Source organism: Photobacterium sp. AWH4_225 (genome assembly GCF_056158405.1).
The window spans coordinates 519,238-576,908 of record NZ_JBSWTF010000001.1 but is presented as its reverse complement, the minus strand read 5'-3'; the positions used below and the strand labels follow the sequence as shown (position 1 = coordinate 576,908).

The window sequence follows — 57,671 nt, the reverse complement described above, 5'->3', positions numbered from 1 at the left end:
GGCGGGCTCGCAAATCAATATTGTCAGCGGCAATTTTGTTATTGCCCAGCCCTTAGGTATTGATGACGGTGTAGACTATGCCCACAGCGGCCGGATCCGCCGAATTGATACCGAAGCCATCCACCGCCAGCTTGATCAGCGCGCCATAGTGCTACTCGGCCCCATCGCCAGCTCGGTAACCGGTGAGTGTTTCAACCTGACCTCGGAAGAAATTGCCACCCAACTGGCGATAAAGCTAAAAGCAGACAAGCTCATTGGCTTTTGTTCCGAGCAAGGGGTGTTGGATAGCGAAGGAGGGGTGGTGTCTGAAATGCTGCCCATTGAGGCTGAGCACGCTCTGCAGCGGCTGGTTGCGCTGCAACAGGAGGAACGAGGCACAGGCCGCTTCCTGCGTGGTGCAATCACTGCCTGTAGGGCTGGGATCCCCCGTAGCCACCTGATCAGCTACAAGGAAGATGGTGCTTTGATTCAGGAGCTGTTCTCACTCGATGGCATCGGCACCCAAATTGTGATGGAAAGTGCCGAACAGGTTCGTCAGGCAACAATTGATGATATTGGCGGGATCCTTGAGTTGATCCGCCCATTGGAGCAAGACGGGATCTTAGTCCGCCGCTCGCGGGAGCAACTGGAGCAGGAAGTAGAACAGTTCACTATTATTGAGCGTGATGGCCTGATCATAGGTTGCGCGGCATTGTACCCATTCCCTGATGAGCGCATGGCTGAAATGGCCTGTGTCGCCGTGCACCGCGATTTCCGCGACGGTGACCGAGGAGCCTTACTGCTAAACCAACTCAAACAGCAAGCCAAGCGAATGGGGCTAATACACCTGTTTGTCCTCACTACCCGCAGCCTGCACTGGTTCCGGGAGCAGGGCTTCAGCGAATCCAGCGTCGAGAGCCTACCTGTTGCCAAGAAGGCGCTGTACAACTTCCAGCGCCGCTCCAAGATTCTGATTTTGGATTTGTAAGAATGAAACAGCGCTAACTACATTAGCGCTGTTGATTTGATATCAGGATTAGCCTTTTGGGGTCAATGTAAAAGTATCATTTATGCTGCCGCCACTATTTCCACTACTTGTGGAATAACGAATGATATTAACCATCCTGCCAGAACGCGTTGCCGAAAATGGGAATTGACTGCCCGCACGAGTACCAGCACCATACATTAGGCTATCACTCTTATTTTCTAACATATTTTTATAAGGCGTTTTGAATGGTGTCACCAGCTCATTATTTTCTAAACTTCCAGTAGTAACTAAGACACTATATGTATCCTTTGAGTTACAGTTCTCCATCCCCTCGCCATTTCTGGTAATTGAGTAAGACAGGCGGTTAGAAGTCGTTCTTGATGGGCCGTCAATCATCCATTCACAACCATTCTGATCTTGGTATTTACCGGCTTTTAGTGTTGTACCGGAAGACACTTGAGGTGGCTTGGCTGTAGGGATTGGGTTCATTTTAGCACTAGTAATACTGATGTTGCCTTCAGCATCGGTCGCTAGATCAATACGTACATCCATGTAACGGGCTTTGTCCGTTTCTGGATTGGTCACAAGGACATTGCGCATTGTCAAAGTATCGCTATAGCCTTCGACCAACGCATTGGTCATATCCATTGGCGACACCTCCGCTGCAGATGGCTCTTCACCAGCAATTGCACCACTGGCCAGAGTGGCCATTACCATTGCCGGTAGCAGCTTTTTGATTAACATAATATTGCCCTATTTATTTTATATTACTTAGAAAATTGCATTAAATTGTACGAAGGGGCCATGCCATAAATCGGCACGGTCATAAATGAGGTAATAGCCATCACTATCAGCGCTGTCTGACTTAGATTGGAAGGTCCAATCACCGCGAGCCCGGTAGCCCGCCTGTAGAGAGTAACCTAGGCCACGTAGGGCCGTGCTGCGCTTTTGCAGGGTATAGCCCAACTCAATAGACGAAGTGAGGGCAAAAGCATATTTACCATGAATCTTGCCTTCTCTGTCACCAACAGCCTCTTCCAAGGCATCTCGGCTAACATTGAGCTTGTTTAGGCCAAGGCCTAACTCACCATTAATATAAAAGCGGTTGTAACTGGTTTCATAACGGCCACCATAACTCGCCTCGTCGTAACCAAGCACAAGCATGTAGCGGTCTATATCAAAATCATTATCGAAGGCAGCGCCAGCATAACGTCCATACTGGTTTTCAAAACCTATAGCACTAGGCGCATGGTAACTTGATGTATGTAGTCCAAAATACATTCCGCGTTCCAACATTAGGTACAGCGCAAATGAGTTATATTCGGTTTCAAAAGCCTCACGAACTGGAACATCAATAACATCATCGGAATAGGTCACAATACCGCCCGACTCCATCTTCTCCAGCTCAAGACGAAGGGTTGTTGCCCCGCCAAACATGCCATTGAAATCCACAACCGCATTCAGTGCCTCGGTACCTTTCGAGACCAGTTTATCGTCGCTGTTTTTCGCCTCGCTCGTCAGGTAGTGCACAGTAGCCTGGGTGTTCCCGATCCGGCCCTGGGCGAAGTAGTTGTGCAACAAACTATCATTCATGTCATAACTTGCTCGGGCACGGGTCTGGCTATCAACTTTAATCTTCTGATTCACTTCCCAGCTCGTCTGGGCAACCCCATAACCAAACATCAAATCAACAAGGGCATAGCGCGAAAAGCGGTTAGCTTCCATTTCCATACCAGCTAACTCACTGCGTGAAACATTGTAAGTTTGGTAATTTCGCTCGGAACTATTTCGGGCGTTGATATAAACATCATTTCCCTGGCCAAACACATTTGTTTCAAAGCCATAGTTAAACTCTGGACTATTAGCCAAAGTACCGTTGGAAATTAACCCCTCAGGACCAAAATAATAAACATTGACCCCTTTATTAAAGACATTGACATATTCATATACGCCAACTGCAGTGTAGTTTCGGTTTACCGGATGAGCATCGAGGATCCCTGAAAAATCACTGCGATGATGTAATGTTGTATCAGCTTGATGCCAATTATCATACGTATTCGAGGTGTATAGCTTGTAATCATCCTCACCAATAAAGGCTACCGATGTCGAACCTGCCAAGTTATTATTAATAGCTCCGGTACCGATAATTGCCTTAGTTGGTAAATCCACACGGCGATTGGCAGAACCAGAATGGAAAGTCAACTTGTCACGATACAGGCACATCAATTCCCCACTGTAATTAACATGGCGGTCAATGGCTTTCGAACAATTTGGACCACTAAACGAAACTGGAGAGCTTGATGTTGAATACATCGTATGCTCATTACAGCGTTTACCATCCTTGCACTTATATCTAACTCGTACATAAGAAAATGCTTTCGAACCATACCGGGCACTGGCAAGTTCTTCAACGCTGCCAGCCCGAGTTTCATAGCCTCGACCATTTCCTAAATCAATGGTATAACGGCATTCTCCACTACAGTCTTTGTCGCTTTTCCTAATAGTAATTTTAGGTGCGCGCTGCTCGGAGTAATAATGCTCTTGGTTGAAATGTGTTTCTAACGGCTGTTTGAACTGATAGGCATAGCTAAAGCTTGCCCAAAAGAAGACAATAAATAGTAAATACTTCAAAACTTTACTCTAATTATGGTTTGATAATGCTAATTTTATCTCAATGAACTTGAATTATTTCAATGCACTTCTAGAGTGCTAACAAAATTATTCTGCTATTGGCAATTTATAGCTATCTGTTAAATCCTGATAAACTCTAAGCTCAAAAATATGTAGAACAGAGTATAAATGTTCAAATATCTCAGCTTGTACCGATTCAAAGTGGTTCCAATCTGTATTTTTGGTAAAGCAATAAACCTCTAAGGGAACCCCTTTTGCTGTTGAAGCCAACTGTCTAACCATTAAGGTAAGATCTGTATTAATATCTTCTCTCGAATGTAAAAAAGCCTCAACATATAAGCGAAATAGTCCTGCATTTGTTAAGCAGCGTTTATTAACATTATCGCCATCTTCTTTTAGCTGATATTTATCACATAGCATATTAATTTGAGAACTGATCAATGAGACTTGAGACAATGCATTGACTTTTTCCATATTTAAAAATTTAATACTATTAGCATCAATTGCAATATCTCTTTTAATTCTTCTTCCTTGAACTGTCATACTACGCCAGTTTTTTAAACCGACGTTTAATATTTCATAAGTAGGTATGATAGATGTCGTTTTATCCCAGTTTTCCACTGTGATCACACTAAGAGTGATATCTTTAATTACCCCGTCGGCACCATATGAGCCCACTTCGATCCAGTCTCCTTTTTTCACCAGACGATGGACATTAATTTTTACTGCTGTAACCGTTCCCAAGATACTATCTTTGAATAGCAATAAGATAATGGCTGACATTGCACCAATACCACTTATAAAGGCCATTGGTGATATTTCAAGCAAGATAACAATAATAATCACGGACATTATTGCAAAGCTCGCTAACTTGATAATTTCAGCGAAGGGCTTTATTGGTATTTCATTGCTACCTTGGCGTCCGTTGAACCTAACTTCCAGAAAGTCCAACACTGAATGCAGCATTAAAACTGCAAAAATAACAGCTCCCACTTCAGCAAGTTTACTATACCAACCATAAACATCGAAGTATTTAAACCAGAAGATAGAAAACACAAAACCGACAAAATACTGGGCTCGGTGGATAAACTTGCGTTCATAATCCCTTCTTTCTTTATTAGCCCTGAAGTCTAAAAAACGAGTTAATGCCGTTCTCACTAACCAAGGAATAATACAGAAAGAAAGTGTTGTGACTACAATCTGGAAAAAATGTTGCTCGACCTCTGAAAAAGAGAGGTAAAGGCTTTTTAGATATTCAAGATAATACATAAGGTTATAGAGGCATAGGAGTTCCATGCCTCAATCTCTACTCTGTTGGCATTACTGCATCAGGCGCTCGAGTTCTTGCTCTAACTCAGACATCGCCTTTTGGGTCCGAAACTCTTCGTACATTGCAGCCTCATCTTGCGGATCAATGGGTACGCCTGCCTGTGCGACGACATCTTCAAAAATGTTAGCCACCAAGGATTCCTCAATCACAGCCATGGCACACACTTGGTTATGGCCATTGATGTTGCCCATTCCCACTTTGGTGATCTGCGAACGTTGCATACGTACTTCAGAAATGCTCTTCGCTACGGTCTCAAATGTTTCACCCGTTTGCGTTCCAGCTTCACTAGAGTTCAAGCGCGAGTATGAGCGATCCATCACACTGGCTTTAACATTGATACTCTGTGCCAGAGCACTACGTGCCCCCGCTTCAGCATGGCGCTTATCAATGTTGAAATTATTACTGGCATTGACACAGCTTGCTGCTGCAAGCCCTCCCTGAACTGAAGGCATTAATACCCATTCCGGAACATCGTAACCGTAGTTGGTATCTACCTGCTCTGGCTCTTTCTCACTAGCTGCACAAGCTGATAGCAGCATGGCAGAAATGAGGGAAACACCTAATTGACGTTTCATTGCTTTCCTTACTAACGAATTATGATTTGATTGTTACTGACAGAGTTGACTGCTACCTTGTTATCCAAAACTGTCAATAGAGCTGGGACTAAGGTATCCATCAAGCTGTTGTTTGCCATCCGGGTGCGAAATGCCAATACGGCCTTCCCATCGACAACCGATAGCTGTGGCGAATGTATGTAGCGATGCTGCTCTAGCAAAGATTGGAGCTGGGAGTGACTCGCCAGAGCACTGCTCGGAAATGTCACCTTACTGTATCGGCCACCAGCCTGACTAAGTTGTACCAAGCCGTCCTGCACCATAGCTAAGATCGCTTGCTGGTTGTCTTCTGATGCCATATGAACACCAAACAACCGTCCTTCAATGCTGTCACCCGTCGGTAGTGCAATTGTTGCTGGTTCGTTTTGCCATTCCCCCAAACGGGCAGAAGCTTTATCCAGTAAGCTTAGTGATAAGGCCAGTTGGGAACGTCCCGCTGAGCTTTGCACCTCGGTTACGACGCGAACCACGATATCTGCATTATCAAAGCTTTGCGTCACCGAATAACCTTGTTGGGTTAGCATTGCAATAATGGGGGTGGTAAAGCGCGCCTCTTCAGCATGGACCATAAATATAGGTTCGCCTGCGGCAAGGTAATTGTCACTGGCAATTCGCTCAAGCTCAGCCATGTTGAGTTCAGCATTGACAACGACAGTAGCCGAACCGTGTTGTTCACTGCTTTCCAGTACCATCCATTCATTGACAAACTGCTTCGGTGCAGCCTGTAAATGTATAAACGGCGAAGGATCGTCAACAATTAAGCTAAGCCCTTGCCATACTGCCTGTTGTAAAGCCGCAAGCTCAGCTGCTTGTAACGCAGACAGGCTACCAGAAGATTTCGCTGTAGCTTCTATCCTGACGCTATGCCTTTCACTTACCTCATCCCAAATCCACTCTCCTCCATCTTGAGGAAATCCAGTGGATAAAGACAATGCCACAGCAACACAGGTTTCACTTCCCTGAAGAAAGCTATCCCCGATTTGTAGATGTTCAGGGTAAGCTTCGACTGACTTGAGCAGTTCTGATAGTTCAGGTAAATCGGCATACTCTTTAGCTTGTTGAGGCGACAGCCCTTCCTTTGCACGCTGGTATGAAACGGCCACACTGTTGGCAGCACCGTTTATTGCTTCCTCGATAGCGGCCGCTCCCCTGCCACGGGTACAGGAGTCAAACTCAAGCACCCCACCCAGTTCGGGCTGTGTGAGCTGCGCGGCTGGTAACATACCAGAGAAAAAGATGGCTCCTATCAGAGCCAGTCTTAAATGCATCATTACAGGCTACCACTAGCTGAAATGCGGTTTTCAAGGAAGCTCTTCGGCGTCCCTACACTTACCGCAAACAGTTTGGCATCAATCGCTGGGCGGTAGATCCCATCTTTCGCTTCACCTTGGATACGCTTGGCGTCGCGAGAGTTTTTCCAGCGCATGATCCGCCCCTGGGATTCAATATCACTCGGATTTACCGTTGCGACCCCGATAGGTTCAGCAAAACCGTGGCTGTATTCAAAAATCACCATAGTTTCATCTGGCAAAATTCCGGCATTCTGACCACGGTCAAGAGAGATTCGTTCACCACGAATACCCAGTACCTGCGCAGTTGCTGGCATTTCTGATAACATTCGGCTCAAAGCAATACCAAAACCACGAGATGACATATCGTTTAGCACCGCAGAAACAGCATTGGCATCATAGATATCAAAGCCGCCTTCGATTTTTCCGGACTGCATCCAGAACTGCATCTCACCCATCGGCTTCACATCACCGGTACGAACTTTGATCTTGCCGACATTTGGGTAGCTCAACTTTTCATTGGTGTAAGGATCAAGGAACCCCAAAGTAAAATCGAGACTAAAATCAACAAGGTTGGTCGAGCCTCCTGTTACCAATTCACCGGTTTTAACCGTGTCAACGGTCATTGCGTAGTCAGGATGCAGCACTCCGCCTTTCATACGGCGCGCTAATTCAGCATCAGACATACCTTGTGTAGCATCGCCCAAAATTGAAGCCGTTCGTTCATCCCCCGTCACAATGCGGAAGCGGTTAAGACCGACTAGTTGGTTTTCAAACTGGTTAAGCAAACTACGGTTGTCATAAGCACGGACTGAAGACAGCCAGTCGTTGGGGTTATCACTATTTGTAGTGATAGGGTCATTCATATACAAACGCAGTACCTTCTTGCTCAATGGGCAATGAGGGTGCTCGTTGTTGACCTCAAAAGTACATTTATCCAGACCTGCCGTACTGTAATATGCAGGCAGCTCAATATCATTATCAGTAAACTGCTCCGCTGGCTTGCCGTATTCAAACCCTGATGCGCCATTAGCTGCATTGGTTTGCATCCGTGACTGTGGCGTGCTTGTGCTTTGGCAACCTGCCAAGACCAGAAGGGATAGTCCAGATACAATGAGGTGATTACAGTTAGCCATCAATGCGCTCCTGAATAGCGGCATCTGCAGCTTTCATATCATCAATAAACTGTTTTTCAGCCAAGATCAGATTATTACTTTCCATAATCAAATCGACACGCTCTTTCATTTCTTTCGCGGCAATTGCAGTATTATTCTCTTCGGAATCTTCAACCGTGTTATTGAACAGCGTAGCTGCTTCAATTATTGCAATTTGCTGAGCATTTTCAGCATAAATCAGAGTGACTTCCGCAGCCTGTACAGCTAACTGTAATGCCAGCTCGACATTTTCATCGAAAATCTTATTTTGAGCAGCCGTGTACTGATTAAATTTCGCCTGCATTTCAGGATTGCTCGCCAAACGCTCAGCCACTTCCTCATTGCTTAACTCATTATGCATAGCAAAAAATTGTTCAACGTCCTTGTGATTCTCTCGAATATCACGGTACTGCGATTTAATCGCACACTGACGCTGTACAATAGTTAGAACAGCACGAGAACCGGTATCGATTGTTGGCGTTGCGGAAGTATAAGTTTCAGAGTGAGTGGCACATTTCTGTGCCAACTCATCCAAAATTTCATCGCGGTCATCCCACACACCAATCGTTGATGTACAAGCAGAGAGCAATAGACTGCCAAGTGCAATTGATAGAGCTTTAATTTTCATTAACTGTGTTCCCTAAAAGTGTATACAACATGTTTGGCCCAAATTGCTCAACAAGCTGGTTATCTAATGAATCAACCGTTGCTTGATAAGTCATTTCAGGCTCGCTTATTAATGTTATCTTCCGTGTCATAACCGATTGCAATTGGCCCTGTTGTCGCAATTCAACCTGGATATCGCGTTTTGTTCGAAACTGATTATTTCTCTGTGCACTTTGCTCTCGGGTAGAAAGTACAAACTGGTAATTCTGTTCACCCTCAGCCAACAACTTATTCTCAGTGATTGAACGAGAGATAAGATCTGCTAGCCGGTGACTTCTGCTATCACTGACTACCTGCCAGCCACCACGGTGCAATAAATTCAATGCTTGTTGACGAAGATTAATTTGTTGTTGATGATGCTCATGAGGAACAACACCGGAATTTAACCCAGCAACCACCTGTAAAATTGACTCGTTGACTTGCAACTTCTGCTTTATTTCTAACAGAGGAGGTAAACCATTAAGTGGCGTTTGCTTTTTCACTCCATCCAGCATGGCGTCGATTTGTTGATAATCGTGCGCCAAATGCTGGTCATAGAAGTCAAGTAGCTGCTGTCGCCCTAAAGAAATAACAACCTGTCTATTGCCATTTAGGGCATCATTGCGTGCTATTACACTGTATGTAGGAAATATTAACTTTCCAGAAGAGATATTTGCTATCTCTTCAAATGAAACTGAGCTTTGACCGTCTTTAGATGTTAGGTGTTCCTTCTGCTCAACTTTAATATTCGCAGAGAGTTTAAGTGCGATAGAAGACAAGGCAGCCCTTTCAGCTTCGGCTTCTGTATTAGCGACTCCAAAACCAAATATTTCGGTTTCAGTATCGACAGGCACCAACAAACCGGCAACAGCTAGCTGGCTAATTAATGCCAAACTCAAGAGAAAGTAACGCATCACGCAGCTCCCTTTTCTTCGCGATACATTTCTTTCCTGTCGGTCACCTTTTTCAAATAGTTGACAGTTTCGTCATACGGCAAGTTATTAATCAGAGTGTCATATACCTCTTCAGGCGATAGGCTATTTATCTTTTCGACTGCGGCTCTTAACCTGCGCTCACCAAAGGCCCGTGCAACATTTCCCGCTCCGGTGTTGTAAGCAGCAATAACGCAATACTCTCGGCTTTGCGGGTCCTCAATACTTTTCAAGTAGCGTGAGTTCAGGATATCCAAATAAGCCGTACCCGCTTCGATATTATAATCAGGTTGGTAAAGGTCATTTTCATTCATCGGTTTATCAACCTTATGAACGATGCGGTTAACGTCATGCCCTGCACTTGTTGTAACCACTTGCATCAAACCAAATGCCGGGACTGGTGAACGAGCACGGGGATTAAAACTAGATTCAGTATGCATAATGGCTAGAATCAGTGCCGGTTCAACATCGAAGGCTTCACTTTGCTCATAGATATCATCAATGTATGGTGCGATCCGTTTTTCCAGACTGTCACTTGGCATACGAACTTGATAAGTAACTATCTTTGTTGTTTTTTCTTCTTCTCCGGCTTGTTCACGCTGCTGCTCGTAAAAGGCATTCAATTCTTGCATCCGTGACCGGGCATCATCGACCAACTCTTGCTTTTGTTCGTCTACCAACTGTGGATCGACGTCTACCCCTGAGACTTCAGACAGTGCCTCAACCTCTTTTTCCATTTCTTGAAGTTGTAGGTTTGTTTGGGCCATAATTTCCATCAAAGCCGCTTTCTCTTGGTCACGCGAATAATCTAGGTCACGCTCTGTCAGTTCCTCATAACTCACACTTGAACCTAACGTCCCACCAAGTAGCGCCTCTAGTTCTGCCGTTCCCTCAACTTGCTGATTGACTAAGGCTTCAATGCCCGCATGGTCCAGCTCCTCACTCACCAGCACTTCGACAGTGACCACTTCATTTTCAAAATCGACTATCGTTCGGCTATTGTTAGCTTCATTGGCCTGTACGATTAAGTGTTCACTATCAATAACAGTGTCGCCCCAAGTTTGAATAGAGTCTTTTCTTTCACCATCCCATTTTTTAATATATTCCTTGCGCCAATCAGCATACTCAGTCAAGTAATTGGAGTACCAATCCAGAAACTCGGCGCGCTCAATATGAGCTGGTTTATTTAATTCAGCAACAGCATTATCAAGATCCTTGAAAGGGTCTGATACAGCTGACGTTGAACATAAAGACAGTGCAATTAATAATGAAAGCTTCTTCATTTAGGTATCCCTAATCAAGAGAAGTAAGACATAAATTCAAACTTGGTTAGCATCATTTCCAGAACAACCTTGTTTGGTAATTCAGAAACAGAGAACGTATTTACTTTACTCGTTCTAATCGCCTTTAAACTGGATGTGATTTTTTGCTCATCGTCAAACAAATATGCTTCGTCCAGTTGTGAGATTTCGCTAGACTTCAATTCGTTACTATTGGTGTAACTGTACATTCCAACCATCAACTGATGAAATAAAGCATCCCGCCCTAACTCTATAGTATCGAGATAAAAATTGACGCTACCACTTTCAAAATGTTGGTCATCAGGCTGTTCGATAATATGTTCAAGCGAAGACAAATATAGCTTGTGTTCGGTATAAGGTATCGGAACCTGGAAGTCATCTTGCAAAGCCTGAATAGCATAGGCTGCGACTCGGTTTTCCTTAACGGCAATACTCAATAAGAACTTACCGTAATTAAAGTAATTAAACTGCACATCAGCATCTATATTCGATGCTTTGACAGCTTGAGGTAAACCTGCTGTTTGGCTGACATAATCAAATGAGTGGCCTACGGTTAAATGAGAAATTAATCTATATTCATTTTCGTGGGTAAAATTTGCTTTTACTTTCTGGTATGTATTAACCAAAACAGTCTCTGTATCGTTCCAGCCACCAATAGATATAATGACAGCTGCGATAGAAATCACAGCTGACTTGGTTTTCACCATCCACTTTGTCATAGCAGTGTCAAAAATATTTAAGTTCTGAATTTGACTCAGAGAATATCATTTATTTTGAAAATATCTGCACCGATATCACACTTTTAAAGTGTGACGATTTACTGTTGCAATAAAATAGAAAACGACATTTTTTTGTCGCTCATTTTAAGCGCAAAAAAGAGAAAAAAATCTAAATAAAGACAAGAACAGAAACCACTACAAACATATAAATACAATCAGCAACATCCCTGATCAATATTAAACCAACCCAATCAAAGCTGACATATGTGTTCAATCCCTTACTCAAGTGTAAGCATTTATTTCAAGTAAAGTTAAAAATATAAATCATCAGCAAAAAACAGCTATATTTTGCTTGAATTTTAACAAAAGTAAAATATTACCCACTTATCTAAAGCCCATTTCATTGATAAATGATTGCGAATTTTTACTTCAGTTATTTCATGTCGTTCCTTCCTTTAAATAACATTGGCTTATATTTATTAAATTTATAACAAACAAAACAATACAAAGATGCCTAACTAATTAGACGAACATATTCTTTACTCTCTTGTCGCAAGCATGGAAGTTAAGATTGTGTCTCGTTACCTGCAAAAAAAACACCAGCACAAAACTGGTGTTTTTGTCTATTCACTAATGGAACTATTAACTCAAGCCAACAAGCTCGCCAAGCCACTCGCCCGCTCTGTCCGCATCGTCACGGAGCGGTTAAGTACATCTTTGGTTGCAAACATATACAGCTTGGACTTGGCCCTCGTTACCCCGGTATACACCAGTTCACGCGTCAATATCGGGCTGAAATCTGGCGGCAGCACCATTAGGGTATCGGCAAATTCCGAGCCTTGTGATTTGTGGATAGTCATGGCGTAAACCGTGTCGTGTTCAGGCAAGCGGCTTGGCAACACACCACGGATAGTGCCGTCCGGCATCTCGAAGTAGACCCGTAGTGGTCGGTTGCCCGTCACAGGGTCTACCTCACTGTCATACATGGCGATCCCGATATCACCGTTATACAGCCCCAAGCCGTGATCATTCTGGCTGATCATAATCGGCCTGCCGACATACCAGGTATCTTCACCCGGGGCGATTTTGCCCTTACGCGCTAGCGCCTTTTCAATGCGCTGGTTCAAGCCAGCGACACCAAAGTCACCTTCCCGTACCGCACAAAGCAATCGAACCTGGGCAAATGCCTTGAGCACGTCGCCTGGATCCTCGCCTTTTTCAATCGCTTCAAGGTATTTACTGTAAAAAGCCACGACATAGGTGATCATGGTTAGGTAGGACTCACTACTCAGCGGGTGATGCTGGAGATCTTTAAACCCCTTATCCCACACCTTTTCAACCTGATACGGCTTACCGCTATTGATAGCCTTGGCTAACTGGCCAATTCCCGATTGGGCATGGAAGCGGTAACTCTTTTGCAGCATACACAAACTATCAGCAACCGCAGCAGGAGCCGTTTGTGCCTGCTGGAACTGGAAACCGGTCAACTGGCCCAGCAACTGACTTTGTGCCGGGGTATAGCCCTGCTCGGCAAAACCACAGATATCACCCAGTACCGCACCTGCTTCGACCGATGCCAGCTGATCCCTATCGCCAAGCAAAATCAGTTTGGCATGCGGCGGCAAGGCATCGAGCAAGCGTGCCATCATAGGCAAGTCGACCATCGAGGCTTCATCAACCACCAGCACATCCAAGTGCAGCGGGTTGTCCCGGTTATGGCGGAAGGCAACCCGGTTAGGGATAGCACCCAGCAAGCGGTGAATAGTGCTCGACTGGGTCGGAATATTGCTTTTCACTACATCGTCAACAGCAAGAGAGTCTACCGCCGAGCCAATCGATTCGGTCAACCTGGCTGCCGCCTTACCGGTCGGCGCAACCAGCTTGATGTCAGGCAACTGAAGCGCGCCTTGCTCATCCCGCTCATCACGTTGAATGGCCTGGGTCACCAACGCCGCCAGCAATTTCGCCACTGTAGTTGTCTTGCCGGTACCCGGGCCGCCTGAAATCACCGCAAACTGGCGGGTAAGGGCAACAGCGGCTGCAACTTTCTGCCAGTTCAGGCAACAATTAGCAGGCACCAAACTATCCAGTACTGCTAAGTCATCCACGCTAGCGGCCGAAAGAAGTACGGTATCAATCGCCGGCCAATCGAGCATTTGCGGAGTGACAACATCCAATTTGTCGCAGACTTCACGCTGCCTGTCCTCTGGGGTGCCACTAGACTGTGCCAACTGCTGGAGGGCAGCAAATAGGTAACGGTAATCGCGGGCAAACAGCTCATTGAGCTTGGCCGCCATCAATTCAGGCTGCAAGCCATCTCCGCCGCTTTGTGCCCGCAGGCGAAGCTGGTTGGCGACCATTTGCTCGAACTGCCAGTAACGGTTGAGATAAACCCTGTCGCCATCCATCACCAGCGGTGTCGGCCGGCTGCCATCTGAAACCGCCTCCGATTGAGCCAGATGCGATTGCCACAACTGAGGCTCTGGCAGCCCATCAACCAACGGTAAGCTGAGCTTAGCCGGCAAACCAAATAGCCTTGCGGTATCAAGCTGTGACAACAACAGACAGACATGGCCTTGCCCCAGCTCATAACTCGCCAGTGCAGCAACCAATGCCACCAGCGGATCCGCCACTTGCTTGTCGCCCTGGGCGACAAATTTGGCAAATTGGTGATCCAGTGGACGCAAGTAACCTTGGCGAACAAGATTTTCAAGCTGAGCCAAGCTCGCAAGGGAAGCGTTGCTATCAAGGTGATTAGGCATCTGGGAATTCTCCGTCAATCAAGCTCTCCATTTCGGTCAGCAGGGCAAGCGACGGCTTGGCTTTGAATATGCCGCTATCGCTGCCGGACTTCACGCCCCGCAAGAAGATGTAATACACGCCACCGAAGTGGTCATCGTAGTTGTAGTTGGCCTTACGGGCCTTGAGAAAGCGGTGCAACGCCAGTGCGTAGAGCTGGTACTGCAGATCGTAGCGGTGTTCGACCATGGCCTGATCCAACTTGTCATCACGGTACACGCCCGGATCGTCACCGAGCCAGTTAGACTTCCAGTCCATTACGTAGTAACGGCCCTCGTACTCGAACACCAAATCGATAAAGCCCTTGAGCATCCCGCTCACGGTGGCAAAGCCCAGCTCACCGGCTTTGGCCGACAAGTTATCATGACGGGCAATCACCTTGTTGAGCAGTGGAGCCGAAAGCAGGTTAATCGGCAGCATGAACTCCATCTCGGTAAGGCGCTGAGAAGGAGCCAACTCGCCCAGGCGCATCGCATCGCCATCAAGCGGGCACGTCAGCACATCACTGATCATGGTCTGTAATACCGGAAGCCATTCCTCGTCGTAGTTCTCAAGTCGAAGCAGTTCGAGGATCTTTTCAGTGGTTTCCGGGCAGTCGACCGGAGCCGTAAACTCAATTTCCTCAAACAGGGTATGCAGGAAAGTACCCGGCCGCGCACCCTTGGGAAAGGTGTAGATCGATCTAGCCAGCTCGACTTCCTCATCCCCCAAGGCTTCATCGCCCGACGAATCAGTATCGAAACCCGGTAGCTCGAAAGAAGCATCATGGTGGCTATGGCCTTGCTTGATCAACCCCGAGTAGCTGGTGATCCACCAGCTGCGGTCGATGTTTTTATCAAATATTGACGCCGACAGCTGCGGTTTTTCTTCTTCGATCGGCAGCCAAAGCTCTTCAGGCAAAGGTGGAGGCGGCAATACGGTCACAGCCTCGGATTGTGAAGCCAATGAGTTCAAGGCATTGGCCAATTCAGTCAATCCCCCTTCCTGAGCATTTTGCACCAACCAACCAATTGCCGAGCGGTGCAAGCCGGTCGGCTCCTTGCGGCTTAGTCCATTACGAATTGGCGACATACCGATATAACAGCCATAAACCGCACGGGTCAGGGCTACATACAGCAGACGTAAGTCTTCAGCCAGCCGTTCTTTTTCGGCCAGTTCCATGCTCTCTTCATTGGCGGCAATATCCAGCACTGATTGCTGACTCAGCTCATCGTGGAACAGCGCAGTACTGGCTTCGCGGTAGCTACAGACAAAAGGCAGGAACACAATGTCATATTCAAGTCCCTTGGACTTGTGAATAGTAACAATCTGCACCAAATTCCGGTCTGATTCCAAACGCAGTTGCTGCTCATCGGCATTGCCATTGGGCTCTTCGATATGCTCCGCCAGCCAGCGTAGTAAACCGTGATCACTGTCCAGAGTCTGGCTCGCCTGCTGCAACAACTCACCAATATGCAGGATATCGGTCACCCGGCGCTCTCCCCCATTTTGACTCAGCAAAGTCTCGGGGATCTGACGCTGGGCCAGCATAAATCGTAGCATTGGCAATACCCCACGGGTTTGCCACAGCTTACGGTAAGCGCGGAACTCCGAGACATATTGCTCCCAGACGCTTTCGCTGGTGTTCATCGCATCCAACGCCTGTGCTGTCAGGCCAAACAGGCTTGAAGCCAATGCCGCCCGCATATTGCGGTCATCTTCAGGGGTCAGTACCGCCTGCAGGAAACGCAAGATATCCATCGCCTCGGTACAGGCAAATACACTATCACGATTAGACAGGTAAACACTGGCGATCCCCTGCTCAGCCAAGGTGCGGCGGACCAACGCCGCTTCACTGCCGGTTCTCACCAATACCGAAATATCGCTGGCATGGATAGGACGAATCTGCTCGCCATCCACCAGTGTTGCCATGCCCTGCTGCGATAGAGTAAGGATTTTTTGAATTTCTGCCGTGGTCGCCTCGGCCATTACCTGCTGGTAATCACCTTTTTTGATTGGCTCCTCGGCTTCTTGATGCCAAAAGCACATTGCCGGTTGCTTGACACCATCAAGCGCCCAGCCTCGCCCCTGTGCTTTGGGGCTGTGGTCAACCGGCAGGAAGGTAATATCTTCGTCGTAGATAAACGGACGCTCAGGATGCTGGAAGATCCGGTTTACCGCTCCGACCATTTCAGCGGTCGAACGCCAGTTGGTACCCAGTGTGTAGTGGGCAGTCACTTGGCGACGCGCTTGGATATAGGTAAAGATGTCGGCACCACGGAAGGCATAGATAGCCTGCTTGGGATCGCCGATCATGAACAAACCACAAGGGCTGCTTTCACCTTCCGGCGATGGTTCTTCAAGGCGCTGCTCGCCGTAAATCGTGCTGAAAATACTGTACTGCAGCGGATCGGTATCCTGGAATTCATCGATCATCGCCACTGGGAACAAATGGCGGATACGGCTTGCCAACAAGCCACTCTCATCCTGACTCAAGGCCGCTGACAGCTGGGTCAGCAAATCATCGAACGATAGCCAGCCCTTGCGCTGTTTGGCTTCGATCAGCAGCTGGCGACACTCCTTGATCGCATGGGCCAATAGAGGATCACGCACATTAGGCTTGTTAGCCAACAGCTCTCCAATCGCCACAAATACCGGATGCTCCGGTGGCTGTCCCTTACTGGTCTTGTCAAACAGCACCTGCTGATCAAACTTATCCAATGATTTTGGCAGTTGGTAGCCGGTGTTATCCCGCTCTGCCCACTCCCCAACTTCCGCCAGTGCTTTTGGCAAACTGGTCTTGGTATAGCTGCGTTTGTTCACGCCGGAGCTGGCAATGATGTCATGCAGATCGCCAGCGCTCTCACGCCAAAGCTGCTTCACATGGTTAATTCGCCGTAGGTTCTCTTCGTGGACCTGCTCGAGGCTGCCTGATAGCTCCGGCGCTCGTACTGTTATTTCTGCCCCGGACAAGAACCGATTGATCTCAGAGAGCAACGCACCGGGCGCCGCCCATAGCTTGCGTACTTCTGCCGCCAGGCTTCGAGGTAGCGGGTAAAAATTTCGGCGCCAGAAGTCGGCAACCACCTGCGCCCGCAAATGGCTCTCTTCGGTGACAAACTCATTGTTGAACAAACTGCCCGACTCAAAGGCATTCTGGGTCAGCATCCGCTGGCAAAAACCATGGATGGTAAAGATCGCCGCTTCATCCATCTGGCGCTCGGCCTGTAGCAAAATAGCCGCTGCCGCTTTGTGATCCCTGATATCTTCCAGCAAAGGCTTGATTACCGGATCACTGCTGCTGCCACGACTGAAGGCCAAACGGGCATCGTGGATCCGGCGCCGGATCCGGTCTCGAAGCTCTGCCGTCGCCGCTTCGGTAAAGGTCACCACCAAGATCTGGTCAACCGTCAGCTCGCGAGGGAAACGGGTCTGGTCATCACCATGGCCAAGCAGCAGGCGCAAATACAAACTGGCGATGGTGAAGGTTTTTCCGGTACCGGCCGATGCCTCGATCAAGCGGTTGCCGTGAAGAGGAAAACGCATCGGCTCCAGCGGCTCCGGAGTGATGAGAAGTGAATGTTGAGTCATAGAATACGCCGATTCCTATCAGTGAACTGGGCCACGGTTTCATTACAAAACCCAGCCCGCCCGAAATTATTTTTTGTGATCTAGCACGAATTCAAATAAATATATCGAATTTCAGCACTAACCCATCTATCAATATGAGAGACGTTTCACGGTTTCCGCCTATCTGGTCCGCTAGTATCTGAGCCACGAAATTTGGTCAACCTCTGGACCGGTGGCCGTACAGCGAACACCCTACAATCAATAATGATTTGCTGGCGGCCACGCTACACCTCCCCTGCTTTATTCTCAGTGCGATCAGCCCTGTTCAACCTCTCGCAACTGCTTCACGGCAGGCTTCAATATCTGGTCTTCCCATAGCTGTAACTGTTCAGCCAGTTCGTCGTCCCACAATGGCCACACCCGGTAGATGTAACTGTTGTTACCTTCACCGTCGAACATATAGCCACCGTTAAAGGCTTCCGCTCTTTTGCCTGCCGCCTTTGCCAAGGTGGCATCATCATCACACCACTGACCTTTCTTATCGATACATGCTTGGATCCCGGCATGGGCTGTGCGAGGGAAATAAGGCAAAGGCTGGGTCAAACCACTGTCATAACCTTCAATTAAAACTGCCAATTGCTCCACAGCATACTGGGCAGAGACAGGCTCGAGCTGCCAGGTACCATCAATGCCGATCAGGTAGGTTGGCTGGCTAGGTTTCATTACCGCCAAGCAAAGATGATCGAGCCAACAAGCCAAAATGTCCTGGGCCCGAATTTTTCCCGGACGATAGCGAACAAGCCCCTGCGAGGTCATATGCTTAAGCCAACCTTGCAGTCGGATCCCACGTCCGGAAACGGTTACCACACAATCGACCTCGACATCTGGCAATGGCTGGGACATATACTGAACCACGCTGTCGGCCAGTTGCTCTATCTGCCCACGCTCTTCCATCAGTTCCAACTCACCAAACTGGGCGACCGGTAGGCCTCCGGCAGCCTGCTGATAGCGGGCGAACTGCTCAAACGCCTGATCGCGGCTAACTGCTTGTTGGCCTTGTGATTGCCTCTGGCAATCGAGGAATGTCGTCAACAGGGCTTCACGCAACTGATAGCGGCCCAAGCCATCGAGCGCAAATGGCTCATCGTCTTCCGGCCCGCCCTGCTGGCCATCGAAGAAGACTTTCAGGCGGCGGTTGAAGAAATACTGCACTGGCAGACGCCAGAAACGCGATAGCTCTGCCAGTTCAAGAATCCCCTCGGCACGGTCATCACTCAGATCCGGCTCTAGCGGGGACGATTGGAACTCTTCAGGCTCGATAAAGGCCTGGTTGGCCACCGGCAGCCATTCTGCGGCATAGCTATGCTTGCCACCACTGAACGCCTGCGGACTAAACGGCACCAAGGGGTGGGTTTGGGTGAGACTGGCCACCAGCCTGTTTGCCGACTCATCAACCGGCAACGCCTCATCACCAGCAAGGCAATACCCCTGCTGGCAGTATTCAAGCAGTTCACTGACCAGTACCGACGGGACCTTCTCGCTGTTGTCCTGGATAGAGCGCCCCACGTAGCTGATATACAGCGCCTGCTGGGCTGACTGGATAGCCTCCAGGAACAGGTAACGGTCATCATCCCGGCGCGAGCGGTCACCATGGCGATTACGACCAGCCATCAAATCAAACCCTTCCGGTGGGATTGAGCGCGGGTAAACACCATCGTTCATCCCCAGCAGACACACGACCTTGAACGGGATCGAGCGCATTGGCATCAAGGTACAGAAGTTAACCTGCCCGGCCAAAAAGCGCTGGCTGACCCGCTCGCCGGATAGTTTGCCGTTGAGGTAATCGCGCATCACCGCAGGAGTAATGTCCGAATCATAGCCGGCATCGGCCAGTTGCTGTTCAAGTTGCTGTACCTTGTCGCGGATCATCCTCAGTACCAACTCACCGTCGATATCCACCGCAAAGCAGTCATCGAGCATCTGATTGAGTACTGCAATCCAGTGGGTGATCGGTTGAGGCTGCGCTAACTGCTGGCGGTAACGCATCAGGGTTTCGATGAAAAGGCCAAGCTGGCCGGCCAATTCGGCATCCAGCCCTTGTACCTCTTCATAAGCCAATACGCCTTGGTACAAACCGGCTTCCTGCGGCATCGCATAGCCCAACAGCATACGCTGCAACCCGAACAGCCAGGTATTCTGCTGCTGACGTGGCAGAGCAAACTCTTCGGCGGTGTCATCATCCAGCCCCCAGCGGATCCCTACTTCCTCGATCCACAATTTGACCCGCTCGAACTTATCGCTATCAAAGCCAAACCGAGCCATCACAGCCGGCACTTCAAGCAGCTCCAGCAATTCCGAGGCCTGACAGCGGCTTTCCGGTAGGGCCAGCAAACGTAGGAACGCAAGCAATGCCGGGTTTTCCTGATCGGCACTGCGATCGGAAATTGAGAACGGGATATAGCGATCACCCGGCGCATTGCCAAACACTGCCTGAATATACGGGCTGTAGCTATTGATATCCGCTACCATCACCACGATATCACGCGGTGAAAGATCAGGGCTGTCGGCCAGCATCGCAAGCAGGTTATCGTGCAGCACCTCCACCTCACGCATCGGCGAGTGGCAGGCATGAACACTCAGTGAGGAGTCGTCAGCAGATATCGCCAGCTTGTGATGGCTGGACTCGGTGATTTCGTCATTGATCCGGTCATCAAGGTTGAGGATGTCGGCCTGGACCGCATGGAGCAAGGAATCGGGCTCGATATCGACAAAGGCTTCGACTTCATAGGCTTCCATATCCGATAGCAGATACAGGTTATCGCGGCCCAGCTTACCCAGTGATGCCAGCAAAGTATTGCCAACCGCGCCCTCGTGGGTTTCGTCGACCACGTTGGCTTCGATATCACCCTTGAGCGGTGAGATCACCGCGCCGTGCTCGCTGTGATCGGCACACCACTGCAATTGCTGGCGCTGCTTGGCTGCCAACCGGGCAAGAAACTTCCTATCACGGACATCACCCCAGTAATGACGGCAAGGGTTGGTAAACATCAAATGCACGTCGATATGCTTACCCAATGCCGCCAATGCATCGAGATAGCGTGGCGGCAGCGCAGAGATACCAAATACGAACAACCGCTTTGGCAAGCCTTCCGGCAATGATGAGCCACTTTGAAGGTAACCTTCGAGGGTTTCGATGAAGTTATCGTACAGGTTGGCACGATGATACGGCGACTGCCCCAGCGCGAGGGTATGATCATAGAGCGCCTGCCACAACAATGGCTGCCAAGGGTGCTCTGCCACCAGCTCAGGGTCGATGATATTGGACTCCCAAGCCTGGATCCACTCCGGCCGGTACACCAAATACTGATCAAAGATATCAGCAATTTTCTCTGCTAGCTGATAGCTTTTGACCTGATTGGGATCATCACTCAAATAGTTGGCCAGCGGCGCAAATTCGGGTTGCGATAACTGCTCCGGCAACACCTGAAGCAATTTCCAGGTCATCGCCTCTTTGTTGAAAGCACTACGCTCTGGCACATCACTCAACACCTTGGTGAACATATTCCAGATAAAGGTTGCTGGCAGCGGAAACTCGATATTGGCAGCAATCCCCTGGGACTTTGCCAGTTCCAGTTTCAACCACTGTGACATACCGGGACTTTGGACCAAGATCTGTTCTTGCTCGAAAGGGTTATCGAGAGGTTCGAGGCGGACTAGCTCGACAAGCAGGGATTTAAGAAGATCCAGTTGGTTGGAGTGATAGACAGTAAACACGCAGGTGACTCACCGATAGAGGAAATTACCTTTGATTGTCTACCATCAATGGATTAGCTGCAAATTCAAATCATTAAAATGCCCAGCGTTGCTGGGCAATTAATCAGATGGCTTATGTAACACCTCAGTACAAGTTGAGATCTTACGCGCGGCTTGGTGTCAGGCAGTGCAGCAATTGAGAGACCGGGCGATAGAATGCCGCATAACGAAGCGCCACATAACTCACGACTGCAGTAGCTACATACAACTCCAAATGAGCCAGCGATGATACCTGATTAACATACTCCACGCCGTATCCTTGGGCCGTCATCCATGCCGCTGTTTTGAACATCGCAGTAGCACCGATCACCAATGGGAAGGTGAATGCTGCGTAGCCTGGGCTAAATGACAAGCGTAGCAAGCGAACAAGGGCCAGATAAATGACAAAGGTCATCAGTACCGCGATCCCGCCGAGCAAAGCAATTACAACTGGAGATGGCACCTGGGTTACCGTCAAGTAGCCTGCCAGGGACAGACTGGCTGGTGCTGCCATAATTGCAATGGTTGGTTTCGCCGCATCAGGGATCTCATGACTGAAAATCAAACGGTATACCATCAAAGGCAGCATGACCGCGTAGATCCCCATACCGAAAAGCTGCAGGCCTTCCGCCAATGGACGTAATGCCCCACCAGGAAAAGCAACGTCGGCGACGATAATACCAATCGGTGGTACGAACCAGCTTGGTACCATGTGGTGCAGTTCAAAATCCTTTACACGGTGGTAAGTGAACAGTGCCAAGAAGATAAGATGCACTACAACTGCAGCTAACCACAATGCCTGCCCTGCTATTGGGTAATAAATCCCCAACGCCTTGGACACCACCATGGTTCCCATAGCAAACGTCGGTACAACACTGCCCACTACCGGATGGCTGAGATCTTGCCACAAGGCACGCGGGTGGATAACAAACTTAAACAGCAACACGAACAATAAAACACTAGCTATCCCTGCACCGATGAGCTGTCCTCGTCCACCAAGATCGGCGGCGTTTTCCCAGCACCAACCTAGACTTGCGATACCTAGTGCTAACCCAGCCATTGGAGTTGGAGCGCCCAGCACTTTTTGCTTTGTTACTGTAATCATATCGTTACTCCCCCAAAGACTGTTACGTCACTACTATTGAACACCCGGGTAGTGTAACGACTGTTTATGGTTTAGGATAATTGAATATATTTAATGCGTAGTTAAGAAAAACAGAACAAGAGATAGCCCGATGAATATCGCCCTACGTCAATTGAAAGTATTTGTCACCGTCGCCCAAGAGCTGACGATCACCGCCGCCGCCGACAAGCTGTTCCTCTCCAAGCCAGCTGTCAGCATGGCGCTCTCCGAGTTGGAAAAGCAGCTTGGCCACAAGTTGTTTGACCGCAACAATAACCGCCTACTGATCAACGAGCAAGGCAAACGCTTATTGCCATTAGCCGATGAGTTACTGGCACGAAGCCAGGATATCGAGCAGCTGTTCAGTCAAGAAGGCCCGGTAACCGGGAAGCTGAAAATTGGCTCGAGTGACACCGTGGGTAACCAGGTCACCCCATTCCTGCTGCGGGATTTCCGCCAAGACTCAGGTCACTGCGATCAAAGCCTGTTCATTGCCAATACCGCCCAGATCTGCCACATGTTGGGAGAGTTCGAGCTGGATATCGGTTTAGTCGAAGGCAAGGTACAGGCAGACAACTTGGCAGTAACCCCTTGGCTAGGCGATGAAATGGTGGTTGCCTGTCATCCAGATCACCCACTGGCGCAAATAGACCAACTCAGCCTGAGCGATCTTGAGCATAGCGAGTGGATCCTGCGCGAGCCGGGCTCTGGTACCCGTGAATATTTCCTCGGCCGTCTCGCACCAAGGCTGGAAAACTGGCACCAGGCCTTTGAGCTCAATAACACCGAAGCCATCATCAACTGCACAGCAGCTGGCCTCGGCCTCACCTTGCTCTCTCGCCGCGCTGTTGAGCACGCAGTGAAAGACAACCGCCTGACGATTCTGTCGCTACCGCTTGATATGCACCGTCAGTACTGGTTGCTCTACCACAAAGAGAAATACCAAAGCCCACTGCTTAAACTGTTTATCGAGTTTTGCCAGCAATGGAACTCTCCGCTATGCCAAGCCAACCTTGAAACAGCGGATGATTAAACGCGGTTATCACCACAGCTAAAGGCAATGATCTGGCTGATCTGACATAGCGGTCGGCCAGATTCCTGCTGCCACTCACTAAAAGCGCTCTGCGCTGCCGTCAGGGACTTCTGGGTATCCCGCCCGCCATCGATGATGCCAGTTTGGCGCAAGTAAGCTTCGACATCCCCGCTTAAGATAAACGTGTCTTTGCCCATTATACGCAAGGTGTAAGGACCTGTGTTACCGCCCAGACGCTTGCCGTGCTTTTTCAGGTAGCGCCAGAGTCCGGTAATATCGTCCTGCGGCCAGTCGGCGATCATCGCCGAAAAAGAACCATGTTGAAGGGCTGCTTCGTGGATCATTTGGGCATTTTCGGGAATGGTCATCACTTTGGCCAAGTGACGGATAATGGCGGGGTCAGTGGCTTTACTCTCCCACATTTCAGTCGGCATCAACAGCATCTTCTCAATATCAAATCCAAAGAAAACCTCTTCGAAATTCGGCCATTTGTTACGTACAACCTGCCAGCTTATCCCTGACTGAAATACCTTCTGGGTAAACGCAGCCAACCAGCGTTCATCACCAATCAGCTTAAGCTGTTCAGCAGACAATGGGGTTGCCAACATGCTCTCTAGCACACCCTCTCCACCCTTGCGCTCCGCGGCTCGGGCATATATTTGCGAAAATTTTTCTCTTGCCATCACATTAACACGCTTATCACTGGACATTGCCCTTAATGCTACTGTATAAACAGCCAGTAAATCAATTTCGGGAGAGGGTGACTATGGCTGTTATCGTCAAATATGTAGTTGAGCGCAACGGAGAAGAAAAGATGACTTTCACCTCTAAGTCCGAAGCCGACGCATACGACAAGATGCTAGATATGGCGGACGAGATGTTTACTTTGCTAAGCGAAAGTGAACTTTTCGAGGATGAAGCCAAGCAAGAAGAGCTTTCGCTGTTCTTGGCACAGAAACGTGAAGAAGTGCTAGTAGCACTAGGAGCGAAAAAGAAAGCCGCTCCGAAGAAAAAAGCGGTAAAGCCTGAGCTTGTTGCCGAGCAGAAGGATGACGCTGCAGCTTAACCACTAAGTCTGCCAGTTTTCTTCATGATAAACCTCCTTTTCCAAGGAGGTTTTTTATTGCCTGCAGCTATAAATCCCGACGTTGAATTTATCAACAGCGCGAGCGTTTTCCCATTGTCATAATTCCATCATTTTTCACCGATTGCCCCCTCCCCCCTTCAATATCGGCGCAAGTGTCTTTATGATGGGTTCATCACACTTTGTCGGCCAACTGCGTCCGGCATGAATTACTTTGACATGGAGAACCAACAGTAATGGCCAGCTTTTCACTAGCCCTTGGTACTGCAACCAAAAACCGCGATAACAAAATCATCGAAGCGTTTTTCCCAACCCCGATCTTAAACCCAGCTGACGCGCTAGTTGATGCCATTGCCGCTATCGTTGAGTACAAGGAAGGTAATCAGGCTATCGAAGTTACGGCAGCCCAGTGCGCCGATCTTGCAGCAGCATTCAGCGCTGCAGGTGAAGAAGCCAGTGCAAACTTCGCAACCAAAGCAGCAGCATCAGAGCAACCACTTGTTGTTGTGATCCTGGCTACTGACGAAGCACCAGCTTCAGTTGCTGAAGGCTTCCTGAAACTACAACTTATCTCTCACCGCCTAGTTAAGCCTCACGGCGTGGTACTAGACGGTATCTTTGGTCTGCTACATAACATTGCTTGGACCAACCAGGGCCCTATCGATCTACCTGAACTGGCAGATCGCCAGATGGAAGCACGCCTAAATGGCGAAACTATCACAGTCGATTGTGTCGACAAGTTCCCTAAAATGGTGGACTACGTGGTACCAACAGGTGTTCGTATTGCTGATACTTCTCGCGTTCGTTTGGGTGCGCACGTGGGTGAAGGCACAACCGTTATGCACGAAGGTTTCATCAACTTCAATGCAGGCACAACTGGCGTGAGCATGGTTGAAGGCCGTATTTCTGCAGGTGTTGTTGTCGGCAACGGTTCTGACATCGGTGGTGGTGCTTCTATCATGGGTACACTATCTGGCGGCGGTAAAGTGGTTGTTTCCATCGGTGAAAACAGCCTACTAGGTGCCAATGCCGGTTTGGGCTTCCCAATGGGTGACCGCTGTACGATCGAATCTGGCCTGTACGTAACTGCTGGCTCTAAAGTACGCATGCTGGACAAGAGCGGCCAGGAAGTTGAAGTGGTGAAAGCACGCGATCTTGCGGGTGTATCTGATCTACTGTTCCGCCGCAACTCAATGACAGGTCAGATTGAGTGCTTGGCAAACAAATCAGCGGTTGAGCTGAACAGCGAGTTGCACAGCAACAACTAATCGCCGGTAAAAAACGCCTCTTCTGAGGCGTTTTTTATTTCAACACAACTTAGCCCCTCCAAATTATCCCCTGGATGCGTCGCCCTTGAGCGACCTCTCCCCCTCTATTCATAATCCGCCAGAGCTGACCGTTATTTCAGGTCTTAAAATGTAACAAAACGGCATACTCGATCAGTCACAAAGTCTCCTCGTCAGATTGCCAACTGACTGGCGTTTATGAGAGGGTATCGGCAAACAACAACAAGGAGAGAGAAATGTCATTTTTCTTTGAACGGGAAGAGACTGATAACCAAGTTAAAATTGTCCTTAAGCCCCATTCGCTGTATGTGATGCTGTTAATGCTGGCAGTGTGGCTGCTCAATGAAATGGTGCTGCATATCATGCCAGTGACACAAATTATCATGCCAGTGTTTATCGTATTCATGGTGATCCGCTTCTTTTCCCTGGTCAAGGTACAAAAAGAGGTACTGGTCGCCATGAAGCAAGGTAAGGTACAAACTAGCGGCAGCAAGTTTTCCTTCTCGAACCCATTTACCTACACTATTAACAAGTAATTATTCGCTCGTTCCATTTGGGAAATAATCCATTGAGCCCGAGCTGCTTATCCTTCATCGCCTAACCGTGCATAATATTGATATCCAAGTCACTTAAATATGCTTGGTTCAGCGAGAATGACAAGAGATTCAGGATAAGCAGCATTTACCCATTTCGTCGCTTTTTTACCCAAAGCAATTCCATTTCATCTCTCGCCCTTCGGGCGCTAATCAATGCCCCCATTTCAGCGTCAAATAACCTCGCAGTAGGCTAGCTATGCCATTCGGTTATTTTCCTTGAACTGAGCCCGTTGATTTCGCTCTGAACCCTGCAACCTCAAGTTACTGGGTATCAGCCACATTATAGGAGGGAAAGATGGCCAGATTTAACTGGAAACCACTATTACTTGCATGCTTGATTGTCAGCATTGGTCAATTGAGCCTTGGCTTGGTTTTTCCTGCTCTCCCTGCCGTCGCCGCCTCCCTTCAACTTTCAACCGAGCAGGTCCAACTACTGGTCTCAGGGTATTTATTCAGTTTCGGCGCGTCACAGCTTATCTATGGTCCATTATCCGATGTCTTTGGTCGCAGGCCTGTATTGCTGGCTGGTTTATTGATTGCAGCATCCGGACTAGCAATCGGAGTTCTGAGAGCCGACTCTTTCAATTGGCTATTGCTCGGGCGAATTATCCAGGGGATGGGGGCAGGAAGCGTTGCCGTCTTGGCCCGCGCCACTATTCGCGACAGCTACCAACGGCAAGATCTGGTCAAAGCAATGACTTGGGTTGCTATTGTCGCAGCGTTTACTCCTATAATGGCGCCTGTTGTCGGCGGTATCGTCAACCACCACTTTGGCTGGCTAACTGTCTTCGTCGTCCTGCTCGGTTACATCGCCGTTGTCTGGTTATTATTGCTGCTTAGCTTCAGTGAAACCCTCGCTGCAACCCAACGTCCCCCGTCGGTCAGCCAACTGGCAAAGTCCTACCTGTCGTTGATTCAAGAGCGACACTTCCTGTCCTTTGCCGGGATCGGGTGGATTAACTTCGCGTTAGTTGTCCTATCTATTTCAATGATGCCGTTTATCATGCAGGTACAGATCGGCATGAGCTCAGAGCGCTATGCCTTATGGGCGATGGGGCCTGCATTTGGTTTGCTCTGTGGTGGCGTGGTTTGCCAACGGCTACGACCGCGCTTGGGCACGCAAAAGATGCTGATGCTCTCTCCATTACTGCACTTTGTCGCTGGTTCGGTATTAATCGCCGCGCCGCTTTCACCTACCTGGATGGTCACCGGTCACTTCTTGATGGCGATGGCCAATGGCATTGCCTTCCCTTGTGCCCAATCTTTGCTGCTTGTTCCTTATGGCAATAAGGCCGGTACCGTTTCCGCCCTGTCCGGTGCCTGCCAGATGGTATTTGCCTCCCTGCTCAGTAATGGCTTGTTGAAGCTTGGGATCAGCCAAGCTTGGCACTTGGGCGGTATCATGGTCATCGGCGCAGGTTTAGGGTTATTACTCGCAATGCTCGGCACAATGAGCGAAAGCGGCCGTCGGGCAGTGGCAACTCTCAACGGATAAACCATAATTAACTCAGTTCTTTAAACTGAGGGGTCACCATGGTTAGGTTACTGAAAATATGCTTATTGGCGGTATCGTTTGTTTTCCTTGGTGCCTGTTCCAGCCAGTATGAAGCCAACTTGGCGAAAAACCAGCAATGGGAAGAGCTTGGAGCCTACCATGGAGAACAAGGATATCGTGAGCTGAGTGAAATAGATCTCGGAAAGCGCGGCGGTTATGCTGAAATTGACTACGAGAAATACCGTTCCGGTTATCTCAAAGGAAGATTTGATTATTGTGCCGGGAAACAAACGGTGGGAACGGTGATCAATCCGGGCTACCCGGATGACTGCCAAGATAGCCAATCAAGCTCGAGTTATGGCTTGATTGAGCGAGGGTATTAACCCATTAATCGATGTTAACCTCAATGAAAATGGCAGCCAAGGCTGCCATTGCTATATATTAAGGAGCAGGTTGGTTTAGATAAATATTATGGGCGTTATCTCGCACACTTGTATCCACTATATTTAAGTCTAAGTCACCATCTGAATCTAGATCTCCAACCAGTATACGGCTAGCTTTAGTTGATAATGAGATACTTCCTGATTTTTCGAAAATACCGTCACCTTTGTTCATTAGAATATGAACACTGTCTTCAATAGCACCAAAAAAGCGAGAGTAAATAATATCGACCAAACCATCAGAATTAAAATCATGGGCAACTAGTGAATTTGCATTAGTTCCAACATTCCAACCAGAATAGATAAACTCACCCTTTCCATTATTAAGGTAAACCTGACTAGGGGTATTTTTTTGATACCCGTCTAGATAAACCAAAACATCCATATCACCATCTTGATCTAGATCTGATATAGCAACCTGAAAAACATCATTAACATCAGGTTCGTATTCACTTAACCTAGCCCCTGTATCAATAAACTCCCCTAGCCCATCACCGAACTTAATAAGTGGTTTGACTCCACTTCCTTGAAGAATAATATCATTTATATTATCGTCATTAAGATCTGCCACTGAAACAAGATGATACTTATACACACCGATATCTTGTGGTTCAGAGTTAAAGCTTCCATTTCCCAGATTGTAGAAAATGTGGCTTGCACCAACGATCAAATCTAATCTACCGTTATTGTTAAGATCACCAACAGCCAAGGAACGTTTCGTTTCAGGATAGCTATGAACTAACGTGAATTGTCCGTTACCATCATTAAGCTCAATTCGTAAACGTTGACTTGCTAGTGTTGCAATATCGATATAACCATCATTATTAAAATCACCAATGGCTAAGCCATCAATTCCATTTGGAGTACCAAACGTGCGCGAGGAACGATTGAACACACCTTGGCCATTATTCAAGAATATAACACCATAGCCATCAGTCCCTGACGAAAGTAAATCAAGGTGACCATCATTATTAATATCAGCCAATTTATTATAGTGAGTATCCTTTACCGGCATTGATAATGACTGTGTATGCTCAAAGAAACCTTCACCGAGCTCTATGTTGCTTTCTAGGTACAATAATTCATTCATTACAGAAAGAGGCTGAACGTCAACGCTTTTACCTGCCGCCCACTGATCCTGTACCGCTTTTATCTCATGTTCACCCGCCACTAAGTGCAGCTTGATAGAGCCTGTTGAATACTGATCGCCTGTCAAACCAACCAGCTTGTCATCAACATAAACCTCGGCACCAATTGCAGGCTGCAGAGATTGATCCAGCACACTTAACATTAAAGTACCGAGTACACGGCCAGTAACAATACTTTCTCGCTTAAGCTCAAGCTTACAGCCTAGTGTTTGGTTCAGAGCAACATTAATTGATGTGTCACATTTGGCAAACGGGACACCATCAAACTGACGTGCCGCTTCACTCATCTCATGGAAAGCCAAGTAAGCGCTAACAGCATCCTGACCACCGGTCTCGAAAAGTGCACAGGCTTTATACGTACCGTTATCACCGTAGACATCCAGCACCTTTTCCTGCAACGGCGCTCCTTTACCACCTAATCGCACGATCAATGCCAGTTGCTCAGCTGAACCAACCTCTGTCACGACTTCTTTGGGCACTGTGAAAGTAAAGGTCCCCTGATCTTTCAACTCACCTAAATCGAGTTCAACATCAGCCTGGAGAGGGATCACATCCATCTTGGCATCTTCACCTTCGACAAAATTGATGGTGTTATTTTCGTCTTGATTTTTGCCCACCATCAAGTCGCCATCATACAAATGCATCGCCAAGGTATATTCACCAGGCTCAACAAAAATCAAAACTTCTGCAATGCCCGCCTCCTTGTTGATGGTATAGACAGTTTCATCCGAGCCATTAAGCGATAAGCCAAACTGAGGGTTGGATAAAGAAACCAAATCCTCTGCAGGCCAAGAGAAGTTCAGTGTAGAGGCATACTGCACCTGGTCAAAGTCACTGATGGTATCCCCCAAGTTAGGCTTCAGGACAAAATTAATCTCTGGTGTTTCACCATCAACAATTTCTTCGCCCAGAGCTTCTGCAACATACTGGCTTTTCTTGGCATCCTTGGCTGTTGCAATCAAGACAAAGTTATAGCTACCCGGCTTTAGAGTAAGTGCACGGTGTGAAATCGTCTCAACATTGCCTTCGCTATCGACCTTCTGGGTCATCGGCCAATCGAAACTCTGCTGCTCATCAGTGTTGATATTCGTTACTTGCAGCTTGCCGTCATAGCTTTTTGACTGGCTTGCATGAGCCGATTTATGGTTCTGAAGAGATGCCTTAAATGCAACGGGCGCAGGCTGTTCTTTCGCAATCGTCTGCAGATAAGTCGCGGCAAACTGGGTATTCACAACCAGCTTATCATCAACTACCTCTGCATCTTTATCGGTCTTGTTACTGCCTTCACCACATGCCATTAACGCTGCACTGATCATCGGAATTGCCAGCCAACGTTTAGTCTTTATGTCCATAATATTCCATGAGCTAAAATCAAAAAAGCGCGCAACCACACGCATAAACAAAGCCAAGGAAATTAACACAAAAACCATAAAATACAATAACTTATAATTTATTTTTCCATGTATTTTATTGTCTGTACATTAAGCCATCAAGGTGAATTCCTTTTAGAAATAAATTTATAGAGTGACCATGCTCCACAAGATCTTGAGGTTTATTTTATAAGTGCGGAGGGCTGGGGTCGCACACGACAGGGACTCAACGCGTCAGATACAAGAAAGCCTCGTCATTCGTCGGGGACGCCTAGTTGAGGCTTCTTAATAAGTGGCGGAACGGCCGGGCTGGCGCACCAGCGGGACTCATTCGCCTGCAAGGCGAACATATCTCACAGACGTAAAAAAGCCCAAGTCTTTCGACTCGGGCTTAGTATAAGTGGCGGAGGGCCGGGGTCGCGCACGACCGGGACTCAAGCCGAAGGCTCGTGAGAGTCCATTTTCCATGCTACAGATAACAAAAAACCCCAGCCTTTCGACTGAGGTTTCTTTAATAAGTGGCGGAGCGGACGGGACTCGAACCCGCGACCCCCGGCGTGACAGGCCGGTATTCTAACCAACTGAACTACCGCTCCACTCAAATCACCGCACGTTCACTGCGATAATCTAAATTGGAAGCCTGGCGATGTCCTACTCTCACATGGGGAGGCCCCACACTACCATCGGCGCTATTACGTTTCACTACTGAGTTCGGCATGGGATCAGGTGGGTCCATAATGCTATGGTCGCCAAGCAAAATTCTTACAATCTTGAAAGCTGATGTTCTCAACACTCATCCAAGTGTTTGCGGAGTCCGTAAAAACCCCTTGGGTGTTGTATGGTTAAGCCTCACGGGCAATTAGTACAGGTTAGCTCAACGCCTCACAACGCTTACACACCCTGCCTATCTACGTCGTAGTCTCCAACAACCCTTCAGGAACCTTATAGGTTCAGGGATGACTCATCTCGAGGCTCGCTTCCCGCTTAGATGCTTTCAGCGGTTATCGATTCCGAACTTAGCTACCGGGCAATGCGTCTGGCGACACAACCCGAACACCAGAGGTTCGTCCACTCCGGTCCTCTCGTACTAGGAGCAGCCCCTCTCAATCATCCAACGCCCACGGCAGATAGGGACCGAACTGTCTCACGACGTTCTAAACCCAGCTCGCGTACCACTTTAAATGGCGAACAGCCATACCCTTGGGACCGACTTCAGCCCCAGGATGTGATGAGCCGACATCGAGGTGCCAAACACCGCCGTCGATATGAACTCTTGGGCGGTATCAGCCTGTTATCCCCGGAGTACCTTTTATCCGTTGAGCGATGGCCCTTCCATACAGAACCACCGGATCACTATGACCTGCTTTCGCACCTGCTCGACTTGTCAGTCTCGCAGTCAAGCGGGCTTATGCCATTGCACTAACCTCACGATGTCCGACCGTGATTAGCCCACCTTCGTGCTCCTCCGTTACGCTTTGGGAGGAGACCGCCCCAGTCAAACTACCCACCAGGCACTGTCCGCACCCCGGATAACGGGGCGACGTTAGAACATCAACACTACAAGGGTGGTATTTCAAGGACGGCTCCACCGAATCTAGCGACTCGGTTTCAAAGCCTCCCACCTATCCTACACATGTAGGGTCAATGTTCAGTGCCAAGCTGTAGTAAAGGTTCACGGGGTCTTTCCGTCTAGCCGCGGGTACGCAGCATCTTCACTGCGATTTCAATTTCACTGAGTCTCGGGTGGAGACAGCGTGGCCATCATTACGCCATTCGTGCAGGTCGGAACTTACCCGACAAGGAATTTCGCTACCTTAGGACCGTTATAGTTACGGCCGCCGTTTACCGGGGCTTCGATCAAGAGCTTCGACCGAAGTCTAACCCCATCAATTAACCTTCCGGCACCGGGCAGGCGTCACACCGTATACGTCATCTTTCGATTTTGCACAGTGCTGTGTTTTTAATAAACAGTTGCAGCCACCTGGTATCTGCGACTGCCAGCAGCTCCAAGAGCAAGTCTCTTCACCGCCGGCAGCGTACCTTCTCCCGAAGTTACGGTACCATTTTGCCTAGTTCCTTCACCCGAGTTCTCTCAAGCGCCTTGGTATTCTCTACCCGACCACCTGTGTCGGTTTGGGGTACGATTCCTTACTATCTGAAGCTTAGAGGCTTTTCCCGGAAGCATGGCATCAATGACTTCAGCACCGTAGTGCCTCGACATCGGGTCTCAGCCTAGTGTAATCCCGGATTTGCCTAAGATTACAGCCTACACCCTTGAACCTGGACAACCGTCGCCAGGCCCACCTAGCCTTCTCCGTCCCCCCATCGCAATAGTAAGAAGTACGGGAATATTAACCCGTTTCCCATCGACTACGCCTTTCGGCCTCGCCTTAGGGGTCGACTCACCCTGCCCCGATTAACGTTGGACAGGAACCCTTGGTCTTCCGGCGAGGGAGTTTTTCACTCCCTTTATCGTTACTCATGTCAGCATTCGCACTTCTGATACGTCCAGCACACCTTACGATGCACCTTCAACCGCTTACAGAACGCTCCCCTACCCAATACCTAAAAGGCATTGCCGCAGCTTCGGTGTATAGCTTAGCCCCGTTAAATCTTCCGCGCAGGCCGACTCGACCAGTGAGCTATTACGCTTTCTTTAAATGATGGCTGCTTCTAAGCCAACATCCTGGCTGTCTGAGCCTTCCCACATCGTTTCCCACTTAGCTATAACTTTGGGACCTTAGCTGGCGGTCTGGGTTGTTTCCCTCTCCACGACGGACGTTAGCACCCGCCGTGTGTCTCCCGGATAGTACTTACTGGTATTCGGAGTTTGCAAAGGGTTGGTAAGTCGGGATGACCCCCTAGCCTTAACAGTGCTCTACCCCCAGTAGTATTCGTCCGAGGCGCTACCTAAATAGCTTTCGGGGAGAACCAGCTATCTCCAGGTTTGATTGGCCTTTCACCCCTAGCCACAAGTCATCCGCTAATTTTTCAACATTAGTCGGTTCGGTCCTCCAGTAAGTGTTACCTCACCTTCAACCTGCCCATGGCTAGATCACCTGGTTTCGGGTCTAATCCTAGCAACTGAACGCCCAGTTAAGACTCGGTTTCCCTACGGCTCCCCTAATCGGTTAACCTTGCTACTAAAATTAAGTCGCTGACCCATTATACAAAAGGTACGCAGTCACCCCGAAGGGCTCCTACTGCTTGTACGTACACGGTTTCAGGTTCTATTTCACTCCCCTCACAGGGGTTCTTTTCGCCTTTCCCTCACGGTACTGGTTCACTATCGGTCAGTCAGGAGTATTTAGCCTTGGAGGATGGTCCCCCCATGTTCAGACAGGATATCACGTGTCCCGTCCTACTCGATTTCACTCGCAATGCGCTACCGGTTACGGGGCTATCACCCTGTATCGCTGAGCTTTCCAGCTCATTCACCTGTCGCAAAACTAGCTTAAGGGCTAATCCGGGTTCGCTCGCCGCTACTGCCGGAATCTCGGTTGATTTCTCTTCCTCGGGGTACTTAGATGTTTCAGTTCCCCCGGTTCGCTTCAATGCGCTATGTATTCACGCATTGATAACTGCTTATGCAGCTGGGTTTCCCCATTCGGAAATCCAAGAGTATCGTGATTCTTACCATCTTCTCTTGGCTTATCGCAGGTTAGCACGTCCTTCATCGCCTCTGACTGCCCAGGCATCCACCGTGTACGCTTAGTCACTTAACCATACAACCCCAAGAGGTTTCGTATGGCTCAACAACCAAGGTTGTCCATCTGAGTATTGATGGACTGTGTTTCGCCGGACTCTTACACAAGACACTTGAATGTGTGTTGCTTGAGAACTCGTTTCATCTTTCGATGAAACTATTAGTTATTGAATTCAAAGAATTCAATTTACTAGTCAGCTTTCCAGATTGTTAAAGAGCATGTGTATTTCTTTACCTAAACAAATAGGTTTCGATATCCACTTTCTAAACACACTCAAAACTCTTTATTTCAAGAGAAGTGTTTTTAGAGAGTGGTGGAGCTAAGCAGGATCGAACTGCTGACCTCCTGCGTGCAAGGCAGGCGCTCTCCCAGCTGAGCTATAGCCCCATCGAAATGGTGTCTTTCTAAAAGAAAGAGTGGTGGGCGATACCGGGCTCGAACCAGTGACCCCCTCCTTGTAAGGGAGGTGCTCTCCCAACTGAGCTAATCGCCCACGATAGTTGCTTATTTGTCTCCGCTTTAAAAAGCAGAATCAAACTTGCTTTCCTTCGTGGAAAGGAAATGGTGGGTCGTGCAGGATTCGAACCTGCGACCAATTGATTAAAAGTCAACTGCTCTACCAACTGAGCTAACGACCCGTGGCGTCCCATAGGGGAGTCGAACCCCTGTTACCGCCGTGAAAGGGCGGTGTCCTAGGCCTCTAGACGAATGGGACTAAGTATTTTCTAGGTTTGGGAACCTAGACATGTTCTTTACATTTCAACCAAGCAATCTGTGTGGACACTGCATAAAACGCAGTCATATCGTTAAGGAGGTGATCCAGCCCCAGGTTCCCCTAGGGCTACCTTGTTACGACTTCACCCCAGTCATGAACCACACCGTGGTAAACGCCCTCCCGAAGGTTAAGCTATCTACTTCTGGTGCAGCCCACTCCCATGGTGTGACGGGCGGTGTGTACAAGGCCCGGGAACGTATTCACCGTGGCATTCTGATCCACGATTACTAGCGATTCCGACTTCATGGAGTCGAGTTGCAGACTCCAATCCGGACTACGACGTACTTTCTGGGATTCGCTCACTCTCGCAAGTTGGCCGCCCTCTGTATACGCCATTGTAGCACGTGTGTAGCCCTACTCGTAAGGGCCATGATGACTTGACGTCGTCCCCACCTTCCTCCGGTTTATCACCGGCAGTCTCCCTGGAGTTCCCACCATGACGTGCTGGCAAACAAGGATAGGGGTTGCGCTCGTTGCGGGACTTAACCCAACATTTCACAACACGAGCTGACGACAGCCATGCAGCACCTGTCTCAGAGTTCCCGAAGGCACCAATCCATCTCTGGAAAGTTCTCTGGATGTCAAGAGTAGGTAAGGTTCTTCGCGTTGCATCGAATTAAACCACATGCTCCACCGCTTGTGCGGGCCCCCGTCAATTCATTTGAGTTTTAATCTTGCGACCGTACTCCCCAGGCGGTCTACTTAACGCGTTAGCTCCGAAAGCCAGTGTTCAAGACACCAACCTCCAAGTAGACATCGTTTACGGCGTGGACTACCAGGGTATCTAATCCTGTTTGCTCCCCACGCTTTCGCATCTGAGCGTCAGTCTTTGTCCAGGGGGCCGCCTTCGCCACCGGTATTCCTTCAGATCTCTACGCATTTCACCGCTACACCTGAAATTCTACCCCCCTCTACAAGACTCTAGCCTGCCAGTTCCAAATGCTATTCCGAGGTTGAGCCCCGGGCTTTCACATCTGGCTTAACAAGCCGCCTGCATGCGCTTTACGCCCAGTAATTCCGATTAACGCTCGCACCCTCCGTATTACCGCGGCTGCTGGCACGGAGTTAGCCGGTGCTTCTTCTGTCGCTAACGTCAAACACATACGCTATTAACGCATACGCCTTCCTCACGACTGAAAGTGCTTTACAACCCGAAGGCCTTCTTCACACACGCGGCATGGCTGCATCAGGGTTTCCCCCATTGTGCAATATTCCCCACTGCTGCCTCCCGTAGGAGTCTGGACCGTGTCTCAGTTCCAGTGTGGCTGATCATCCTCTCAGACCAGCTAGAGATCGTCGCCTTGGTGAGCTCTTACCTCACCAACTAGCTAATCTCACCTGGGCTAATCCTGACGCGAGAGGCCCGAAGGTCCCCCTCTTTGCTCCGAAGAGATTATGCGGTATTAGCCATCGTTTCCAATGGTTATCCCCCACATCAGGGCATATTCCCAGGCATTACTCACCCGTCCGCCGCTCGCCGCCCATAAGCGCACCCGAAGGATTGTTTATGTCGCTGCCGCTCGACTTGCATGTGTTAGGCCTGCCGCCAGCGTTCAATCTGAGCCATGATCAAACTCTTCAATTAAAGTTTTGGCTCAATGAATACTGTTAATCCATTACCGAAGTAATGAATGAATTGACTGTGCTCTCCTCATATTCAGCTCAAGGCTGCTTCCGATTCGATTTGGTCACTCAGTTTCATTGATAATTCTTTTGTTGACTATCATTTCACGAGTGCCCACACAGATTGCATGGTCAAATTGTTAAAGAACAATGTTTGCCACAACCGCTCTGATTCAGTGCTTTGCCGTGACAACGGAGGCGCATTATAGAGACTTGATTGGGTTTGGCAACACTTTAAATTCAATTATTTTGTCAAAACGAACCAATTGATTACTTATTAGTCAATACGTGCAATTCTGAAGAAATATCACTCTACATTTCAGCTTGTTCTTCTATTCGCATCACCAATTCATCAGGTAACTGCAATGCTTTAGCCAGCTCATCAAGGTAAGCTCGCTCCAGAAAATGGTCCACATCTATTGCTAGGAGTGAAACTAAATAGACTTCCGATGCCAATGCCATATTGTCCACCTGCTGGCTAAGCACGTTCGGATCCAGTGGTGCATCTACCCATTGCAAAATAGCCGTCTCGCTATCAAGTCCTAAGTTCTGCTCGGCAGCCCAATTAGCAATAGCGGCACGTTCTTGCTCATCGATATGCCCGTCGGATTTAGCGGCAAACACCATTGCCTGTATAAGCAAACTCGCTTTAATATCGAGTTGTTGCTGAAATACCGGCTCTGAAACCGACGCCGCATTGGGTACTGCCTCATCCTGCTGCCATTTTTTATATGCCTGGTAGGCCAAAGTACCAACAAGTGCCGTGCCCCCGACAGCAGCCGCTTTTGTCCCGTATTTTTTCGCCAATTTTCGGGTTTTCTTATTACCTAGCAGCGCCCCGACGACCCCACCACCTAATGCGCCTTTTAACAGGTCGCTTGACGAACTGGCTTTTGTGCCTGAATCCGACTTCCCTTTATCTGAGTACTTGCTTGTATCTAGATACTTGCTCGCTTCGCCCAGCAGCTTATCCATCATTGATTTCATACATCCTCCGCTTTCTTATGTTTTCAGGCATTTTTATTTAGGCTCTAAAAAGAGATTGAAAAGGGAGTGAGTCTCATTGCCTGAATCATCTTGTTTGTAATGACATTACGTAGGCTAGTTAAACGAGGATGAATATGAAATGAATTCAATGGTAAATGAATGTAAAAAAGCCCTCCTACAAGGGGAGGGCTTCATTGGCGACATAATTACCTGGTAGCTATTGTTTCGCTTCGATATGGCCTTCATTAGCAACGATGTTAATTGGTTTCCCCGTAACAAACTTGCCTGACAATATATCTTGAGCCAGTGGGTTCTCCACATATTGCTGAATGGCACGCTTCAAAGGACGGGCACCAAATACAGGATCGAATCCAGCCTCGGCAATAAGATCCAACGCACTGTCATCCAGCTTCAGCTGGTAATCACGCTCTTCTAGACGTTTAACCAATCGAGCAATCTGGATACTGGCAATATTCTTGATATGCTCAGCGCCCAATGGGTGGAAGACCACAGTTTCATCAACTCGGTTGATAAACTCAGGTCGGAAATGCTGTCCCACCACTTCCATTACCGTTTGTTTAATACCTTCGTAGTCCAATTCGCCAAAATGCTCCTGGATACGATCCGAGCCTAAGTTAGACGTCATTATCACTACGCTATTACGGAAATCGACTGTCCGTCCCTGACCATCGGTCAATCGACCGTCATCCAGCACTTGCAGCAAGATATTGAAGACATCTGGGTGAGCCTTCTCAACCTCATCAAGCAAAATCACCGAATAAGGACGGCGGCGAACCGCTTCTGTAAGGTAGCCCCCTTCTTCGTAACCGACATAGCCTGGAGGCGCGCCGACCAAACGGGCAACCGAGTGTTTCTCCATAAACTCGGACATATCAATCCGCACCATGGCATCATCACTGTCAAACATGAAGTGAGCCAGTGACTTACACAACTCAGTTTTACCTACCCCGGTAGGGCCGAGGAACAGGAACGAACCGATAGGACGGTTTGGATCTGACAATCCTGCCCGGCTACGGCGAATGGCATTGGCGACTGCATCGACCGCTTCATCTTGGCCGATAACCCGTTTGTGCAACGCCTCTTCCATGCGAAGTAGCTTATCGCGCTCCCCTTCGAGCATTTTGGCTACCGGGATCCCGGTTTGACGGGAAAGCACTTCCGCAATTTCAGCATCAGTCACCTTGTTCTTGAGCAGGCTCATTTCCTGCATCTCAGCTTGGGCGGCCAAGTCGAGCTGTTTTTCAAGCTCAGGAATTTTGCCGTACTGCAGCTCAGACATCCGATTGAGATCACCCGCACGGCGGGCAATTTCCATATCGGTACGGGCTTGCTCTAATGCTGTTTTAATATGCTGAGTACCAGACAGAGCGGCTTTTTCAGCATTCCACACCTCTTCTAGCTCGGCATATTCGCGCTCTTTTTTATCCAGTTCATCACGCAGATCGCTCAAACGCTTCTGACTGGCATCATCACTCTCTTTTTCCAGTGCCTGCTGTTCAATCTTGAGCTGGATGATCCGTCGTTCGAGACGATCAAGAGATTCCGGTTTCGAGTCTATCTGCATGCGGATGCTTGATGCCGCTTCATCAATCAGATCGATGGCCTTATCCGGCAGTTGGCGATCGGAGATGTAGCGATGCGAGAGGCCGGCAGCAGCCACAATCGCCGGATCGGTGATCTCGACATGGTGGTGTAGCTCATAACGCTCTTTCAGGCCACGCAAAATGGCCACGGTATCTTCTACCGTCGGCTCATCCACCAGCACCTTCTGGAAACGACGCTCAAGCGCAGCATCTTTTTCAATATACTGACGGTATTCATCTAGCGTCGTCGCGCCTACACAGTGAAGTTCACCACGTGCCAACGCAGGCTTAAGCATATTCCCGGCATCCATGGAACCTTCACCTTTACCGGCACCGACCATGGTATGTAGCTCATCGATAAACAAGATGACGCTACCTTCTTCCTGTGACAGCTCGTTCAGCACTGATTTCAGACGTTCTTCAAATTCACCTCGGTATTTGGCACCAGCAATCAACGCGCCCATGTCCAAGGAAAGCACTCGCTTATGACGCAGGCCTTCGGGCACTTCGCCGTTTACGATACGCTGTGCCAAGCCTTCGACGATCGCAGTTTTACCGACACCCGGCTCACCAATAATGACTGGGTTATTCTTGGTACGGCGCTGCAATACCTGGATGGTACGACGAATTTCATCATCACGTCCGATCACAGGATCGAGCTTGCCCTGCTCAGCCCGCTCGGTCAGGTCAATGGTGAATTTCTCCAATGCCTGGCGGTTTTCTTCTGCATTGGGATCATCAACATTCTGCCCACCACGGACTTTTTCAATCGCCTGCTCTATCTTGTCTGCAGTCAGGCCTTTTTCTTTCAAAAGCTGGCCTAGCGGGCCCTTGTCGTCTACCGCCGCCAAGATAAAGAGCTCAGACGAAATGTATTTGTCTTTACGTTTCTGGGCGAGTTTGTCACACATGTTGAACAGCATTCCCATGCCATGTGACAACTGGACATCACCGCCGATACCACTCACTTTAGGCAGTCGCTCCAGTAATTCTGATAAACCAGAACGCAATTGGGCGATATCGACATTCAATAGGGTAAGAAGTGGACGGATGGTACTGCCATCCTGATTCAGCAGCGCCACCATCAAGTGGGCTGGCTCTATATACTGATGGTCCCGCCCCAATGCTAGCGATTGAGCATCAGAGATTGCCATCTGGAATTTGCTAGTAAAACGGTCAAGACGCATAAGTCCTCCTATCTTCTCTCACGGTAAGATATGGTGGTCTTGCTCCCATTTTTCAAGCCAAATATTCTTCTGCTAATTATTACACTGTCAATTTTCCAAATAATTTCAATGCAATCCACATTCACTGCGCAGGTGGTAGAGCAGTCACCAGCAGCACCTACCCAAATTACCCTGCTGCAGTAAGCTCAAGATATAAAAAAGCCCTGTATAAACAGGGCTATAAAGATATCTGATTAAGTTGGCTATTCCAGCCAAATCAAGGTTGCCTGGCGACCGGTAACCCCATCACGACGATAGGAATAAAATTGCTCGGCATCAGAAAAAGTGCAGCGATCCCCGCCAAATACATCGGTCACCGATGCACTAGCCAACCGCTGGCGAGCCAGCAGATACAGATCAGCCAGCCACTTTTCACCATGTGGCTGAAAACCTTCAGCAGCAGCTGGATCATGGGCCAGAAACTGTTCCCGCACCTCGCCACCCACCTCAAATACCTGCGGTCCAATAGCAGGGCCAAGCCAGGCCATGATCTCCGATCCCGGCACAGAAAACTTAGCGATAGCCTGTTCGATAATACCATCGACCAAACCACGCCATCCGGCATGGACAGCAGCAACTTGTTCGCCTTGGCGATCGCATAGGATCACTGGCAGGCAATCGGCCGTCATCACTACGCAAGGAAGGTTTTTCTGTGCAGTATAACTACCGTCAGCATCCAACACTTCGGCGCTCGGTTGCTTAAGGTTGACCACATCAATGCTGTGGGTCTGATTCAGCCAAACGGGAGCAGTGTCCAAACCAAGTTGTTGCTGTAACCACTGGCGGTTTTGCAACACAACCTCGGGGTCATCCCCAACATGGTTACCAAGATTCAAACCTTGATACGGCCCTGCACTATTACCACCGCAGCGAGTCGTCGCAATGGCTTTTACGTTGGCAGGAGCTGGCCAGTCAGGGACAATCCACATATCAGTATTCTTCCTCTTGGTGCGCTTCTTTGTCCTTGCGCAGGATGCTGATCATCGCGACCATATCAATTGGTAGCGGTGCACGCCATTCCATCAGCTCACCGGTGATTGGGTGTTCAAGGCGAAGCATACGCGCATGCAGGGCCTGACGGTCGAAAGCACGCAGAGCTTGTACCAACTCGTCTGAGGCATTTTTCGGCGGACGAGGGCGACCACCGTATATCGCATCACCAATCAGTGGGTGGCTCAGGTAAGACATGTGTACACGGATCTGGTGTGTACGGCCCGTTTCAAGACGAAGAATGATACGGGTATGCGCACGGAAGTGCTCCGCCACACGGAAGCGGGTGATTGCCGGCTTGCCAAACTCACTGACCGCCATACAAACACGCTTGGTAGGGTGACGACCGATAGGCTTGTCAACTGTACCACCGCCTGTCATCTTACCCATAGCAATCGCTTCGTACTCACGGGTGATACGGCGCTTTTGCAGCGCACGAACAAGACGAGTTTGCGCCTGGATCGTTTTTGCTACCACCATAAGACCGGTGGTGTCTTTATCCAAACGGTGGACAATACCGGCACGCGGCACTTCAGCCAAATCAGGGCAGTGATGAAGCAGCGCATTGAGCACAGTGCCATCCGGCGTCCCCGCACCAGGGTGTACGACAAAGTCGCGCGGCTTGTTGATAACGATAATATGCTCGTCTTCGTGTACAATATCCAACGGGATATCCTGAGCTTCCCAGCGGACTTCGTCCTCGATCTCCGCTTTGATAAACAGCTCTTCACCGCCCATCATTTTCAAACGTGGCTTTGTCGTGACTTCCCCATCGACAGAAACCATGCCATTTAGGATCCACTCTTTGATCCGTGAGCGGGAATAATCGGGGTATAATTCAGCGATAACCTGATCAAGGCGCAAGCCAAGTTGACTATCATTTACTGTATTTGTTAACTCTATCTGCTGTGCCATAGCGAACTTTTTTAAAAAGCGTGGGACTAAACGTCAAACGCTGCGTAAAATAACATAATAGTGTCATTGTATCTGTTAACGGCTCAGACCGTAATGGATCCGCCGAAATAAAATTATTTATCAAGGAAACAGTCGCCGCAATGAAACGCCTGACTCTATCGTCTCTTCTTGCCGTCGCCATACTTTCAGGCTGTTCAAGCACGGAAGAAGTGGTACCGGACGTACCGCCATCTGAACTTTATGCCACTGCCCAGCAGGCCCTGCAAAGCGGTAGCTGGACAACCGCCATCGAACGCCTGGAAACATTGGATTCCCGTTACCCGTTCGGCGCTTACTCTGAACAGGTTCAGCTTGATCTGATCTATGCCTACTACAAAAACGATGATCTTGCTTTGGGTGAAGCAACGATTGATCGTTTCAACCGCTTGAACCCTGCCCATGAGAAAGCTGACTGGGTATTGTATATGCGCGGTCTGACTAGCATGGCTCAAGACCGAAGCTTTATGCATGACTTGTTCAATATTGATCGCCACGACCGTGATCCAGAACCTGCCCGCAAAGCATTCCGTGACTTCAAACGCTTGCTAGAGCGCTACCCGAACAGCCGTTATGCTGCTGATGCCCAAGCGCGCATGGTCTTTTTGAAAAATCGTCTGGCTGAGTACGAGCTAGCCGCTGCCGACTTCTATCTTCGTCGTGAAGCTTGGGTTGCAGCCGTCAATCGCTCTCAGCTTATTCAGCGCGAGTACCCAAATACAGAGGCTGCCCGTAAGTCTCTGCTGATTATGGAAAGCGCCTACGAAAAACTCGGCTTGAGCGAGCCGCTGGAAAACACCCGCAAGCTTATCGCACTCAACCCAGTTTAATAGACAGATCTCCGACCATAAAAAAACAGCAGCCTAATGGCTGCTGTTTTTTATTAATCTCGGTAGTGATTATCAAAGCGCTAATAACAAGCTGGTCAATTTTAACTCAAGTTATTGTTATAAATCGAAAAAAGCCCCTGAATAGCACCAGCCACCAGCGTTCGTTCTTCCTCCATACTGCCCCAACTTTCTATCTGACGACAAGCACTTTCTTCAAACTTTTTTGCAACAAACAAAGCCTGATCACAGAATTTTTCTGGACAATATTTTAACAATGCAATCGTGATCTTGATCACATTATTGATTCCTGAATTTAGTAATCTGAAGTCAACCCAACGAAGGGTAGCAAAAGAGGAAAGATAATTATGACAGTAGACATTACCGGCAAAAACCTAGATATCACCCCTGCTATCCGTGAGCGTATTGAGTTTAAATTCAAGAAGTTAGAAAAGTATCAAGTTCCACTCATCAGCAAACATGCTGTGATCAGCACTGAGCCAAACCGCCAATTTAAAATTGAAGCATCTGCTGCTATTCCGGGAGGTCAACTAGTCGCCTCAGCAGAGCATGACGATATGTACGGTGCGATTACCGAGGTATACCAGAAGCTGGAACGCCAACTGAACAAACAAGCTCACAAACCAACGGCACGCCGTGCAAGCCACAGCAATAAGCCGCAGATCGAAGAAACAGAAGCCGAAGAAGAAGCATAATTATTCAAGAGGATTTTATAAACAGCCCTGCCCTGCAGGGCTGTTTAGTTTCTGCTTGACAACCCTTCCTAGGCTTAATAATGTTGAGCCATACCTAACCCAAATTCATAATATTTAGTATTTATGCAAATGACCCAACTGTTTTTCTTTAGCTTCTTTTTTATGTCACCTTAGTGGGGGGCTATTCGTTACGCAAGAAACAAGCTAAAGACGAACAGACAGCCTCCTTAACCAAGGGGGCTTTTTTGTATGAATAAGACAGGGAGCGACAATGACAGAACCGCAGTATTCGCTGGACGAGATCCGAACTAACGTCAGCCGTATCGATAACGAAATTCTTAAGCTGCTTGCCGAGCGCCGTCAGCTCAGCCTTGAAGTCGCCAAGAGCAAAATCCAAACCGCCAAGCCCGTGCGCGATCAGACCCGGGAGCAAGAATTACTGCTTCGCCTGATCGAAACAGGCCAGTCATTGCAGCTTGACGCCCAGTACGTTACCCAGATCTTCCATACCATTATTGAAGACTCCGTCTTATTCCAGCAGGCTTTCCTGCAAAAGATCGCCAACCCAGAAAGCCTGCAACCTGTCGCGCGCGTCTCTTTCCTCGGCGCCAAAGGGTCATACTCCAACCTGGCCAGCCGCAGCTATTTTAGCAAGAAACAAACCAAGCTGGTGGAGATCAGCTGTTCGACCTTCCGCGATGTGCTGCATACGGTAGAAATTGGCAATGCCGACTACGGCGTGCTGCCAATCGAAAATACCAGCTCGGGCTCAATCAACGAAGTCTACGACTTGCTGCAGCACACTAGCCTGTCGATTGTCGGTGAGATCAACCAGCCTATCGAGCACTGCCTGCTGGCAGCGGTTGATACCAAGCTAGAAGACATTGATACCCTATACTCCCACCCACAACCGCACCAGCAGTGTAGCGAGTATCTGCACTCAATGGGCAATATCACCCAGGAGTACTGCTCAAGCACTGCAGAAGCAATGAAGCAAGTGGCTGAACTCAAGCTGCCGAACGTAGCCGCTATCGGTAATGCCTCAAGTGGCGAGCTGTATGGACTGACTCCAATCAAGACCAATATTGCCAACCAGCAGGAAAACTACACCCGCTTCATTGTGGTTGCCCGTAAACCGGTGGAAGTCACCTCGCTGATCCCAGCCAAGACCACCCTGACAATGTCGACCGCGCAGAAAGCCGGTTCACTTGTTGAGTGTCTACTGGTACTGCGTAACCTCAACATCAATATGACTAAGCTTGAATCACGTCCAGTCATTGGTAACCCGTGGGAAGAGATGTTCTACGTCGATGTTGAAGAGAACCTGAAATCAGAAGTGATGCAGGAAGCATTGGAAGAGCTGACCCGCCTGACCCGCTTTATCAAAGTACTCGGTTGCTACCCGAGCGAGAACGTCAAGCCAGTTGATCCTGAGACGGGTGATTTGATCTAAGGCTGTAGGTGGCATATTACTGAATAGGATGTCAAAACCTACCCAATAGGGACATTGGGTTGGAGCTACATGGATGTATTTACTGCGATTTTGACATTCCTGTTCAGTGATGTGCCGGTGCTCCCACTAAAGACTACACCCAGTATCAAAATGACGTCTATCTAGATGCAAAGCCAGCTAAAAACAAAAAGCCCACGCACTGCGAAGTACGTGGGCTTTGTTGTTCATGTCGAAGGCGCTTTGCTTAGCGACCTGACGAGGTACGGTGAGTCGAGTCGTTCGCCTGTCTAAGTAATCCCTGGCTCTCGGTTAAAAAATGCTGGGCATAATCCCCAAACCAATTTTCAACCCGGCCAAAGGCCTGCTTGAACGTCTCTTTGTCTTGGTTATCCAGCATCGCAATGGCTTCACCGAAGCGTTGGTGGAAACGCTTGATCATCGCAATATTCTGCGGCGATGACATGATGATATCAGCATACAGCTGGGCATCCTGCGCAAACAGGCGGCCAACCATTGCCAGCTCCAAGCGGTAGATTGGCGAGCTGAGTGACATCAACTGCTCTAGCTTAGGATCTTCCTCTGCTAAGTGAACCCCATACGCAAAAGACGTAAAGTGGCGCAGCGCCTGGATCAAGGTCATGCCTTCATCGTGTTCAATCGCACTGATCCGGTTCAGGGTCGCCCCCCAAATCTGGATCTGCTCCAGCAGCCACTGGTAGCTTTCCGGGTTGCGGCCATCGCAGTACGCAACAACCTGCTTGGCCAAACTGGCAATGTCAGGACCAAACATCGGGTGCAAGCCGACAACCGGCCCACGGTGCACTTCCAACATAGCTTGCAACGGACCACTCTTCACCGACGTTAGATCGGCAAGGATACAGTCTTCCGGCAGGTTGCCCAGCTTGGAAATAATGGTTTCGGTGATATTGATCGGCACCGACACCACCACCATACCGGCATCAGCCAGCAGCTCGTCCGCCCTATCCCAGTCCTGGCTACCCAGTTTGCGTACCTGGTAACCCGACAATTCGAACAGACGGCAGAACAAGCCACCCAATTGACCATGACCACCAACAACCACAATCGGGCGTAGGTCAGGCTTGAGACATTTGAAGCCAGAATCATTTTCACTGGCGTAAGACTCACGCATGGTACGGCGCAGGATATCTTCGATAAGATCCGGCGGAACACCTTTGCTTTCTGCTTCCTGTCGGCGTGAAGCCAACATGGCTGCTTCACGATCTGGGGCATAAATCGGCAAGCCATGCTGACTTTTCACATGGCCGACCTCTTCGACCAATGACAGACGGCGAGCAAGTAGCTCAACCATCTGGCGGTCGACATCATCAATTTGATCTCTTAGTTTACTCAGTTCAGCAACCATCTATGGCTCTCTGCTTTAGGTAGCGAAATTAGTCTTCAACACGCTCTTGAAGGAATGGCGTTAGCTCCTGGTGTGTATGGCGAAGCAGGGTATCTGTCGATTCCCAGTTGATACACGCATCAGTGATAGACACACCGTAAGCCATTTCTCCACGCGGAAGATCCGCACTTTGGTTTCCTTCATTAATGTGGCTCTCCAGCATCAAACCGATAATGGACTTATTGCCCTCACGGATTTGGTGGATCACATCTTCAGCAACCAATGGCTGACGACGGTAATCCTTACGGGAGTTAGCATGGCTACAGTCTACCATCAGCGAAGGAGAAAGACCTGCCGCATTCATCTCGTTTTCACACTCGGTCACAGAGACTGAATCGTAGTTTGTTTGTTTACCACCACGCAGGATAACGTGGCCATCCGGGTTACCTTGGGTATTCAACAGCGCAACCTGACCATCACGGTTGATCCCCATGAAACGGTGGCCCGATGCCGCTGCCTGCATGGCATTGATTGCCGTGCCCAAGCTACCGTCAGTACCATTTTTGAAACCCACAGGCATCGACAGGCCGCTGGCCATTTCGCGGTGAGTCTGGGATTCCGTGGTACGGGCACCGATAGCCGCCCAGCTGAACAAGTCGCCGAGGTACTGCGGACTGATTGGGTCAAGAGCCTCAGTGGCTAGCGGGATGCCCATCTCGACCAAGTCAATCAGTAGCTGGCGACCAATATGCAGGCCTTCTTCCACCTCGAACGAACCATCAAGGTGCGGGTCATTGATAAGGCCTTTCCAACCCACCGTGGTACGCGGCTTTTCAAAGTAAACACGCATAACAATGTACAGCTGATCACTCAGCTCTTCCGATAGTGCTTTTAGCTTCACCGCATATTCTTTGGCGGCTTCAATATCATGGATAGAGCATGGGCCACATACCACCAGCAAACGGTGATCGCGTTTGTGGATGATATCGGCAATCGTCTGGCGAGATTCTCGAATGAAATTTAGGGCGTTGTCACTGACCGGCAGTTTGCTACGAAGCTCCTGTGGGGTGATCAGTACCGACTCGTTTTCAATGTGGACGTTGTTCAACTGGTCTTTTTGCATGCGGGCTTCCCTGTAAACTAATTAATACAAAACTAAAAGAAAAAACAGGACTACCCTGCTGTAAGGCAGACAATAACAGGCTTAAGGTAATAATTGCAACACCATGTAAAGAAAAAAATCCACCGTAAATTAAAATTTACACCCATAGCTTTTTTGGCGGTATCCAACAAAGCCAGTTACCATAATGGCAATGCCCACTCGCACTCCCTATGGCAATGGAACTGATTTTTTCTCTCTTACAGCAGCTCAGCGTGTACCTGGTACTGGCCTACCTGCTTAGCAAAACCCCGCTGTTTATGCCCCTGACCTCAATCTCAGGCCGGCTATCACAGCGTTTTACCTGCTACATCCTATTTTCCCTCTTTTGTATTTTAGGCACTTACTTCGGATTACACATAGAAGATGCCATTGCTAATACCCGAGCAATAGGTGCAGTCATGGGTGGATTGCTCGGCGGACCTGTTGTTGGCTTTGCTGTGGGATTAACCGGAGGCCTTCATCGCTATACCCTTGGCGGCTTTACCGATCTAGCCTGTGCGATTTCCACGACTGCCGAGGGTCTGATTGGCGGGATCATGCACAGTTACTATGTCCGCCGGGGCCAAGCCGACCAGATTTTCCGCCCACAAGTGGTGTTTGTGATCACTTTGGTAGCCGAAATCGTCCAGATGCTGCTCATCCTGGCGGTTGCTCAGCCGTTTGAAAAAGCCCTTGGGTTGGTCAGCGCTATAGCCCTACCAATGGTGATAGCCAACTCTGTAGGCGCGGCGTTTTTCATGAGTATCATCCAAGACCGAAAAACCATTTACGAAAAATACTCTGCGGCATTTTCCAGCCGAGCACTGAAAATTGCCCAGCGATCGGTTGGGATCTTCAGCCAGGGCTTCAATGAAGAGAGCACAAAAAAAATCGCCAAGATCATCTATGAAGAAACCGGTGTAGGTGCCGTTGCTATCACCGACCGAGAGAAGATCCTTGCCTTCATCGGTATCGGTGATGATCACCACTTGCCGGGTACGCCGATATCCTCCGGCTACACCCGCCGCGCCATTGATGGCTGTGAGTTGGTCTACGCCGATGGCTATGATATCCCCTACCAATGCTCACTCCATGAGAAGTGCAAACTTGGCTCCGCCCTAGTGATCCCACTGGTTGGCGGTAACCATGAGGTATTGGGGACTATCAAACTCTACGAGCCAAAACGTAAACTGTTTTCTACCGTCAACCTTACGCTCGGGGAAGGCATCGCCAAACTGCTGTCCAACCAGATCCTAACTGGCCGTTATATCCAGCAACAGAACCTGCTGACCCAAGCAGAGCTGCGTCTGTTGCAAGCTCAGGTAAACCCGCACTTCCTGTTCAATGCGCTCAATACTATCAATTCGGTGGTTAGGCGCGATCCGGACAAGGCCCGCCAGTTAATCCAACATCTATCGCAATTCTTCCGTCGTAACCTCAAGCAAAATATCGAGACGGTAACCCTGCAGGAAGAATTGCAGCACATTCATGCCTACTTAGAAATTGAGCTGGCCCGCTTCTCCGATCGACTCAGTGTTGAAGTGAATGTGGCTAACGAGTTGATGACCATGAAAGTACCCACCTTTACCCTCCAACCGCTGGTTGAAAATGCGATAAAACACGGCACCTCATCGCTGTTGGAAAATGGTAAAATCACCATTAACGGCCTTGTCGAGCAGGATCACGTCATCCTCGAAGTCGAGGACAATGCAGGCAACTATGCCCCTGTCGGGGAAGAAAGCGGCCTTGGCATGAAAATCGTCGACAAACGCCTGAAGAACATGTTTGGTAAACAATACGGCCTAACCATGACCTACCAAGCCCACGAATGGACCCGGGCAACCATTAAACTGCCCGTTGATACCCTCACACACCGTAACGGAGAACATGCGGCATGATTAAGGCCCTTGTCATTGATGATGAAAAATATGCCAGGGAAGAGCTGATCGACCTGCTGGAAGAAAATGGTTCGGTCGAGGTGATCGGCGAGTGCAGTAATGCCATTGAAGCACTGAAGAAAATCAATGCTCTCAAGCCCGATGTTATCTTCCTCGATATCCAGATGCCGCAGATCACAGGTATCGAGATGCTGAGCATGCTCGATCCCGATACCATGCCCAAGGTGGTTTTCGTGACCGCCTATGACGAATATGCTCTCAAAGCGTTCGAAGATAATGCCTTTGACTACCTGCTCAAGCCGGTGGAAACCTGCCGCCTGACAAAGACCATCAAGCGCTTGGTGCGGGAATGCCAACCCGCCGACTACTCACCGCTGATCAGTGACATGTTAGAGTTGATCCCCTGCAGTGGCCACAACCGGATCTTGCTGCTTCGCCCCGATGAAATCGAAACCGCTTTTTCGGATTTGAGTGGTGTTCATGTCGTCAGCAGCGATACCAAAGCAACCACCCAGCTGACGTTGAAAACGCTGGAGGAAAAGACCCCGCTGATCCGTTGCCACCGCCAGTACCTGATCCACCCCACCGCGATCAGGGAGATCAGGCTGCTGGAAAACGGCTTGGCTGAGATTACCACACTCAGCAATCACCAAGTCCCGGTCAGCCGTCGTTACCTCAAGGAGCTCAAAGACCGGTTTGGGTTAAGCTGAGTCCAGAATCACTTGGGACCTTCAAAGTTCATCCAGCGATCGAAGCCTTGCTGCCAGAAGGAGGTGTATAACCCGCCTTCTTCTCGGCGAAACTCACAAGCCCCCCAATCCATTTTGCCTTCCAGCCCAAACTGTTCAAGCTGTTCATAGGAGCAGTATTGATTGATCCCAACTTGATAGCCTTCCTGATAACGGGAGTAATCAGGAGTGTCTGCATCCGCAACCTGTTCGGCACGCTGTGTCAGGCTAGCTTCACTCAATGCCATTTGGCCCCACTTTCCGTCATTGAAACCGATTTGGTACCAATCACCGGCCTCAATCAGGGCATTCCGGGTTGTGCAGCCACTTAACGCGACCAGTACAGTAGCCGCAATCACATTCTGTCTTAAAAGCTTTACCATACTATCAGCCATCCCATACAAAACCTTGCTCTACAATAGCTTAACTTGAATTAATAGAATCTGAATTTTGCTAGCAAAAGCCCCGATGGAGATCACGGATTTAAACTTTACCTGTCACCACTAAACCCTCGGTAAAACCGTTCACCCATTTCGATAAAACCGCTTAATAGTATTATCGACCACTCGCCCTGCCATACAACCACTCAGCCCTTTTGCGGGTGAATCTTGCAGCCAAACGTTTAGGATGGCAGCTATCAAAATAAGTTTTGCGCAGTTGCCGAGGGTGTTGAGGCACGGAACGCAAAGCTATACCAAACCCACTCCAATAGGATTAGAGAGACAAGATATGGCCTGGTTTCTGATGTGTGTCGCAGCGCTAGTAGGTGGCTACTTCATCTACGGTGCGTTCATTGAAAAAGTTTTCGGTATCAACGAAAAACGCCAAACTCCTGCATTTACCAAGCAGGACGGCGTTGACTACGTTCCGATGTCAAACAAGAAAGTTTACCTTGTTCAGCTACTTAACATTGCCGGTGTTGGCCCGATTTTCGGCCCAATCATGGGTGCGCTTTACGGCCCAGCAGCGATGTTGTGGATTGTACTAGGCTGTATCTTCGCCGGTGCGGTACACGACTACTTCTCAGGCATGCTATCAGTTCGTAACGGCGGTGCTTCTGTACCAACCATTACCGGCCGCTACCTGGGCAATGGCGCAAAACACTTTATGAATATCTTTGCCATTGTTCTTCTGCTGCTTGTTGGTGTGGTTTTCGTTTCAGCACCAGCTGGCATGATCACAAACCTTGTGAACGAGCAAACCGGCATGGGCATGTCGATGACAACCATGGTGGTTATCATCTTCGCTTACTACATCATCGCCACTATCGTTCCTGTTGATAAAATTATCGGCCGCTTCTATCCACTATTCGGCGCGCTGCTAATCTTCATGTCTGTGGGCCTTATCACAGCTATCGCCTTCTCTAGCGAGCACACACTGCTTGGCGATTACGAGATGAGCCAGATGTTCACTAACATGAACCCGAATGACCTACCACTATGGCCAGCTCTATTCATCACTATCGCTTGTGGTGCTATCTCTGGCTTCCACGCAACCCAGTCTCCGCTGATGGCACGTTGTATGGAAAACGAGAAGAACGGCCGTTTCGTATTCTACGGAGCAATGATTGGTGAAGGTGTTATCGCCCTTATCTGGTGTGCCCTAGCCCTGTCTTTCTTCGGCTCAGTTGAAGCACTGTCTGACGCTGTTGCCAACGGTGGTCCAGGTAACGTGGTTTACAGCTCGTCTATCGGTCTTCTAGGTGTATTCGGCGGTATCATCGCTTTCCTAGGCGTGGTTATCCTACCAATCACTTCTGGTGACACAGCATTCCGCTCAAGCCGCCTGATCCTGGCTGAGTACTTCAACATGGAGCAGAAGTCACTACGTAATCGTCTACTGATGGCGCTACCTCTGTTCGTTATCGGTGGCATCCTGACTCAAGTTGATTTTGGTATCATCTGGCGCTACTTCGGCTTTGCTAACCAGAGCACTGCAGTAATGATGCTATGGACGGCTTCGGCTTACCTACTACGCCACAACAAACTGCACTGGGTAACGACTGTTCCAGCCATCTTCATGACCACGGTATGTATTACCTTCATCCTGAACAACAGCCAGCTAGGTTTCGGCCTACCGATGATGGTATCGACTATCGCAGGTATCGTAGGTTCACTATCTATCGCCGGCTATGTTATCAAGCGCTCTAAAGGCAAAGGCGAAACAGACCTTGCTGACGAAGAGAATGTCGAAGGCAGCACAGAAACCGCTTAAGTTTTAGTTCCCCCTAAAACACAAAAACCAGCCGCAAGGCTGGTTTTTTTATATCTGGCGATGGGCGATGGGCGATGGGCGATGGGCGATGGGCGATGGGCGATGGGCGATGGGCGATGGGCGATGGGCGATGGGCGATGGGCGATGGGCGATGGGCGATGGGCGATGGGCGATGGGCGATGCAGATCGTTTGCAAAAGCCTGATCCTGTCAAGATCTTGCTTTGGTTCTTTTCTTTTTCACTAGCCTCCGGCCATTATTTCTCTTGCCTTGGTCTATTGCTATTCCGCTAGCCTCTGGCCGGATTTCCCATAGCCTTACTCTAATGTCCTATTGCAAGCCTCTACCCACATTTCCATAGCCGTGTTCTATGCACTTCCACTGGCCTATGGCCCATTGCCTCTAGCCAAACCTACGCCCATAAAAAAAGCCCACCTTGCGGTGGGCTTTTTCAATAAACGTCTTACGCGTCGCGAATTACTTAGAAGTAAGCTTCTCGCGGATACGTGCAGATTTACCTGAACGCTCACGTAGGTAGTACAACTTGGCACGACGTACTGCACCACGACGTTTAACAGTAATGCTGTCAACGATTGGAGAGTGAGTTTGGAACGCACGCTCAACGCCTTCACCGTTCGAGATCTTACGAACAGTAAACGCAGAATGTAGACCACGGTTACGCTTAGCGATTACAACGCCTTCGAAAGCCTGTAGACGCTCGCGGTTACCTTCTTTTACCTTAACCTGAACAACAACAGTGTCACCTGGTGCGAATTCTGGTAGGTCATTTTTCATTTGCTCTTGCTCAAGAGCTTTGATGATATTACTCATTTGGTATATACCCTAGAATAAACTGATACTAAATTAATTAAATGCTTGCTTTATGTTCGCGGATAAACTCCGCCAGCAAGAATTCCTGATCGTCAGTCAGAGCTAGGTTTTCCAGGAGCTCTGGTCTTCTCAACCATGTACGGCCCAGCGATTGTTTCAACCGCCAGCGGCTAATGTCCTTGTGGTTGCCAGACAACAAGACCTTAGGGACTTCCTGCCCGTCCAACACTTCAGGACGCGTATAATGGGGGCAATCTAGCAAGCCATTGGCGAAAGAGTCTTCTTCCGCTGACGCAAAGTCACCCAGTACACCCGGAACAAACCGGACGACTGCATCAACCAAGGTCATGGCTGGTAGTTCACCACCCGTCAGCACAAAATCGCCGATAGACCATTCTTCGTCTACCTCTTGTTGGATAATGCGCTCATCTACCCCTTCGTAGCGGCCACAGATAAGAATCAAGTTCTCGTTCTGTGCCAGCTCCTCAACACCAGCTTGATCAAGCTTACGGCCTTGAGGTGATAGGTAAATCACTTTAGCCTGGCCTTCAACGGATTGTTTGGCAGTGTGAATGGCATCGCGCAAAGGCTGTACCATCATCAACATACCCGGTCCGCCACCATATGGTCGGTCATCAACCGTCCGGTGTTTGTCGTGGGTAAAATCACGAGGATTCCACGTTTCCACTGACAAGAGGCCTTTTTTTACCGCCTGGCCTGTTACCCCAAAATTGGTAATGGCATTAAACATGTCAGGAAACAGGCTGATTATGCCTACCTTCATTTGTTCACCTATTACCGGGGATTAAAATCCAGGATCCCAGTCAACTTCGATCCGCTGAGCAGTGCGATCAATCGACTTGATGACCTGCTCATCGAGGAACGGGATTAAACGTTCCTTCTGGCCAAAAGCATCCTTCAGGTTGGCTTTGACTACCAAAACGTCGTTGGAACCTGTTTCCAGGATGTCAGTGACTTTACCTAGGTCGTAACCTTCGGTAGTGACCACTGTCATTCCATACAACTCACGCCAGTAGAACTCGTCATCTGACAGTGCTGGTAGTTGTTCCGCCAATACGTAGACTTCAGCGTTAGTGAACATCTGTGCATCCTCACGGATATCCAGACCTTCTAGCTTAGCGACTAACCCCTGACCATGGCGTTTCCACGATTCAACGCGGAACTCCTTCCACTCACCCTTAACTTTGATAAACCAAGGCTGGTAGGAAAAAATGCTTTCAGCTTCTTCGGTGTAAGAAAAAACTTTGAGCCAACCCTTGATGCCATAAGTGGAACCAAGTTTCCCAACAACAATGCGGTCTTGTGTACTCATCGCTTCTCTATTACCTGACATGCTAATTAAGCCGCTTTAGCAGCGTCTTTGATTAGCTTAGCTGCGCGGTCAGACACAGTTGCGCCTAGACCAACCCAGTGGTTAACACGGTCAAGGTCAAGACGTAGACGTTCTTCCTGACCCTTAGCTAGCGGGTTGAAGAAACCAATTTTTTCAATGTTACGACCGTCGCGAGCAGCGCGAGAGTCAGCAACAACGATTTGATAGAATGGACGCTTCTTAGCGCCGTGACGTGCCAAACGAATGGTAACCATATCGTCCTCTTTGCATTACTGTAAATGAAATCGGCCCCGCCAGGGATACTAACGGGGCCCGTGCCAAATTAAGCTCGGGAATTTTACTCTTTAAACTGACGAATGCAACCGCTTTAGCTAAATTTTCACCAGTAAAAGTAGGTTGACTTTCCCAAGTTCAATGATTTAGTGGAAGATTGTCGCTTAGCGACCGAACATTCCGCCCATACCACCACCCGGTGGCATCATGCCTTTCATGTTGCGCATCATGTTCTTCATGCCGCCCTTCTGCATCTTCTTCATCATCTTCTGCATCTGGGTAAATTGCTTGAGCAGACGGTTGACGTCCTGCACCTGGGTACCTGAACCCATGGCGATACGCTTCTTGCGCGAGCCTTTGATCAGCTCAGGACGCTCACGCTCTTTTGGCGTCATCGAGTTAATGATAGCTTCCATCTGGTTGAACATCTTGTCGTCAACCTGATCTTTGACATTGTCTGGCAGCTGCGACATACCCGGCAGCTTGTCCATCATGCCCATCATGCCGCCCATGCTCTTCATCTGCTGCAGCTGGCCGCGGAAGTCTTCCAGATCAAAGCCTTTCTTCTCTTTGAATTTCTTCGCCAGCTTCTCTGCTTTTTCCTTGTCGACGTTGCGCTCTAGATCTTCGATCAGAGACAGTACGTCACCCATACCAAGGATACGAGATGCGACACGGTCTGGGTGGAATGGTTCTAGCGCATCGGTCTTCTCACCGATACCCAAGAATTTGATTGGCTTGCCAGTGATATGACGAACAGACAACGCCGCACCGCCTCGCGCATCACCGTCGACCTTGGTCAGGATCACACCGGTAAGTGGCAGGGCTTCGTCAAACGCTTTCGCCGTGTTTGCCGCATCCTGACCCGTCATGGCATCAACCACGAACAGGGTTTCTACTGGATTGATCGCCTTATGGACATCCTTGATTTCGTCCATCATTTCGCTGTCAACATGCAGGCGACCCGCGGTATCGACAATCAGGACATCATAGAATTTCAGCTTGGCTTCAGCGTGCGCGGCATTAACAATGTCAACCGGCTTCTGATCGGGCGTCGACGGGAAGAAGTCTACACCCAAGTCATTCGCTAGGGTTTCTAGCTGCTTGATCGCCGCAGGACGGTAGACGTCGGCAGACACTACCATCACTTTCTTCTTCTGGCGCTCTTTGAGCAGCTTACTCAACTTACCGACACTGGTGGTTTTACCGGCACCCTGTAGACCAGCCATCAAGATAACCGCTGGCGGTTGGCTTGCGAGGTTCAGGTCTTCATTGCCTTCACCCATGACCGCTTCAAGCTCAGCCTGAACGATCTTGATAAATTCCTGGCCCGGAGTCAGGCTCTTCGATACTTCAGTACCTACCGCGCGCTCTTTGACGCGCTTGACGAAGTCACGGACAACAGGAAGCGCAACATCAGCCTCGAGTAACGCCATACGTACTTCACGCAGCGTATCCTTGATGTTGTCGTCCGTCAGGCGACCACGGCCGCTGACATTCTTAAGCGTTCGCGATAAACGCTCCGTTAAATTTTCGAACATGTGCTACTCGCTCGTTACGCAACTAATCGATATGATCTGGCTAGTATAACGCAATCCTTACCCTGCTTTCATGTCCTGACGGACACTTTCACTGTGATATACCCTGATAAAACAGCTTCAGTATGCTATTGATCTCGCTTTATCATGGCGAGAGGGCGGCTAGCAAGGTATAA

General features: G+C 49.0%; 43 protein-coding genes, 5 tRNA genes, 3 rRNA genes and 1 other annotated feature (1 of these 52 running past the window's edge). Of the genes, 14 read left to right on the top strand and 37 right to left on the bottom strand.

Features of this window, described 5'->3' with window-relative positions; translation table 11 throughout:
* Positions 1 to 967, top strand: the 3' portion of a protein-coding gene (gene argA / locus ACXAD4_RS02945; RefSeq protein ID WP_475238552.1) for an amino-acid N-acetyltransferase. The gene continues 359 nt to the left of window position 1, outside the view; only the last 967 of its 1,326 coding nucleotides appear in the window; its start codon lies beyond the left edge, outside the window; the stop codon is at positions 965 to 967.
* Between the two features lie 48 nt (positions 968 to 1,015).
* Here the strand turns inward: argA and ACXAD4_RS02940 are convergent, their stop codons facing one another.
* The 14 genes from ACXAD4_RS02940 to ACXAD4_RS02875 all read right to left on the bottom strand — a co-directional run bounded on the left by ACXAD4_RS02940 (position 1,016) and on the right by ACXAD4_RS02875 (position 22,827).
* A complete protein-coding gene (locus tag ACXAD4_RS02940) occupies positions 1,016 to 1,711 on the bottom strand; it encodes a hypothetical protein (protein ID WP_475238550.1) in 696 nt (231 codons plus the stop codon).
* A 27-nt stretch (positions 1,712 to 1,738) separates the two neighbouring features.
* The gene (locus ACXAD4_RS02935) at positions 1,739 to 3,598 is read right to left on the bottom strand and encodes a hypothetical protein (protein WP_475238548.1); all 1,860 of its coding nucleotides are present in this window, start codon (positions 3,596 to 3,598) and stop codon (positions 1,739 to 1,741) included.
* An 87-nt stretch (positions 3,599 to 3,685) separates the two neighbouring features.
* Complete coding sequence (locus tag ACXAD4_RS02930; RefSeq protein ID WP_475238546.1) at positions 3,686 to 4,894, bottom strand: mechanosensitive ion channel family protein; 1,209 nt, start codon at positions 4,892 to 4,894, stop codon at positions 3,686 to 3,688.
* Positions 4,895 to 4,918: 24 nt separating this feature from the next.
* The gene (locus ACXAD4_RS02925; protein WP_475238544.1) at positions 4,919 to 5,503 is read right to left on the bottom strand and encodes a hypothetical protein; all 585 of its coding nucleotides are present in this window, start codon (positions 5,501 to 5,503) and stop codon (positions 4,919 to 4,921) included.
* An 11-nt stretch (positions 5,504 to 5,514) separates the two neighbouring features.
* Entirely contained in the window at positions 5,515 to 6,813 is a 1,299-nt protein-coding gene (locus ACXAD4_RS02920) for a hypothetical protein (RefSeq protein ID WP_475238541.1), read from the bottom strand.
* Complete coding sequence (locus ACXAD4_RS02915) at positions 6,813 to 7,967, bottom strand: hypothetical protein (RefSeq protein WP_475238538.1); 1,155 nt, start codon at positions 7,965 to 7,967, stop codon at positions 6,813 to 6,815. The genes ACXAD4_RS02920 and ACXAD4_RS02915 overlap by 1 nt, the downstream gene beginning before the upstream one ends.
* Positions 7,960 to 8,613, bottom strand: coding sequence for a hypothetical protein (locus ACXAD4_RS02910; RefSeq protein ID WP_475238535.1), 654 nt, complete (start codon positions 8,611 to 8,613; stop codon positions 7,960 to 7,962). Before ACXAD4_RS02910 ends, ACXAD4_RS02915 begins: the two co-directional genes overlap by 8 nt.
* A complete protein-coding gene (locus ACXAD4_RS02905) occupies positions 8,603 to 9,544 on the bottom strand; it encodes a hypothetical protein (RefSeq protein ID WP_475238533.1) in 942 nt (313 codons plus the stop codon). Before ACXAD4_RS02905 ends, ACXAD4_RS02910 begins: the two co-directional genes overlap by 11 nt.
* On the bottom strand, positions 9,544 to 10,845 hold the full coding sequence (locus ACXAD4_RS02900; RefSeq protein ID WP_475238531.1) for a transglycosylase SLT domain-containing protein: 1,302 nt from the start codon (positions 10,843 to 10,845) through the stop codon (positions 9,544 to 9,546). Before ACXAD4_RS02900 ends, ACXAD4_RS02905 begins: the two co-directional genes overlap by 1 nt.
* 14 nt (positions 10,846 to 10,859) lie before the next feature.
* On the bottom strand, positions 10,860 to 11,582 hold the full coding sequence (locus tag ACXAD4_RS02895; protein WP_475238528.1) for an ETEC_3214 domain-containing protein: 723 nt from the start codon (positions 11,580 to 11,582) through the stop codon (positions 10,860 to 10,862).
* A 647-nt stretch (positions 11,583 to 12,229) separates the two neighbouring features.
* On the bottom strand, positions 12,230 to 14,344 hold the full coding sequence (recD, locus tag ACXAD4_RS02890; RefSeq protein ID WP_475242698.1) for an exodeoxyribonuclease V subunit alpha: 2,115 nt from the start codon (positions 14,342 to 14,344) through the stop codon (positions 12,230 to 12,232).
* Positions 14,337 to 17,951 (bottom strand): exodeoxyribonuclease V subunit beta, encoded by a 3,615-nt coding sequence (gene recB, locus ACXAD4_RS02885; RefSeq protein WP_475238526.1) that lies wholly within the window; start codon positions 17,949 to 17,951, stop codon positions 14,337 to 14,339. Before recB ends, recD begins: the two co-directional genes overlap by 8 nt.
* Positions 17,952 to 18,245: 294 nt before the next feature.
* Positions 18,246 to 21,704 carry an exodeoxyribonuclease V subunit gamma gene (gene recC / locus ACXAD4_RS02880; protein WP_475238524.1) on the bottom strand — a complete coding sequence of 1,153 codons (3,459 nt, stop codon included), beginning with the start codon at positions 21,702 to 21,704 and terminating at the stop codon, positions 18,246 to 18,248.
* Between the two features lie 142 nt (positions 21,705 to 21,846).
* Positions 21,847 to 22,827, bottom strand: a complete 981-nt coding sequence (locus ACXAD4_RS02875) for a TDT family transporter (RefSeq protein ID WP_475238521.1) — start codon at positions 22,825 to 22,827, stop codon at positions 21,847 to 21,849.
* Positions 22,828 to 22,957: 130 nt separating this feature from the next.
* Here ACXAD4_RS02875 and ACXAD4_RS02870 point away from each other — a divergent pair, with 130 nt between their 5' ends.
* Entirely contained in the window at positions 22,958 to 23,878 is a 921-nt protein-coding gene (locus ACXAD4_RS02870; protein ID WP_475238519.1) for a LysR substrate-binding domain-containing protein, read from the top strand.
* Here the strand turns inward: ACXAD4_RS02870 and ACXAD4_RS02865 are convergent.
* Positions 23,875 to 24,561: a DNA-3-methyladenine glycosylase I gene (locus ACXAD4_RS02865; RefSeq protein ID WP_475242697.1), complete on the bottom strand. Its 687-nt coding sequence runs from the start codon at positions 24,559 to 24,561 to the stop codon at positions 23,875 to 23,877. The two genes, ACXAD4_RS02870 and ACXAD4_RS02865, sit on opposite strands and share 4 nt — an antisense overlap.
* Positions 24,562 to 24,644: 83 nt before the next feature.
* Here ACXAD4_RS02865 and ACXAD4_RS02860 point away from each other — a divergent pair, with 83 nt between their 5' ends.
* From ACXAD4_RS02860 to ACXAD4_RS02840, 5 genes are all read left to right on the top strand, one after another.
* Entirely contained in the window at positions 24,645 to 24,944 is a 300-nt protein-coding gene (locus ACXAD4_RS02860) for a YebG family protein (protein WP_039462973.1), read from the top strand.
* A gap of 254 nt (positions 24,945 to 25,198) precedes the next feature.
* Positions 25,199 to 26,230, top strand: coding sequence for a 2,3,4,5-tetrahydropyridine-2,6-dicarboxylate N-succinyltransferase (dapD, locus tag ACXAD4_RS02855; protein WP_475238517.1), 1,032 nt, complete (start codon positions 25,199 to 25,201; stop codon positions 26,228 to 26,230).
* Between the two features lie 254 nt (positions 26,231 to 26,484).
* Positions 26,485 to 26,784: a hypothetical protein gene (locus ACXAD4_RS02850; RefSeq protein ID WP_475238516.1), complete on the top strand. Its 300-nt coding sequence runs from the start codon at positions 26,485 to 26,487 to the stop codon at positions 26,782 to 26,784.
* Between the two features lie 355 nt (positions 26,785 to 27,139).
* Positions 27,140 to 28,339 (top strand): multidrug effflux MFS transporter, encoded by a 1,200-nt coding sequence (locus ACXAD4_RS02845; RefSeq protein WP_475238514.1) that lies wholly within the window; start codon positions 27,140 to 27,142, stop codon positions 28,337 to 28,339.
* Between the two features lie 38 nt (positions 28,340 to 28,377).
* A complete protein-coding gene (locus tag ACXAD4_RS02840; RefSeq protein ID WP_475238512.1) occupies positions 28,378 to 28,722 on the top strand; it encodes a DUF2799 domain-containing protein in 345 nt (114 codons plus the stop codon).
* Positions 28,723 to 28,780: 58 nt separating this feature from the next.
* Here the strand turns inward: ACXAD4_RS02840 and ACXAD4_RS02835 are convergent, their stop codons facing one another.
* The 13 genes from ACXAD4_RS02835 to rluD form a co-directional block, all read right to left on the bottom strand.
* Positions 28,781 to 31,324 (bottom strand): FG-GAP repeat domain-containing protein, encoded by a 2,544-nt coding sequence (locus ACXAD4_RS02835; protein WP_475238510.1) that lies wholly within the window; start codon positions 31,322 to 31,324, stop codon positions 28,781 to 28,783.
* 492 nt (positions 31,325 to 31,816) lie between these two features.
* Positions 31,817 to 31,893, bottom strand: a tRNA-Asp gene (locus ACXAD4_RS02830).
* 42 nt (positions 31,894 to 31,935) lie between these two features.
* Positions 31,936 to 32,051, bottom strand: a 5S ribosomal RNA gene (gene rrf, locus ACXAD4_RS02825).
* Positions 32,052 to 32,135: 84 nt separating this feature from the next.
* A 23S ribosomal RNA gene (locus ACXAD4_RS02820) occupies positions 32,136 to 35,022 on the bottom strand.
* A gap of 293 nt (positions 35,023 to 35,315) precedes the next feature.
* A tRNA-Ala gene (locus tag ACXAD4_RS02815) sits at positions 35,316 to 35,391 on the bottom strand.
* A gap of 30 nt (positions 35,392 to 35,421) precedes the next feature.
* Positions 35,422 to 35,497, bottom strand: a tRNA-Val gene (locus ACXAD4_RS02810).
* 69 nt (positions 35,498 to 35,566) lie between these two features.
* Positions 35,567 to 35,642, bottom strand: a tRNA-Lys gene (locus ACXAD4_RS02805).
* Between the two features lies 1 nt (position 35,643).
* Positions 35,644 to 35,719 (bottom strand) — tRNA-Glu (locus ACXAD4_RS02800).
* A gap of 92 nt (positions 35,720 to 35,811) precedes the next feature.
* Positions 35,812 to 37,364, bottom strand: a 16S ribosomal RNA gene (locus ACXAD4_RS02795).
* Together the 16S, 23S and 5S rRNA genes with 5 tRNA genes alongside form the textbook arrangement of a ribosomal RNA operon.
* A gap of 350 nt (positions 37,365 to 37,714) precedes the next feature.
* Positions 37,715 to 38,389 (bottom strand): tellurite resistance TerB family protein, encoded by a 675-nt coding sequence (locus ACXAD4_RS02790; protein WP_475238507.1) that lies wholly within the window; start codon positions 38,387 to 38,389, stop codon positions 37,715 to 37,717.
* Between the two features lie 217 nt (positions 38,390 to 38,606).
* Positions 38,607 to 41,180, bottom strand: coding sequence for an ATP-dependent chaperone ClpB (gene clpB / locus ACXAD4_RS02785; RefSeq protein WP_475238504.1), 2,574 nt, complete (start codon positions 41,178 to 41,180; stop codon positions 38,607 to 38,609).
* A 242-nt stretch (positions 41,181 to 41,422) separates the two neighbouring features.
* A complete protein-coding gene (pgeF, locus tag ACXAD4_RS02780) occupies positions 41,423 to 42,148 on the bottom strand; it encodes a peptidoglycan editing factor PgeF (protein ID WP_475238501.1) in 726 nt (241 codons plus the stop codon).
* Between the two features lies 1 nt (position 42,149).
* Complete coding sequence (gene rluD, locus ACXAD4_RS02775; protein WP_475168670.1) at positions 42,150 to 43,124, bottom strand: 23S rRNA pseudouridine(1911/1915/1917) synthase RluD; 975 nt, start codon at positions 43,122 to 43,124, stop codon at positions 42,150 to 42,152.
* 140 nt (positions 43,125 to 43,264) lie between these two features.
* Here rluD and bamD point away from each other — a divergent pair, with 140 nt between their 5' ends.
* A complete protein-coding gene (gene bamD / locus ACXAD4_RS02770) occupies positions 43,265 to 43,990 on the top strand; it encodes an outer membrane protein assembly factor BamD (RefSeq protein WP_475238498.1) in 726 nt (241 codons plus the stop codon).
* 101 nt (positions 43,991 to 44,091) lie between these two features.
* Here the strand turns inward: bamD and ACXAD4_RS02765 are convergent, their stop codons facing one another.
* A complete protein-coding gene (locus ACXAD4_RS02765) occupies positions 44,092 to 44,286 on the bottom strand; it encodes a hypothetical protein (RefSeq protein WP_475238497.1) in 195 nt (64 codons plus the stop codon).
* Positions 44,287 to 44,355: 69 nt separating this feature from the next.
* Between ACXAD4_RS02765 and hpf the strand changes: the two genes are divergently transcribed.
* Both hpf and pheA read left to right on the top strand, forming a co-directional pair.
* Positions 44,356 to 44,703 (top strand): ribosome hibernation-promoting factor, HPF/YfiA family, encoded by a 348-nt coding sequence (hpf, locus tag ACXAD4_RS02760; protein ID WP_107300783.1) that lies wholly within the window; start codon positions 44,356 to 44,358, stop codon positions 44,701 to 44,703.
* A gap of 125 nt (positions 44,704 to 44,828) precedes the next feature.
* Positions 44,829 to 44,952 (top strand) — a sequence feature (Phe leader region).
* A gap of 22 nt (positions 44,953 to 44,974) precedes the next feature.
* Entirely contained in the window at positions 44,975 to 46,156 is a 1,182-nt protein-coding gene (gene pheA, locus ACXAD4_RS02755; protein WP_187463891.1) for a prephenate dehydratase, read from the top strand.
* Between the two features lie 244 nt (positions 46,157 to 46,400).
* Here pheA and tyrA read toward each other — a convergent pair whose 3' ends face one another.
* Together tyrA and ACXAD4_RS02745 are read right to left on the bottom strand one after the other, a co-directional pair.
* The gene (tyrA, locus tag ACXAD4_RS02750) at positions 46,401 to 47,540 is read right to left on the bottom strand and encodes a bifunctional chorismate mutase/prephenate dehydrogenase (protein ID WP_475238494.1); all 1,140 of its coding nucleotides are present in this window, start codon (positions 47,538 to 47,540) and stop codon (positions 46,401 to 46,403) included.
* Between the two features lie 28 nt (positions 47,541 to 47,568).
* Complete coding sequence (locus ACXAD4_RS02745) at positions 47,569 to 48,642, bottom strand: 3-deoxy-7-phosphoheptulonate synthase (protein WP_475238493.1); 1,074 nt, start codon at positions 48,640 to 48,642, stop codon at positions 47,569 to 47,571.
* A gap of 215 nt (positions 48,643 to 48,857) precedes the next feature.
* Here ACXAD4_RS02745 and ACXAD4_RS02740 point away from each other — a divergent pair, with 215 nt between their 5' ends.
* Positions 48,858 to 50,558 carry a LytS/YhcK type 5TM receptor domain-containing protein gene (locus tag ACXAD4_RS02740; protein ID WP_475242696.1) on the top strand — a complete coding sequence of 567 codons (1,701 nt, stop codon included), beginning with the start codon at positions 48,858 to 48,860 and terminating at the stop codon, positions 50,556 to 50,558.
* Positions 50,555 to 51,268, top strand: coding sequence for a two-component system response regulator BtsR (gene btsR / locus ACXAD4_RS02735; RefSeq protein ID WP_475238490.1), 714 nt, complete (start codon positions 50,555 to 50,557; stop codon positions 51,266 to 51,268). Before ACXAD4_RS02740 ends, btsR begins: the two co-directional genes overlap by 4 nt.
* Before the next feature lie 8 nt (positions 51,269 to 51,276).
* On the opposite strand, the gene ACXAD4_RS02730 is transcribed toward btsR, so the two are convergent.
* A complete protein-coding gene (locus tag ACXAD4_RS02730; RefSeq protein ID WP_475238487.1) occupies positions 51,277 to 51,681 on the bottom strand; it encodes a DUF2799 domain-containing protein in 405 nt (134 codons plus the stop codon).
* Positions 51,682 to 52,015: 334 nt separating this feature from the next.
* On the opposite strand from ACXAD4_RS02730, the gene ACXAD4_RS02725 reads away from it, so the two are divergent.
* Entirely contained in the window at positions 52,016 to 53,500 is a 1,485-nt protein-coding gene (locus ACXAD4_RS02725) for a carbon starvation CstA family protein (protein ID WP_475238484.1), read from the top strand.
* Positions 53,501 to 53,574: 74 nt separating this feature from the next.
* Entirely contained in the window at positions 53,575 to 53,745 is a 171-nt protein-coding gene (locus tag ACXAD4_RS02720) for a hypothetical protein (RefSeq protein WP_475238481.1), read from the top strand.
* A 231-nt stretch (positions 53,746 to 53,976) separates the two neighbouring features.
* Here ACXAD4_RS02720 and rplS read toward each other — a convergent pair whose 3' ends face one another.
* The 5 genes from rplS to ffh form a co-directional block, all read right to left on the bottom strand.
* Positions 53,977 to 54,330 (bottom strand): 50S ribosomal protein L19, encoded by a 354-nt coding sequence (gene rplS, locus ACXAD4_RS02715; protein ID WP_039468648.1) that lies wholly within the window; start codon positions 54,328 to 54,330, stop codon positions 53,977 to 53,979.
* 37 nt (positions 54,331 to 54,367) lie between these two features.
* Positions 54,368 to 55,114, bottom strand: coding sequence for a tRNA (guanosine(37)-N1)-methyltransferase TrmD (gene trmD / locus ACXAD4_RS02710; protein WP_039468645.1), 747 nt, complete (start codon positions 55,112 to 55,114; stop codon positions 54,368 to 54,370).
* Positions 55,115 to 55,135: 21 nt separating this feature from the next.
* The gene (gene rimM / locus ACXAD4_RS02705; protein ID WP_475242694.1) at positions 55,136 to 55,690 is read right to left on the bottom strand and encodes a ribosome maturation factor RimM; all 555 of its coding nucleotides are present in this window, start codon (positions 55,688 to 55,690) and stop codon (positions 55,136 to 55,138) included.
* Complete coding sequence (gene rpsP / locus ACXAD4_RS02700) at positions 55,690 to 55,938, bottom strand: 30S ribosomal protein S16 (RefSeq protein WP_039468642.1); 249 nt, start codon at positions 55,936 to 55,938, stop codon at positions 55,690 to 55,692. The genes rimM and rpsP overlap by 1 nt, the downstream gene beginning before the upstream one ends.
* A gap of 183 nt (positions 55,939 to 56,121) precedes the next feature.
* The gene (gene ffh / locus ACXAD4_RS02695; protein ID WP_475238477.1) at positions 56,122 to 57,498 is read right to left on the bottom strand and encodes a signal recognition particle protein; all 1,377 of its coding nucleotides are present in this window, start codon (positions 57,496 to 57,498) and stop codon (positions 56,122 to 56,124) included.
* Positions 57,499 to 57,671 lie beyond the last annotated feature (173 nt).

Excerpts from the sequence above, each read along its gene's own strand:
- ACXAD4_RS02725 (WP_475238484.1), top strand. The coding sequence starts at position 52,016 with ATGGCCTGGTTTCTGATGTGTGTCGCAGCGCTAGTAGGTGGCTACTTC.
- ACXAD4_RS02745 (WP_475238493.1), bottom strand. The coding sequence starts at position 48,642 with ATGCAAAAAGACCAGTTGAACAACGTCCACATTGAAAACGAGTCGGTA.
- ACXAD4_RS02870 (WP_475238519.1), top strand. The coding sequence starts at position 22,958 with ATGAATATCGCCCTACGTCAATTGAAAGTATTTGTCACCGTCGCCCAA.
- ACXAD4_RS02860 (WP_039462973.1), top strand. The coding sequence starts at position 24,645 with ATGGCTGTTATCGTCAAATATGTAGTTGAGCGCAACGGAGAAGAAAAG.
- ACXAD4_RS02915 (WP_475238538.1), bottom strand. The coding sequence starts at position 7,967 with ATGGCTAACTGTAATCACCTCATTGTATCTGGACTATCCCTTCTGGTC.
- ACXAD4_RS02910 (WP_475238535.1), bottom strand. The coding sequence starts at position 8,613 with ATGAAAATTAAAGCTCTATCAATTGCACTTGGCAGTCTATTGCTCTCT.
- ACXAD4_RS02730 (WP_475238487.1), bottom strand. The coding sequence starts at position 51,681 with ATGGCTGATAGTATGGTAAAGCTTTTAAGACAGAATGTGATTGCGGCT.
- ffh (WP_475238477.1), bottom strand. The coding sequence starts at position 57,498 with ATGTTCGAAAATTTAACGGAGCGTTTATCGCGAACGCTTAAGAATGTC.
- tyrA (WP_475238494.1), bottom strand. The coding sequence starts at position 47,540 with ATGGTTGCTGAACTGAGTAAACTAAGAGATCAAATTGATGATGTCGAC.
- trmD (WP_039468645.1), bottom strand. The coding sequence starts at position 55,114 with ATGAAGGTAGGCATAATCAGCCTGTTTCCTGACATGTTTAATGCCATT.
- ACXAD4_RS02835 (WP_475238510.1), bottom strand. The coding sequence starts at position 31,324 with ATGCGTGTGGTTGCGCGCTTTTTTGATTTTAGCTCATGGAATATTATG.
- ACXAD4_RS02850 (WP_475238516.1), top strand. The coding sequence starts at position 26,485 with ATGTCATTTTTCTTTGAACGGGAAGAGACTGATAACCAAGTTAAAATT.
- rpsP (WP_039468642.1), bottom strand. The coding sequence starts at position 55,938 with ATGGTTACCATTCGTTTGGCACGTCACGGCGCTAAGAAGCGTCCATTC.
- ACXAD4_RS02940 (WP_475238550.1), bottom strand. The coding sequence starts at position 1,711 with ATGTTAATCAAAAAGCTGCTACCGGCAATGGTAATGGCCACTCTGGCC.
- ACXAD4_RS02925 (WP_475238544.1), bottom strand. The coding sequence starts at position 5,503 with ATGAAACGTCAATTAGGTGTTTCCCTCATTTCTGCCATGCTGCTATCA.
- rluD (WP_475168670.1), bottom strand. The coding sequence starts at position 43,124 with ATGGCACAGCAGATAGAGTTAACAAATACAGTAAATGATAGTCAACTT.
- ACXAD4_RS02840 (WP_475238512.1), top strand. The coding sequence starts at position 28,378 with ATGGTTAGGTTACTGAAAATATGCTTATTGGCGGTATCGTTTGTTTTC.
- bamD (WP_475238498.1), top strand. The coding sequence starts at position 43,265 with ATGAAACGCCTGACTCTATCGTCTCTTCTTGCCGTCGCCATACTTTCA.
- rplS (WP_039468648.1), bottom strand. The coding sequence starts at position 54,330 with ATGAGTAATATCATCAAAGCTCTTGAGCAAGAGCAAATGAAAAATGAC.
- btsR (WP_475238490.1), top strand. The coding sequence starts at position 50,555 with ATGATTAAGGCCCTTGTCATTGATGATGAAAAATATGCCAGGGAAGAG.
- ACXAD4_RS02920 (WP_475238541.1), bottom strand. The coding sequence starts at position 6,813 with ATGATGCATTTAAGACTGGCTCTGATAGGAGCCATCTTTTTCTCTGGT.
- pgeF (WP_475238501.1), bottom strand. The coding sequence starts at position 42,148 with ATGTGGATTGTCCCTGACTGGCCAGCTCCTGCCAACGTAAAAGCCATT.
- ACXAD4_RS02865 (WP_475242697.1), bottom strand. The coding sequence starts at position 24,561 with ATGGCAAGAGAAAAATTTTCGCAAATATATGCCCGAGCCGCGGAGCGC.
- recB (WP_475238526.1), bottom strand. The coding sequence starts at position 17,951 with ATGACTCAACATTCACTTCTCATCACTCCGGAGCCGCTGGAGCCGATG.
- hpf (WP_107300783.1), top strand. The coding sequence starts at position 44,356 with ATGACAGTAGACATTACCGGCAAAAACCTAGATATCACCCCTGCTATC.
- ACXAD4_RS02895 (WP_475238528.1), bottom strand. The coding sequence starts at position 11,582 with ATGACAAAGTGGATGGTGAAAACCAAGTCAGCTGTGATTTCTATCGCA.
- ACXAD4_RS02900 (WP_475238531.1), bottom strand. The coding sequence starts at position 10,845 with ATGAAGAAGCTTTCATTATTAATTGCACTGTCTTTATGTTCAACGTCA.
- ACXAD4_RS02845 (WP_475238514.1), top strand. The coding sequence starts at position 27,140 with ATGGCCAGATTTAACTGGAAACCACTATTACTTGCATGCTTGATTGTC.
- ACXAD4_RS02720 (WP_475238481.1), top strand. The coding sequence starts at position 53,575 with ATGGGCGATGGGCGATGGGCGATGGGCGATGGGCGATGGGCGATGGGC.
- pheA (WP_187463891.1), top strand. The coding sequence starts at position 44,975 with ATGACAGAACCGCAGTATTCGCTGGACGAGATCCGAACTAACGTCAGC.
- recD (WP_475242698.1), bottom strand. The coding sequence starts at position 14,344 with ATGCCTAATCACCTTGATAGCAACGCTTCCCTTGCGAGCTTGGCTCAG.
- ACXAD4_RS02930 (WP_475238546.1), bottom strand. The coding sequence starts at position 4,894 with ATGGAACTCCTATGCCTCTATAACCTTATGTATTATCTTGAATATCTA.
- ACXAD4_RS02875 (WP_475238521.1), bottom strand. The coding sequence starts at position 22,827 with ATGATTACAGTAACAAAGCAAAAAGTGCTGGGCGCTCCAACTCCAATG.
- clpB (WP_475238504.1), bottom strand. The coding sequence starts at position 41,180 with ATGCGTCTTGACCGTTTTACTAGCAAATTCCAGATGGCAATCTCTGAT.
- ACXAD4_RS02790 (WP_475238507.1), bottom strand. The coding sequence starts at position 38,389 with ATGAAATCAATGATGGATAAGCTGCTGGGCGAAGCGAGCAAGTATCTA.
- ACXAD4_RS02740 (WP_475242696.1), top strand. The coding sequence starts at position 48,858 with ATGGAACTGATTTTTTCTCTCTTACAGCAGCTCAGCGTGTACCTGGTA.
- ACXAD4_RS02905 (WP_475238533.1), bottom strand. The coding sequence starts at position 9,544 with ATGCGTTACTTTCTCTTGAGTTTGGCATTAATTAGCCAGCTAGCTGTT.
- dapD (WP_475238517.1), top strand. The coding sequence starts at position 25,199 with ATGGCCAGCTTTTCACTAGCCCTTGGTACTGCAACCAAAAACCGCGAT.